Source organism: Limnohabitans sp. 2KL-17, from assembly GCF_003063415.1.
Lineage (GTDB): Bacteria > Pseudomonadota > Gammaproteobacteria > Burkholderiales > Burkholderiaceae_C > Limnohabitans_A.
Map to the genome: position 1 here is coordinate 1 of NZ_NESK01000006.1, position 56,410 is coordinate 56,410.

General features: G+C 60.5%; 56 protein-coding genes (1 of these 56 cut by a window edge). 25 read left to right on the forward strand and 31 right to left on the reverse strand.

The window, feature by feature from the left end:
- Positions 1–459: 459 nt before the first annotated feature.
- The 3 genes from B9Z45_RS03785 to B9Z45_RS03795 all read right to left on the reverse strand — a co-directional run bounded on the left by B9Z45_RS03785 (position 460) and on the right by B9Z45_RS03795 (position 2,378).
- Positions 460–840, reverse strand: a complete 381-nt coding sequence (locus tag B9Z45_RS03785; RefSeq protein ID WP_158270373.1) for a response regulator — start codon at positions 838–840, stop codon at positions 460–462.
- A complete protein-coding gene (locus tag B9Z45_RS03790) occupies positions 837–1,286 on the reverse strand; it encodes an ATP-binding protein (protein WP_108405909.1) in 450 nt (149 codons plus the stop codon). The genes B9Z45_RS03785 and B9Z45_RS03790 overlap by 4 nt, the downstream gene beginning before the upstream one ends.
- Before the next feature lie 147 nt (positions 1,287–1,433).
- Entirely contained in the window at positions 1,434–2,378 is a 945-nt protein-coding gene (locus B9Z45_RS03795) for a LysR family transcriptional regulator (RefSeq protein WP_108405910.1), read from the reverse strand.
- A 149-nt stretch (positions 2,379–2,527) separates the two neighbouring features.
- Between B9Z45_RS03795 and B9Z45_RS03800 the strand changes: the two genes are divergently transcribed.
- From B9Z45_RS03800 to B9Z45_RS03810, 3 genes are all read left to right on the forward strand, one after another.
- Positions 2,528–4,039: a CoA-acylating methylmalonate-semialdehyde dehydrogenase gene (locus tag B9Z45_RS03800; protein WP_108406008.1), complete on the forward strand. Its 1,512-nt coding sequence runs from the start codon at positions 2,528–2,530 to the stop codon at positions 4,037–4,039.
- A 188-nt stretch (positions 4,040–4,227) separates the two neighbouring features.
- Positions 4,228–6,018 (forward strand): GMC family oxidoreductase, encoded by a 1,791-nt coding sequence (locus B9Z45_RS03805; RefSeq protein ID WP_108405911.1) that lies wholly within the window; start codon positions 4,228–4,230, stop codon positions 6,016–6,018.
- A gap of 212 nt (positions 6,019–6,230) precedes the next feature.
- Positions 6,231–6,989 carry a TSUP family transporter gene (locus B9Z45_RS03810; RefSeq protein WP_108405912.1) on the forward strand — a complete coding sequence of 253 codons (759 nt, stop codon included), beginning with the start codon at positions 6,231–6,233 and terminating at the stop codon, positions 6,987–6,989.
- 7 nt (positions 6,990–6,996) lie between these two features.
- Here B9Z45_RS03810 and B9Z45_RS03815 read toward each other — a convergent pair whose 3' ends face one another.
- The 3 genes from B9Z45_RS03815 to B9Z45_RS03825 form a co-directional block, all read right to left on the reverse strand.
- Complete coding sequence (locus tag B9Z45_RS03815; RefSeq protein WP_108405913.1) at positions 6,997–7,920, reverse strand: DMT family transporter; 924 nt, start codon at positions 7,918–7,920, stop codon at positions 6,997–6,999.
- Positions 7,921–8,008: 88 nt separating this feature from the next.
- The gene (alr, locus tag B9Z45_RS03820; RefSeq protein WP_108406009.1) at positions 8,009–9,106 is read right to left on the reverse strand and encodes an alanine racemase; all 1,098 of its coding nucleotides are present in this window, start codon (positions 9,104–9,106) and stop codon (positions 8,009–8,011) included.
- Positions 9,107–9,199: 93 nt separating this feature from the next.
- Entirely contained in the window at positions 9,200–9,478 is a 279-nt protein-coding gene (locus B9Z45_RS03825; RefSeq protein WP_370445802.1) for a hypothetical protein, read from the reverse strand.
- A gap of 261 nt (positions 9,479–9,739) precedes the next feature.
- Here B9Z45_RS03825 and B9Z45_RS03830 point away from each other — a divergent pair, with 261 nt between their 5' ends.
- The 3 genes from B9Z45_RS03830 to B9Z45_RS03840 are packed head-to-tail and all read left to right on the forward strand — an operon-like array spanning position 9,740 to position 11,825.
- Positions 9,740–10,375, forward strand: a complete 636-nt coding sequence (locus B9Z45_RS03830; RefSeq protein WP_108405914.1) for a DedA family protein — start codon at positions 9,740–9,742, stop codon at positions 10,373–10,375.
- Positions 10,376–10,386: 11 nt separating this feature from the next.
- Positions 10,387–11,283 carry a DMT family transporter gene (locus B9Z45_RS03835; RefSeq protein ID WP_108405915.1) on the forward strand — a complete coding sequence of 299 codons (897 nt, stop codon included), beginning with the start codon at positions 10,387–10,389 and terminating at the stop codon, positions 11,281–11,283.
- 56 nt (positions 11,284–11,339) lie between these two features.
- On the forward strand, positions 11,340–11,825 hold the full coding sequence (locus B9Z45_RS03840; protein WP_108406010.1) for a glutathione peroxidase: 486 nt from the start codon (positions 11,340–11,342) through the stop codon (positions 11,823–11,825).
- A gap of 101 nt (positions 11,826–11,926) precedes the next feature.
- Here B9Z45_RS03840 and B9Z45_RS03845 read toward each other — a convergent pair whose 3' ends face one another.
- Complete coding sequence (locus tag B9Z45_RS03845) at positions 11,927–12,313, reverse strand: hypothetical protein (RefSeq protein ID WP_233252063.1); 387 nt, start codon at positions 12,311–12,313, stop codon at positions 11,927–11,929.
- Positions 12,314–12,556: 243 nt separating this feature from the next.
- Here B9Z45_RS03845 and B9Z45_RS03855 point away from each other — a divergent pair, with 243 nt between their 5' ends.
- Entirely contained in the window at positions 12,557–12,805 is a 249-nt protein-coding gene (locus B9Z45_RS03855) for a DUF1272 domain-containing protein (protein ID WP_108405917.1), read from the forward strand.
- A 115-nt stretch (positions 12,806–12,920) separates the two neighbouring features.
- On the opposite strand, the gene B9Z45_RS03860 is transcribed toward B9Z45_RS03855, so the two are convergent.
- The 5 genes from B9Z45_RS03860 to B9Z45_RS03880 form a co-directional block, all read right to left on the reverse strand.
- Positions 12,921–14,147, reverse strand: a complete 1,227-nt coding sequence (locus B9Z45_RS03860) for a type II toxin-antitoxin system HipA family toxin (protein ID WP_233252064.1) — start codon at positions 14,145–14,147, stop codon at positions 12,921–12,923.
- Positions 14,144–14,488, reverse strand: a complete 345-nt coding sequence (locus B9Z45_RS03865) for a hypothetical protein (protein ID WP_108405919.1) — start codon at positions 14,486–14,488, stop codon at positions 14,144–14,146. Before B9Z45_RS03865 ends, B9Z45_RS03860 begins: the two co-directional genes overlap by 4 nt.
- A gap of 42 nt (positions 14,489–14,530) precedes the next feature.
- Positions 14,531–15,778 carry a glycolate oxidase subunit GlcF gene (gene glcF, locus B9Z45_RS03870; protein WP_108405920.1) on the reverse strand — a complete coding sequence of 416 codons (1,248 nt, stop codon included), beginning with the start codon at positions 15,776–15,778 and terminating at the stop codon, positions 14,531–14,533.
- Positions 15,779–15,793: 15 nt separating this feature from the next.
- Positions 15,794–16,939 (reverse strand): glycolate oxidase subunit GlcE, encoded by a 1,146-nt coding sequence (gene glcE, locus B9Z45_RS03875; protein ID WP_108405921.1) that lies wholly within the window; start codon positions 16,937–16,939, stop codon positions 15,794–15,796.
- A gap of 78 nt (positions 16,940–17,017) precedes the next feature.
- Positions 17,018–17,950, reverse strand: a complete 933-nt coding sequence (locus tag B9Z45_RS03880) for an SMP-30/gluconolactonase/LRE family protein (RefSeq protein ID WP_108405922.1) — start codon at positions 17,948–17,950, stop codon at positions 17,018–17,020.
- Between the two features lie 149 nt (positions 17,951–18,099).
- On the opposite strand from B9Z45_RS03880, the gene B9Z45_RS03885 reads away from it, so the two are divergent.
- Positions 18,100–19,125, forward strand: a complete 1,026-nt coding sequence (locus B9Z45_RS03885; RefSeq protein WP_108405923.1) for an XdhC family protein — start codon at positions 18,100–18,102, stop codon at positions 19,123–19,125.
- 182 nt (positions 19,126–19,307) lie between these two features.
- Here the strand turns inward: B9Z45_RS03885 and B9Z45_RS03890 are convergent, their stop codons facing one another.
- Genes B9Z45_RS03890 through B9Z45_RS03900 form a run of 3 tightly spaced genes read right to left on the reverse strand, consistent with a single transcriptional unit; the run spans position 19,308 to position 22,001 of the window.
- Positions 19,308–20,852: an ammonium transporter gene (locus tag B9Z45_RS03890; protein ID WP_108405924.1), complete on the reverse strand. Its 1,545-nt coding sequence runs from the start codon at positions 20,850–20,852 to the stop codon at positions 19,308–19,310.
- A 23-nt stretch (positions 20,853–20,875) separates the two neighbouring features.
- Positions 20,876–21,214, reverse strand: a complete 339-nt coding sequence (glnK, locus tag B9Z45_RS03895; RefSeq protein ID WP_100118295.1) for a P-II family nitrogen regulator — start codon at positions 21,212–21,214, stop codon at positions 20,876–20,878.
- A 28-nt stretch (positions 21,215–21,242) separates the two neighbouring features.
- Positions 21,243–22,001 (reverse strand): TorF family putative porin, encoded by a 759-nt coding sequence (locus B9Z45_RS03900; RefSeq protein ID WP_108405925.1) that lies wholly within the window; start codon positions 21,999–22,001, stop codon positions 21,243–21,245.
- 197 nt (positions 22,002–22,198) lie between these two features.
- Between B9Z45_RS03900 and B9Z45_RS03905 the strand changes: the two genes are divergently transcribed.
- The 6 genes from B9Z45_RS03905 to B9Z45_RS17225 all read left to right on the forward strand — a co-directional run bounded on the left by B9Z45_RS03905 (position 22,199) and on the right by B9Z45_RS17225 (position 27,942).
- Positions 22,199–23,731, forward strand: a complete 1,533-nt coding sequence (locus tag B9Z45_RS03905; protein ID WP_108405926.1) for a YifB family Mg chelatase-like AAA ATPase — start codon at positions 22,199–22,201, stop codon at positions 23,729–23,731.
- Positions 23,732–23,842: 111 nt separating this feature from the next.
- On the forward strand, positions 23,843–24,202 hold the full coding sequence (locus tag B9Z45_RS17325) for a hypothetical protein (RefSeq protein ID WP_146180871.1): 360 nt from the start codon (positions 23,843–23,845) through the stop codon (positions 24,200–24,202).
- 202 nt (positions 24,203–24,404) lie between these two features.
- Positions 24,405–25,610, forward strand: a complete 1,206-nt coding sequence (locus tag B9Z45_RS03915) for an MFS transporter (protein WP_108405928.1) — start codon at positions 24,405–24,407, stop codon at positions 25,608–25,610.
- Between the two features lie 120 nt (positions 25,611–25,730).
- Positions 25,731–26,681 (forward strand): sulfurtransferase, encoded by a 951-nt coding sequence (locus tag B9Z45_RS03920; protein ID WP_108405929.1) that lies wholly within the window; start codon positions 25,731–25,733, stop codon positions 26,679–26,681.
- Positions 26,682–26,690: 9 nt separating this feature from the next.
- Positions 26,691–27,764, forward strand: coding sequence for a YeeE/YedE thiosulfate transporter family protein (locus B9Z45_RS03925; RefSeq protein ID WP_108405930.1), 1,074 nt, complete (start codon positions 26,691–26,693; stop codon positions 27,762–27,764).
- Positions 27,765–27,774: 10 nt separating this feature from the next.
- Complete coding sequence (locus B9Z45_RS17225; protein WP_199221839.1) at positions 27,775–27,942, forward strand: hypothetical protein; 168 nt, start codon at positions 27,775–27,777, stop codon at positions 27,940–27,942.
- Positions 27,943–27,984: 42 nt separating this feature from the next.
- Here B9Z45_RS17225 and B9Z45_RS03930 read toward each other — a convergent pair whose 3' ends face one another.
- The gene (locus B9Z45_RS03930; protein ID WP_108405931.1) at positions 27,985–28,884 is read right to left on the reverse strand and encodes an HTH-type transcriptional regulator ArgP; all 900 of its coding nucleotides are present in this window, start codon (positions 28,882–28,884) and stop codon (positions 27,985–27,987) included.
- A gap of 145 nt (positions 28,885–29,029) precedes the next feature.
- Here B9Z45_RS03930 and B9Z45_RS03935 point away from each other — a divergent pair, with 145 nt between their 5' ends.
- A complete protein-coding gene (locus tag B9Z45_RS03935) occupies positions 29,030–29,701 on the forward strand; it encodes a LysE/ArgO family amino acid transporter (protein WP_108405932.1) in 672 nt (223 codons plus the stop codon).
- Between the two features lie 44 nt (positions 29,702–29,745).
- On the opposite strand, the gene phnE is transcribed toward B9Z45_RS03935, so the two are convergent.
- From phnE to B9Z45_RS03955, 4 genes are all read right to left on the reverse strand, one after another.
- On the reverse strand, positions 29,746–30,591 hold the full coding sequence (phnE, locus tag B9Z45_RS03940) for a phosphonate ABC transporter, permease protein PhnE (protein WP_108405933.1): 846 nt from the start codon (positions 30,589–30,591) through the stop codon (positions 29,746–29,748).
- Positions 30,588–31,406, reverse strand: a complete 819-nt coding sequence (locus B9Z45_RS03945; protein WP_108406011.1) for an ABC transporter permease — start codon at positions 31,404–31,406, stop codon at positions 30,588–30,590. The genes phnE and B9Z45_RS03945 overlap by 4 nt, the downstream gene beginning before the upstream one ends.
- Positions 31,407–31,496: 90 nt before the next feature.
- Complete coding sequence (locus B9Z45_RS03950) at positions 31,497–32,351, reverse strand: phosphonate ABC transporter ATP-binding protein (RefSeq protein WP_108405934.1); 855 nt, start codon at positions 32,349–32,351, stop codon at positions 31,497–31,499.
- 18 nt (positions 32,352–32,369) lie between these two features.
- Positions 32,370–33,239, reverse strand: a complete 870-nt coding sequence (locus B9Z45_RS03955) for a putative selenate ABC transporter substrate-binding protein (RefSeq protein WP_108405935.1) — start codon at positions 33,237–33,239, stop codon at positions 32,370–32,372.
- Positions 33,240–33,411: 172 nt separating this feature from the next.
- On the opposite strand from B9Z45_RS03955, the gene egtD reads away from it, so the two are divergent.
- On the forward strand, positions 33,412–34,380 hold the full coding sequence (gene egtD, locus B9Z45_RS03960) for an L-histidine N(alpha)-methyltransferase (protein ID WP_108406012.1): 969 nt from the start codon (positions 33,412–33,414) through the stop codon (positions 34,378–34,380).
- Between the two features lie 102 nt (positions 34,381–34,482).
- Positions 34,483–35,247, forward strand: a complete 765-nt coding sequence (locus B9Z45_RS03965) for an SDR family NAD(P)-dependent oxidoreductase (RefSeq protein ID WP_108406013.1) — start codon at positions 34,483–34,485, stop codon at positions 35,245–35,247.
- A 4-nt stretch (positions 35,248–35,251) separates the two neighbouring features.
- On the opposite strand, the gene B9Z45_RS03970 is transcribed toward B9Z45_RS03965, so the two are convergent.
- The 4 genes from B9Z45_RS03970 to B9Z45_RS03985 are packed head-to-tail and all read right to left on the reverse strand — an operon-like array spanning position 35,252 to position 38,958.
- Positions 35,252–36,100: a TauD/TfdA family dioxygenase gene (locus B9Z45_RS03970; RefSeq protein ID WP_108405936.1), complete on the reverse strand. Its 849-nt coding sequence runs from the start codon at positions 36,098–36,100 to the stop codon at positions 35,252–35,254.
- A 3-nt stretch (positions 36,101–36,103) separates the two neighbouring features.
- Positions 36,104–37,423 (reverse strand): TRAP transporter large permease, encoded by a 1,320-nt coding sequence (locus tag B9Z45_RS03975; protein WP_108405937.1) that lies wholly within the window; start codon positions 37,421–37,423, stop codon positions 36,104–36,106.
- The gene (locus B9Z45_RS03980) at positions 37,420–37,929 is read right to left on the reverse strand and encodes a TRAP transporter small permease (protein ID WP_108405938.1); all 510 of its coding nucleotides are present in this window, start codon (positions 37,927–37,929) and stop codon (positions 37,420–37,422) included. Before B9Z45_RS03980 ends, B9Z45_RS03975 begins: the two co-directional genes overlap by 4 nt.
- Before the next feature lie 39 nt (positions 37,930–37,968).
- Positions 37,969–38,958: a TRAP transporter substrate-binding protein gene (locus B9Z45_RS03985; RefSeq protein ID WP_108405939.1), complete on the reverse strand. Its 990-nt coding sequence runs from the start codon at positions 38,956–38,958 to the stop codon at positions 37,969–37,971.
- A 267-nt stretch (positions 38,959–39,225) separates the two neighbouring features.
- On the opposite strand from B9Z45_RS03985, the gene B9Z45_RS03990 reads away from it, so the two are divergent.
- Both B9Z45_RS03990 and B9Z45_RS03995 read left to right on the forward strand, forming a co-directional pair.
- Entirely contained in the window at positions 39,226–40,122 is an 897-nt protein-coding gene (locus tag B9Z45_RS03990) for an NAD(P)-dependent oxidoreductase (RefSeq protein WP_108405940.1), read from the forward strand.
- A gap of 1 nt (position 40,123) precedes the next feature.
- Entirely contained in the window at positions 40,124–41,134 is a 1,011-nt protein-coding gene (locus tag B9Z45_RS03995; protein ID WP_108405941.1) for a Gfo/Idh/MocA family protein, read from the forward strand.
- A gap of 39 nt (positions 41,135–41,173) precedes the next feature.
- On the opposite strand, the gene senA is transcribed toward B9Z45_RS03995, so the two are convergent.
- Complete coding sequence (senA, locus tag B9Z45_RS04000; protein ID WP_233252065.1) at positions 41,174–42,466, reverse strand: selenoneine synthase SenA; 1,293 nt, start codon at positions 42,464–42,466, stop codon at positions 41,174–41,176.
- Here senA and senB point away from each other — a divergent pair.
- The 5 genes from senB to B9Z45_RS04025 all read left to right on the forward strand — a co-directional run bounded on the left by senB (position 42,465) and on the right by B9Z45_RS04025 (position 48,695).
- Positions 42,465–43,439, forward strand: a complete 975-nt coding sequence (gene senB / locus B9Z45_RS04005; RefSeq protein ID WP_108405943.1) for a selenoneine biosynthesis selenosugar synthase SenB — start codon at positions 42,465–42,467, stop codon at positions 43,437–43,439. The two genes, senA and senB, sit on opposite strands and share 2 nt — an antisense overlap.
- Complete coding sequence (gene selD, locus B9Z45_RS04010; protein ID WP_108405944.1) at positions 43,439–45,793, forward strand: selenide, water dikinase SelD; 2,355 nt, start codon at positions 43,439–43,441, stop codon at positions 45,791–45,793. Before senB ends, selD begins: the two co-directional genes overlap by 1 nt.
- Before the next feature lie 34 nt (positions 45,794–45,827).
- Positions 45,828–46,490 (forward strand): cupin domain-containing protein, encoded by a 663-nt coding sequence (locus tag B9Z45_RS04015; RefSeq protein ID WP_108405945.1) that lies wholly within the window; start codon positions 45,828–45,830, stop codon positions 46,488–46,490.
- Positions 46,491–46,507: 17 nt separating this feature from the next.
- Complete coding sequence (locus B9Z45_RS04020; protein ID WP_108405946.1) at positions 46,508–47,719, forward strand: CaiB/BaiF CoA-transferase family protein; 1,212 nt, start codon at positions 46,508–46,510, stop codon at positions 47,717–47,719.
- Positions 47,720–47,813: 94 nt separating this feature from the next.
- Positions 47,814–48,695 carry a hypothetical protein gene (locus B9Z45_RS04025; RefSeq protein WP_146180872.1) on the forward strand — a complete coding sequence of 294 codons (882 nt, stop codon included), beginning with the start codon at positions 47,814–47,816 and terminating at the stop codon, positions 48,693–48,695.
- Positions 48,696–48,746: 51 nt separating this feature from the next.
- On the opposite strand, the gene B9Z45_RS04030 is transcribed toward B9Z45_RS04025, so the two are convergent.
- From B9Z45_RS04030 to B9Z45_RS04040, 3 genes are all read right to left on the reverse strand, one after another.
- A complete protein-coding gene (locus B9Z45_RS04030) occupies positions 48,747–49,529 on the reverse strand; it encodes a DUF3047 domain-containing protein (RefSeq protein ID WP_108405948.1) in 783 nt (260 codons plus the stop codon).
- Positions 49,526–51,688 (reverse strand): FAD-dependent oxidoreductase, encoded by a 2,163-nt coding sequence (locus tag B9Z45_RS04035; RefSeq protein WP_108405949.1) that lies wholly within the window; start codon positions 51,686–51,688, stop codon positions 49,526–49,528. Before B9Z45_RS04035 ends, B9Z45_RS04030 begins: the two co-directional genes overlap by 4 nt.
- Before the next feature lie 214 nt (positions 51,689–51,902).
- Positions 51,903–53,030, reverse strand: a complete 1,128-nt coding sequence (locus B9Z45_RS04040; protein WP_108405950.1) for a Fic family protein — start codon at positions 53,028–53,030, stop codon at positions 51,903–51,905.
- Positions 53,031–53,479: 449 nt separating this feature from the next.
- On the opposite strand from B9Z45_RS04040, the gene B9Z45_RS04045 reads away from it, so the two are divergent.
- On the forward strand, positions 53,480–54,028 hold the full coding sequence (locus tag B9Z45_RS04045) for a YfbU family protein (protein ID WP_108405951.1): 549 nt from the start codon (positions 53,480–53,482) through the stop codon (positions 54,026–54,028).
- 272 nt (positions 54,029–54,300) lie between these two features.
- On the opposite strand, the gene B9Z45_RS04050 is transcribed toward B9Z45_RS04045, so the two are convergent.
- The 3 genes in view from B9Z45_RS04050 to B9Z45_RS04060 are tightly spaced (at most 10 nt apart) and all read right to left on the reverse strand, a layout consistent with a single transcriptional unit that may run on beyond the window.
- A complete protein-coding gene (locus B9Z45_RS04050; protein WP_108405952.1) occupies positions 54,301–54,906 on the reverse strand; it encodes a CDP-alcohol phosphatidyltransferase family protein in 606 nt (201 codons plus the stop codon).
- A complete protein-coding gene (locus B9Z45_RS04055) occupies positions 54,899–55,579 on the reverse strand; it encodes an ATP-binding cassette domain-containing protein (protein WP_108405953.1) in 681 nt (226 codons plus the stop codon). Before B9Z45_RS04055 ends, B9Z45_RS04050 begins: the two co-directional genes overlap by 8 nt.
- A 10-nt stretch (positions 55,580–55,589) precedes the next feature.
- On the reverse strand, positions 55,590–56,410 hold the 3' portion of the coding sequence (locus B9Z45_RS04060; RefSeq protein ID WP_233252066.1) for an ABC transporter permease. Its footprint extends 904 nt past the window's final position; 821 of the gene's 1,725 nt are visible here — the last part of the coding sequence; its start codon lies off the right edge, out of view; its stop codon occupies positions 55,590–55,592.

Here is a 56,410-nt window from a genome sequence, read left to right on the forward strand (position 1 = left end):
GCTGGTAGGAATCGTCCAAATGACGCATCGTGAAAAGGCTCTCGGTGAAGGTGTCAGCGCCGCGCATCATGTGTCCGTGTAGTTGCTCAACAATTAACGTTTCTCAGGGGCTCGGCGTGGACCTAAACATGGGAGTATTTCAGCAGCCTGCTAAGGCCACCAACACGGCGCAGTCCACCACTTGGCCCATATCGCGTGTGCGCGCCTGCCGCGCATCCAGCAACACCTAGGGGCAGGGGCTCATCCAGTGGGTAAGCGCGCCAAGCTTGCAGGCTGACATTCAAGCTCTCGGCGCAGCCACTGAGCTGATGTCTCCCATGCGCGTGAAAATGGTCTTTGGCTTGTCACAATAAGCAGATGCACTGAAAGTCCCCCATGCGGGGACTGCTCCTCATGGCAGAGCACGAGCGGGCCATGGGGACACCCATGTAAAGGGCAGGGGGTGCTGATCTGTGCCGCTCAAGCCTGGGCTGTGTCCGTGCGGAGAGTAGTAGCCTGCGCATACACCAGCTGCTCGATTTGTTCGCACAGTTTTTCGGGCTCGAAGGGCTTGAGCATCAACACGTTCAGTCCCGATGATTCAAACCGTGCCAGATCTTGCTGGTTCACATTGGCAGTCAAGCCGATAACGGGTGTACGGGCCACCCTGGGGTCTTGGCTAGCTCGCAATGCTTGTGTGGCTTCGATGCCGTCCATGTGCGGCATCACCATGTCCATGAACACCAGATCGTGGTGCATCTCTTGCAGGGCTTGCACGGCTTTTTGCCCATCTTCAGCTTCGCACACGGTGCAGTGGGGCCATGAGCGTTCCAGCACCAGGCGCAACAAGAATCGATTCACTGAGTGGTCGTCGACCACCAAAAATGCAGTGGTAGTGAGGTTGACTGCAAGGCTCGTACGCTGTCGCGGTCTGCAGGCTCCAGTGCGGGCACTGGTTGCAACGACAAGGTGAAACTAAACGTGGTGCCTTGGCCTTCGTGGCTTTTCACACTGATCTGGCCGCCCAGCATTGACACCAGTCGCCGCGAGATCGACAAGCCCAAGCCGTTGCCACCATAGTGGCTTTGGGTGTGGGCCGTGCCTTGGTGAAAGGTTTCAAAGATCAGCGCTTGCTGGCTGGCGGGGATACCGATCCCCGTGTCTTGCACTGTAAACACCACACCTGTTGGGCCCCTGTGCACACTCAACTTGATTTGACCGTGGTGGGTAAATTTGATGGCGTTGCCCAGCAGGTTCATCAGCACTTGCGTGAGGCGATGCCGGTCAGTTTCAACCCATTCGGGCACGTCATGACACGTTCGCTAAAACCGTTAAAAATCAATACGTTGGTGCTTTTAAATTTGGGAAATTCACTATTATTAATTTTTTAAAAAATTATTAAATACACGGCACCATGGAGCGCCCGGGTACCATGCCCGAGATAGGCTATCCGATCAACCACTCTCCCCAAACCCGTCCGCCAGCCCACTCCTTAAGTGATCCACCAGGGCCGTCACAGCCCGGGGCACATGCGGTGCATAGGGGCGAATGGCATAAATGGTTTCGGCAAACGCCCCCACGGGTTTCCAGCCCGGCAACACGCGCACCAGTTTGCCCTGCCGCAAGGCCGCCTGGGCGCTGAAGTCTGGCATCAGGGCAATGCCCGCGCCCGTTAGCGCGGCTTCGCGCAAGGCTTCGCTGTTGTTGGCTGCAAAGTTGCCTGTCACCGGCACAGTGATGCGCTCACCAACGTCTGAAGGCTGGCGCGGCTCGAATGCCCAGGCTGGGGTGTCGTGTGAGCGGGGGTAGTGCAGGCAGTTGTGCGCCTGCAGATCGGCGGGCGTTTGCGGCTCGCCCTGTTTGCGCAAGTAGGCCCGGGTGGCCACCAGCACCGACTCGGTGTCACACAGCGTCCAGGCCACATGCGTATCGGGCGGGCGGGCTGTGTGGCGAATGGCCAGGTCGTAGCCTTCGGTGGCCAGCGCACTCAGGCGGTCAGACATGTCCAGCTCTAGGCGCACCTGCGGAAAGTCTTTCAGAAAATCGGCCAGCAAAGGCACCAGTTGCTGCCTGGCCAGGGCCACGGGCGCGGTCACCCGGATCAAGCCACTGGGTTGCTCGGCCAGATCGCGCACTTGGGCAAAGCTTTGCGCGATCTGCTCGAACGCAGCGCGGGTGTCATCCACCAGCCTTTGCCCGGCTTCGGTCAGCCGAACGCTGCGGGTGGTGCGCTGCACCAGGGTGACTTTGGCTGCCCGCTCCAACTCGGCGATGCGCTGGCTCATCGCGGCCTTGCTCACGCCCAGCCGGGCAGCCGCTGCCGTGTAACTGCCTTGCTGGGCCAGCACGCTCAGCCAGTGCAGATGCGTCCAGAGGGCGCTGATTTTTTGCTCTTCCATCTCCAGATTGTTCACTATTTTGAACAATCAGTTCAGGCTTTGGCCCTTGCGGGGGCTGGCGGGGGTGCCTACACTGCACGTCAGGTCAGCCATGAGGCAGAACCCTTTGCGCCCAATGGCGCGTGCCCACACCACCCACGGAGCCACACATGAGCATCACGAACATCGGTCATTACATCAACGGACAGATCGCCCAAGGCGCATCGGGCCGCAGCCAGCCTGTGACCAACCCGGCCACCGGGGCCGTGACTGGCCAAGTGGCTTTGGCCAACAGCGCCGAAGTGGCCAAGGCCGTGGCCGCAGCGCAAGCGGCGTTTCCCGCTTGGGCCGACACCCCGCCCTTGAGGCGCGCCCGGGTGATGTTCAAATTTTTAGAGCTGCTCAACCTGCACAAGGACGAGCTGGCGCACATGATCACCGCCGAACACGGCAAGGTGTTCACCGATGCGCAAGGCGAAGTCTCGCGCGGCATCGACATCGTGGAATTTGCCACTGGCATCCCGCAGCTGCTCAAAGGCGACTTCACCGACCAGGTGTCGACAGGCATCGACAACTGGACCCTGCGCCAGCCCTTGGGTGTGGTGGCGGGCATCACGCCGTTCAACTTCCCCGTGATGGTGCCCATGTGGATGTTCCCGGTGGCGATTGCGGCGGGCAACACCTTCATCTTGAAACCCAGTCCGACCGACCCAACGCCCGCCCTGTTCATGGCCGAGTTGCTGAAAAAAGCCGGCTTGCCCGATGGCGTGTTCAACGTGGTGCAGGGCGACAAAGAAGCTGTGGATGCCCTGTTGGTTCACCCTGACGTTAAAGCCATCAGCTTTGTCGGGTCCACCCCGATCGCCAACTACATCTATGAAACCGGCGCCCACCACGGCAAGCGCGTACAAGCCCTGGGTGGCGCCAAGAACCACCTGGTCGTCATGCCCGATGCCGACATCGACCAGACCGTGGACGCGCTGATCGGTGCCGGTTACGGCTCGGCCGGCGAGCGTTGCATGGCCATTTCGGTGGCCGTTCTGGTGGGCGATGTGGCCGACAAGATCATTCCAAAGCTGATCGAACGCACCAAGGCACTGCAAGTGCTGAACGGTGAAAACCTGGCCGCCGAGATGGGCCCCATCGTGACCGACGCGGCGCGTCAGCGCATCAAGGGCTACATCGACATCGGCGTGGCCGAAGGCGCCAAGTTGCTGGTCGATGGCCGTGAGTTTGACGGCGCCAAAGCCGGTGCCGGTTGTGACCAGGGTTTCTGGCTGGGCGGCACGCTGTTCGACAACGTGACCACCGACATGAAGATCTACAAAGAAGAGATTTTTGGCCCGGTTTTGTCCTGCGTGCGCGTGCCCGACTTTGGCACCGCAGTGCAGATCATCAATGACCATGAGTTTGGCAACGGCGTGAGTTGCTTCACGCGTGATGGCAACGTGGCGCGCGAGTTTTCTCGCCGCATTCAGGTGGGCATGGTGGGCATCAACGTGCCGATCCCGGTACCCATGGCCTGGCATGGCTTTGGCGGCTGGAAGCGTTCGCTGTTTGGCGACATGCACGCCTATGGCGAAGAGGGTGTGCGTTTTTACACGAAACAAAAATCCATCATGCAGCGCTGGCCCGAGAGCATTGGCAAAGGCGCCGAGTTTGTGATGCCCACGGCCAAGTAAAAGTGGCTGATCAGGGGGACAGCTTTGGTGCCGCATCCGGGCTCCAGGCTGTCCCGCTTGGCCTCATCAGTCGCTTCGCGCCAGCAAATCGGCCAACCGGGCCAGCACGGAGCCCGGACGCTGAGTTAGCGGAATTGTTTCAGCAGATACGCAGGCACAATCGTCGACTTAAAGAGACCGGTCACCACATGAACGAAAACACCTTCGACTACATCATCATCGGCGGCGGCACGGCGGGGTGCCTGCTGGCCAATCGCTTGAGCGCCGACGCCAGCAAACGCGTATTGCTGATCGAGGCGGGCAAAAAAGACGATTACCACTGGATTCATATTCCCGTGGGCTACCTGTATTGCATTGGCAACCCGCGCACCGACTGGATGTACGAGACCGAGCCTGCCGCAGGTCTAAATGGCCGCAGCCTGCGCTACCCGCGTGGCAAGGTGCTGGGCGGGTGCAGCAGCATCAACGGCATGATCTACATGCGCGGGCAGTCGCGTGACTATGACCAATGGGCGCAGCTGACGGGCGACGACGCATGGCGCTGGGACCAAACGCTGCCCTACTTCAAGCTGCACGAAGACCATCACAACGGCGCCAACGAATTTCATGGGGCCAAAGGGGCCAAGTCTGAACTGCTGGCGCCCACCGATTTGCCCAAAGGCAGCTACCTGCATACCTTGCGCGGGCGCAACACCGGCGGTGAATGGCGCATCGAAAAGCAACGCCTGCGCTGGGACGTGCTGGACGCGTTTTCGCAAGCGGCTCAACAGGCGGGCATTCCGGCCACCGACGATTTCAACCGCGGCGACAACGAAGGCGTGGCCTATTTTGACGTGAACCAGCGCGATGGCTGGCGCTGGAACACGGCCAAGGCTTTTTTGCGCCCCACCTGTTATTCGCGCCCCAATTTTGAGCTGTGGAACAAGGCCCAAGTGAGCCAGTTGACTTTGGAAACCCAAGCCAATGGCGAGCAACGCTGCACTGGCGCGCGGGTCTGGACGGGTGTGGAGATGGTCGAGGTCACAGCCACGCAAGAAGTGATCTTGAGTGCAGGCAGCATCGGCTCGGCGCAAATTTTGCAGCTTTCTGGCATCGGGCCTGCGGCTTTGCTCAAGGACAAAGGCGTTGCTGTTGTCCACGACTTGCCGGGCGTGGGCGCCAATTTGCAAGACCATTTGCAAATTCGCTCGGTCTACAAAGTCAAGGGGGCCAAAACCCTCAACACCCTGGCCAACAACTGGTGGGGCAAAGCCCTGATCGGCATGGAATACGCGCTCAAGCGCACTGGCCCCATGAGCATGGCCCCCAGCCAGTTGGGCGCGTTCACCAAGAGCGACCCATCGCAGGCCCACGCCAATCTGGAGTACCACGTCCAGCCGCTGAGCCTGGACGCCTTTGGCGAGCCGCTGCACAGTTTTCCGGCCATCACGGCCAGCGTGTGCAACCTGAACCCGACCAGCCGTGGCACGGTGCACATCACAAGCCCGGACTTCAACCAGTCCCCGGCCATTGCCCCCAACTACTTGGCCACCGACGAAGACCGCAAGGTGGCAGCCGACAGCCTGCGGGTTACTCGCCGCATCATGGCGCAAGCGGCCATGGCGCCGTTTGCACCCGAAGAGTTCAAGCCTGGGGTGCAGTACCAAAGTGACGAGGAGCTGGCCAAACTGGCCGGTGACATTGCCAGCACCATCTTCCACCCGGTGGGCACCACCCGCATGGGGCGTGACGATGACCCGATGGCGGTGGTGAATTCACGCCTGCAAGTGCGGGGCGTGGCCGGCCTGCGCGTGGTCGATGCGGGCGTGATGCCCACCATCACCAGCGGCAACACCAACAGCCCGACGCTGATGATTGCCGAAAAAGCCGCGCAATGGATCGCCGAAGACTGCGCGCGTCACGGCTTGAGCAACTCCAGCGCCTCAAGCCATTTGCAGCACTTTGCTCTGCGACAAACCAGCTCAGGGATTTCCCGATAATCGGGAAATCCCTGAGCCCAATGACCCTCCCGGTCACTTACATTGTCATCACTCGATGCAAAGTAATACTTGCATCCCGAGGGCCGAGGAGACAACTCAAGCCAGAAAACTCGAACATCAAGCAACATCCGAACGAGGTGTACTTTTCAAGCGTCGCGCAAGCGGCGCTTTTTTTGCCTGTCAGCTAACGCCACAATGCCACAATCCCCCACATGGAATTACTGATTGTTTCGCTGGCCTCGCTGCTGGCAGGGCTTGTAGACGCGATCGTGGGCGGCGGCGGCCTGATCTTGCTGCCCGCACTGTTCGCCACTTTCCCGGGCGCCCCTCCCGCCACCTTGTTTGGCACCAACAAAAGTGCCTCGATCTGGGGCACCGCTTTTGCCACCGTGCAATACAGCCGCAAGGTGGTCTTGCCCTGGCGCTCTTTGCTGCCCGCAGCAGGGGCTGGCTTGCTGGGCTCTTTGGTAGGGGCCTGGGCGGTCACGCTGGTCGATCCTTCCTTGTTTCGCAAGGCCTTGCCCTTCGTGATGGCCTTGTTGCTGGCCTACACCTTGGTCAAAAAAGACATGGGGCATAGCCATGCGCCACGTTTTGCCGGCAAGCAAGAGGCCTGGATTGCCGCAGGCATCGGGTTGGTGATCGGTTTTTACGATGGCTTTTTTGGTCCGGGAACCGGCAGTTTTCTGGTGTTCGCCTATGTGCGGCTGCTGGGCTATGACTTCTTGAATGCCACGGCCTCGGCCAAATTGATCAATGTGGCCACCAATTTTTCTGCGCTGGTGCTGTTCGCCATACAAGGCCATGTGTGGTGGCATCTGGCACTGGCCATGGCCGTGTCCAACATCGTGGGCAGCCTGATCGGCACCCGCCTGGCGCTCAAGCTCGGGTCGGGCTTTGTGCGTCAAGTGTTCATGCTGGTGGTGCTGGCTTTGATCTGCAAAACCGCTTACGACACCTGGCTTCGCTGAAGAATCGTCAACGCAAACGCCACTTGATTTGTCCGGCGTACTGCGCCAATGCCACGCCCAGCAGGGTGACGCCTGCCCCAGCGATTTTGGTCAAGGTGTATTGCTCGCCCGACAAAGCCCAGGCAAACAAGCCGGCCATCGGCGGCATCAAATACATCAGCGGCGCCGAGCGGGCAACGCCGCGCACGGTATTGATCCAGCCCCAGGCCAGCCAGCCGACAAAGGCCGACACCATGATGGACCAGAACAAGCCCACCCAGGCCCAGAAATCAAGCACGGACCACGGCGCATTCAATCCTGCAGGCAACGACAACAGCATCACCGGCAAACCGCCCAGCAAAGTGGCATAGCCCATGGTCAGCACAGGGCCGTGCCGCTCCATCACGGGTTTGACCGCCACGGTGTAATAAGAAAAGAGCCCCGCTGCAACCAACAAAACCAGATCTCCGCCGCCAGCCTGCCAATTGCCGCCCAGCAACTTGTCGGACAAGAACATCAAGACCCCGCCAAATGCCAGCGAAACACCGGCCATTTGCGGCAGGCTCAGCCGCTCAAGACCCTGTACACGCAGGATCAGCAGGGTAAAAATCGGCCCGCAAGCCAGGATGACCGAACTCGAAAAGGCCGTGGACCAGTGAATGCCGTAAGTGACCAGCCCCACATGCAAGGAGTGGCCGATGAAACCCAACCAGGCCATGTGCAGCCAGTCCTTGCGTGGCAATGGGGGCAACCAACGCCCAAAACGCCAGCGCATGAGAAAAAGCGCGCACACCGGCATGATCAGGTAGCGGGCCCAGAGAAATCCACCCGGAGAAATCAACCCGAACAAATACTTTTGCAAGGTGAAATTGCCGCCCCAGATCACGACCAGAACCAGGGCAACGGCCAAGGCGCGTTGGTCAAATCGGTGAAGCGGGGCGCTGTGGGGCATGGTGGACTATTTTGGACCCGTCTGGCGCATCAGCTTGTCACACGGGCAGCATGCTGGCGCAAAAATACCTTTTGCACCGTTCGCCATTTCAGTCTTCGACCACCACAGGCACTCGTTGGGCCAGCGCACACATCAACTCGTAGCCCACAGTCCCTGCGGCCTGCGCCACCTCGTCGATGCTGAGCACGGCACCGTTAGCAGCCTTCCCCCACAGCGTGACGCTGCTGCCCACCCCGGCGTCGGGCAGGCCTGTCAGGTCCACCGTCAGCATGTCCATGCTGACGCGGCCCACAGTTCGGCCCCGTGTGCCATCGATCAGCACGGGTGTGCCCGTTGGGCAGATGCGCGGGTAGCCATCGGCATAACCGCAGGCCACCACACCAATGCGGGCAGGTGCATCGGTCACAAAACTCGACCCGTAACCCACACTCTCCCCTGCTTGCAGATGCTGCACAGCGATGATTTTGGCGTTCAGACTCATGGCGGGTTGCAACTGCCAGTGTTCGGCGCTGTGCTCCGGAAAGTCAGGCGAGCTGCCGTACACGGCGATGCCGGGGCGGATCCAGTCGGCCTTGACCGCGCCGTCCTGAGCGTGGCGCAAGGTGGCTGCACTGTTGCTCAAGGATCGTTCGCCGGGCAGGTCACGGGTGGCTTCTTCAAATCGGGCCATTTGTGCAGCAATGCCTTTGGTGCCATCGGCATCGCTGAAATGGGTCATCAGCGAAATCTCGTCCACCTGTGGCAAGGCGTTCAGCCGCGTCCAGGCCGAGCGGTAACGCTGCGGCGCAAAACCCAGGCGGTTCATGCCCGAGTTCATTTTGAGGAACACCCGGTGCGGCTCGTGCGTCTTGTGCAGCGCCAGCATGTCGATCTGTTCGTCGCAATGCACGGTGTGCCACAGGTGCAACCTTGAGCACAGCTCCAGGTCGCGGGCCTCAAAGGCGCCTTCGAGCAACAAGATCGGTCCACGCCAGCTCAGCGCGCGCACCCGCTCCGCCTCGGCCAGGTCCAGCAGGGCAAAACCATCGGCACCACGCAGTCCTTCAAACGCCCGCTCAATACCGTGCCCGTAGGCATTGGCCTTGACCACCGCCCAGGCCTGAGCGTCGGGTGCCGCTTGACGGGCACGGGCCAAGTTGTGGTGCAGGGCTTGTGTGTGAATGGTGGCTTGTATCGGGCGGGGCATGGAAAAGAGGGCCAAAAGGGCCATTGAAGTATGCCAGCTTCATCGGCCCCCAAAAGCATGAACTCCGGACAGACCCCACGGCCTGCCCCCCGATCAGTGGGCTTTCAAAAAATCGCCCACTTCCAGCAACACGAGGTCGATGTGGCCGATCTTGTCGGCACGCTGGCCGGTCGTGAATTTGCCGCTGACCTGCAAATCCGACGGGGCATCTGGGTGTGCGGGGACCGTGCTCAAGGCAGGCAACACGGCGTGTCCGGCCAAGATGGCTGGGAACGCGGTTTGCGCGGCGGCGGGCACCGCCCATGCAGAGGCCGTGACCAGCAACATCGTGGCGACAGCGGTGTTCAGGTGGCGGGGGAATAAGGCGTTCATGGCAAGGTCCTGCTCGGGTTTAAGTTGAACTGATCTTAAAAACCAGCCATGAAGCGCCCGTGACGCCGCCATGACGAAAACAAGTCAGTCGACCTGTGTCCAGACTGGAAAAAAGACCCTGCTCAGACCCAGAACTACAGGGGGAAACCCCGCCAGACCTCACCCGGGAAGGGCCATATAAATGCTTTACACTGATCCGTTGCTTGTCAACCCCGCGCATTCCGCCTGAACCCTTCAGGCGCTGGCTGAACCCTGTAATCCATGGAAGTTTTTCAGTTTTTGATGCCCATCTTCACCGAATACGGCTATTTGGCTGTGTTCGTGATGCTCTTGGTTTGTGGTTTTGGCGTGCCTATTCCCGAAGACGTGACCCTCGTCACGGGCGGCGTGATCGCAGGGCTGGGCCACGCCGATGTGCACACCATGTTTGCCGTGGGCATGGCGGGCGTCTTGATTGGCGATGGGTTGATGTTCACGCTGGGCCGGCTCTACGGCCAGCGCATTTCCAAATTGCCCGGTTTTCGCAAAATCCTGACCCCCGAGCGCTTTGCCAGCGCACAAGATGCCTTTCATAAATACGGCAAATGGGTCATGTTCGTGGCCCGCTTTTTGCCCGGCCTGCGCACCCCGGTCTTCTTTTCGGCAGGCATGAGCCACCGTGTGAGTTTTGCCACCTGGTTCTTGATGGACGGCTTTGCCGCCCTGATCAGCGTGCCGATCTGGGTGTACCTGGGTTACTTTGGTGCGCAAAACTGGGATTGGATGTTCGCGGTGCTGCGTCAGTTTCAGCACGGCATTTTTGCCCTGCTGGGACTGGGCGTGGTCTGGCTGGGCTGGCGCTGGTGGCGCAAGCGCCAAAGCGGCAAAGCCTCTGACGCACCAGGCGATCCGTCCTGACACCCTCTTTCATGGGCCCGTCATCCCCCAAAAGTCTGGCTGTTGCCGGACTGCTGCTGAACGCCTTTGTCTGGGGCGTGTGCTGGTGGCCGTTCAAACAACTCGAAGCCCAAGGCCTGCACCCGCTGTGGGCCACAGCTTTGGTCTACGCCTTTGTGTTCGTGTCCATCGCCTTGTGGCTTTGGCGCAGCGGGCAGTTGCTGAGCTGGCGGGGCCACCCCGGGCTGTGGCTGTTGCTGCTGGCCTCGGGCCTGACCAATGTGGGCTTCAACTGGGCCGTCACGGTGGGCGATGTGGTGCGCGTGGTGCTGCTGTTTTATTTGATGCCCGCCTGGTCGGTGCTGGTGGCCTGGTGGCTACTGGGTGAAAAACCGAGCCAAATGGCGCTGCTGCGCCTGGTCATGGCAATCACGGGCTTGTTCATCGTGCTCAAAACCCCCGAGACGCCCTGGCCCATGCCCGAAAGCCTGGCCGATGTGCTGGCCCTCATGGGTGGCCTGACCTTTGCCATCACCAACGCTTTGCTGCTCAAGCTCAAAGACACCCCCAGTTCATCGCGCACGCTGGCCATGTTTGGTGGCGGGGCGGTCATGGCGACATTGGCCGCCATGGCCGGGCTGGCAACCGGCGTTGTGGCCGCTGGCCAGGCGCCCACCTGGGCCTGGTTGCCACTGGTGGCCTTGCTCGGCATCTCCTTTTTGTTTGGCAACCTGGCGCTGCAATACGGCGCGGCCCGCCTGGCGGCCCACACCACAGCCCTGGTCATGCTGTCCGAGGTGCTGTTTGCCAGTGTGTCCTCTGTCCTGCTGGGCGCATCGGAGTGGGAAAGCCGCACCCTGCTGGGTGGCTCGCTGATCTTGCTGGCGGCCTTGCTGTCGGTGGTCGGTCCGGACCACAAAACCGACTGATCGGCCACCACACTGGCATGATGCCAACCAGACACCACAACCCCGGAAAGCACCCCATGAGCCTGTATGACCTAGAAGCCCTTGGCATCGACAACCAGCCCGTGGCCTTGTCCCGATTCAAAGGTCAGGTGATGCTGATCGTCAACACCGCCAGTGCCTGCGGCTTCACGCCCCAGTTTGGCGGTTTGGAAAAGCTGCACAAAAGCTACGGCGACAACGGTCTGGCAGTTCTGGGCTTTCCCTGCAACCAATTCGCCAGCCAGGACCCGGGCGACGATGCCCAAATTGCCAACTTTTGTCAGAAAAACTACGGCGTGAGCTTTCAGATGATGAGCAAGGTCAAGGTCAACGGCGAACACGCCCACCCGCTGTACCAATGGCTCACGGCAGAAGCCCCAGGCATTCTGGGCAGCAAAGCCATCAAGTGGAACTTCACCAAATTTTTGGTCGGCCGCGATGGACGGGTGATCAAACGCTATGCGCCGCAGGACGCACCAGAAAAGATGGCCAAGGACATTGAGGCGGCGCTGGCGGCAACTTGATGGTGGTTTGACAGCAGGCGACTGGGTCAGCCCCTGGACAATGTCCTGAAAGAATTCCCAACGGGTCTGTGTAGACCGCACGCCCGCTCAGCTCCCTCGGCTCAGGCCCACCAAGTCAGCACCACCAGCCACACCAACATGGCCGCAGCACCCCACATCAGAAGCCTGGTGCGCAACTGCAGCACATCGACGGCGCTGACCAGCCGGGCATTTTGTTCAGCCAACTCGGCCAGAGTTTCGGTCAGCTCGCGCTGGGTTTGGGCTTGGAGGTCGATCTGGCCTTGCGCGGCGATCAGGGCATTTTTGAGTTCACCCAGGCTCGGCACCTGGCTTACCGGCGTTTGCGTGGCGGGGGTTCCTGCTTGACCGGGTGGCTGAGAGGACTGTCGGTCCATCAACTTGCGCGCGGCCCTGAGCACCGTGGGAGCGTGTTCGATCACATCGCCCCATGGAATCACTTTGAGCGCCATCAGCCAAGGTATCGCCATCGTCTTGTCCTTTCTTTGCGCTTTACATGCGCCGTCTACCATCCGTTTTCAATACTACCCCTGCGGGCATTTCGGTGCGGCCTGACGCAGGTCTTGCCAGATGGGCAAAAGGACTTTGTTCAGCTCGCAGCAGGGTGATTGAACACCACGCGCACCGAACTGGTCCTTGCCGATCGCTTTGCACGCTTCGGTTCCGTGGATACTTGCCTGTCCAGCCATTGAAACGCTCACCAGGTAATCCCCATGCTCCAACTTCGCCCCAATTGCGAATGCTGCAACCGCGATCTGCCGCCTGCTGCACCGAATGCACGGATCTGCTCTTTTGAATGCACCTTTTGCGCCGAATGCGCCGACACGCGCTTGCATGGCATCTGCCCTAATTGCGGCGGTGAACTGGTGCGTCGCCCGGTTCGGCCTGCAGCCAAGCTGCTGAACAACCCTGCATCGACAGAACGGGTGTTCAAGCCGCAGGGCGGTCCTCCACTGGCTTGATCGCAGGGATGGCCACCCCACTCACCATTTACCGCGTCATCACCCTGCGCGATTCGGCTTGGGCTAGGCGCGGGATTTCAGGCGGCTGTTGAAGCGGTGGTCATTGGCACATCTATCAACAAAGTCGGCGTTGCTCATGCAAATGCACCCCATCCAGATATTGCGCCAACAAGTCAATGTCCCCATCGCGCACATTCAGACTGTTAAATACCGCTTTCCACTGCGCCACCTGACTGGCGATTTTGGCCACGGTCTGCCGAGCTTGAGCGTCCGTCAACCCAAATGCACGCGCCTCTGACAGCGCATTCCCGATACTGGCCTCGTGACCGAGGGCGCCCACGCGCATTTGCTGATAGCCCAAGCCGTGCGCAGCGGGCAGCACATCGAAAGCAGGAGACAGCGCATAAAAGCCATCAGCGCCACGCACCAGTGCATGGTTCTTTTCATGATCGTCAGTGTTGTCGATCAAGATATTGAACACCATGCGCCTGAACAACTCTTGCTGTTGTGCACGCACTTGATCGGGCCGCCCCAATCGGCGAATCAGTTGCGCCAGTTCGGGGTAACCCATGGCCTCGCCTGCGGCCCGCAGCGCCACATGGGCCGATTGCACATGCAAGCGCTGGGTGCCGTTGCGGTCAAATCGCCGTACAGCCACCGTATGGCCTTGTGGCAAAGGCAACGCCAAGGTGTCTGCCGTTTGAATGCCGCAAAGGCGGGCCAGCTGCATGCTGGCGTGTTCGATCAGTGGCGAATCCAGCTCACCCGCTTCAGAAAACTTGACGACCCAAGACGCGCCATCGATCTGCATCAGCGACTTGGGCCTCGCACCGCCCATGGACACCCCGGGTTGCAGCAAGCGGCGTTGCTGCTCGTTAACGGCTTCGCCCGCCATCACGCGCTGAACCGCACGGTGCATGTCAGCCAGGCCGTCAAATGTAGGTATGGCTGCAGTGGGGGCAGGCACATACACCTCCATTTGCAAGGAGACGCCCAATGCACCAAACCTGTCATCGCCTGCAAAGTACAAATATTCCAGCAAAGACAAGCGGGCGGGCCGCTCTATCAATCGGATGACCCTTTCGCCCCATTGGTCGGGCCGGGCATCGTCCACCGCACCGGCAGCCGTGTCGCGCTCGGCAGGCAGCATCAGGCCCATTTGCAAGGGCAGGTCTTCGCTCAAAGCAAAGCCTTGGGGCGAAGCGATCCATGCGGGGTCGTAACTCAAGGCCACCTTGCGGCGCTGGTCTTGCAGGCTCAAGGTGCCGATGCGCTGAGGCGCACCCGGGTCGGCCAGCCACCACAGGCTCATGCTGTCCTGTACTTGATAGGGATGGCTCACAGTGCTTGCTCCTGTTTGCGCGACAGGCGTTTACCGCGTTGGCGCACCGCCTCGATGTCTTGCTCCAGCGCGTTCAGGTCTTGCGCGGGGACTGCCACTTCGGGCAAGGCCGCGTGCCGGCCCATGAGCCACAGCGCTGTGGCGTACACGCCCATGCCGACCGAGGGGTCGCCTTTTTCCATGCGGATGAGTGTGGGCACCGACACCGCCATGCGGCTGGCCCAAGCGCGCAGACTTTCCTTGCGGCGCTGACGGGCCAGCGCCAGGTTTTCGCCCAAATCCCTCAGCGCTTTGGCGGCTGAGGCAGGCAGTTGGTATGCGGCAAGAGACGGCTTCGGCATAACACAAACTTTAACATACGATAAATTTTGTGTCTTTTTGCGTTAGCCAGCTGAAGTGCTGATCGCCTCATCCAACAACTCCACCCAATGCCGCACGGGCAGGCCGCTGCCACTTTGCAGATGGGTGATGCAGCCGATGTTGGCGCTTAAAACACCCTGAGGCTCCAGAGCGTTCAGGTGGCCCAGCTTGCGGTCACGCAACTGTTTGGACAGCGCCGGGTTGAGCACGCTGTAAGTGCCGGCCGAGCCGCAGCACAAATGCGACTCGTTGGCAGTGACCTTGATCTGAAAGCCCAGATCGCCCAAATGCTTTTCGATTCCCCCCTTGAGCTGCTGGCCGTGTTGCAGCGTGCAGGGCGGGTGGTAGGCCTGAAGGCCTGCGGCTTGCAGGGCTTGGGGCTTGAGTTTGGGTTGGAGCAGCGGCACCAGCTCGGGCAGCAGCTCACTCAGGTCGCGGGTCAAGGCGCCGATGCGGGCGGCTTTGTCGGCATAGGCCGGGTCGTCTTTCAGCGCGTGGCCGTAGTCTTTGACCATCACCCCACAGCCTGAGGCATTCATCACAATCGTCTCGACTTCGCCACTTTGCACCAGCGGCCACCAGGCGTCGATGTTGGCGCGCATATGGTCCTTGCCACCTTCATGGTCGTTCAGGTGAAACTTGAGCGCACCGCAGCAACCGGCTTTGGGCGCGGTCACGGTCTGGATGCCACAAGCGTCCAGCACACGCGCGGTGGCGGTGTTGATGTTGGGGCTCATGGCGGGCTGCACGCAACCCGCCAGCATCAGCACCTTGCGGGCATGCTGCGCGGTGGGCCAGGCACCCGCGTTTTGAGGCGCAGGCACCTTGGCCTTCAGGCTGGCTGGCAACAAACCGCGCACCATCTGACCCACCTTCATGGCGGGCGCAAACAGGGGCGAAGGCAGGCCTTCCTTGAGGGCCCAGCGCAACAGTTTTTCACTTGCAGGGCGCTCGACCTTGGCGTCGACCAGTTTGCGGCCGATGTCGACCAGGTGGCCGTACTGCACGCCGCTCGGGCATGTGCTCTCGCAGTTGCGGCAGGTGAGGCACCGGTCCAGGTGCATCTGGGTTTTGCGGGTGGGCGTTTCGCCTTCAAGCACCTGCTTCATCAAGTAAATACGGCCACGCGGGCCATCAAGCTCATCGCCTAACAGTTGGTACGTTGGGCAGGTGGCTGTGCAAAAGCCGCAGTGCACACACTTGCGCAAGATGGCTTCGGCTTCGAGGCCTTCAGGGGTGTTCTGGTATTCGGGGGCGAGCTTGGTTTGCATGGTGGTCGTCCCGGATCAAATCGGTTGCAGTCGGCCGGTGGCGAAAACGCCTTTCGGGTCGAACTGTTGCTGCAGTTGTTGTTGAATGCGTTGCTGCACCGCATCAAGCGGGGTGCTCACGCCTGCGGCCTTGTCGACCGCGGCATGCGCCGCACTGGCGCGGAACAAGCTGGCGTGCCCCCCCACCGATTGCGCCAGTTCGCGCAAGGCCACCGCCGCAGAAGAGGGCGCCCACAACCAGCGCTGGGCGCCATGCCACTCTGTGTAAAAGGGGTAAGGCAAATCGGGGACCGGCGCGGTTTGAGGCACCGACAAACGCCACAAGCAGACATCGGGGCCAGGGGCTTCAAAAAAAGCCAAGCTTTGATCGCCACTGGCGCGCCAGTCTTGCGCGGCTTCTGCGTTGTCCATCTGCTGAACTTGCGCGCCCAGCCCCAGCGCATCGGCGCCCATCTTGACCGTGGCCGACTGCACCGCCGCCGCCGCGCCGCGCAGGCGCACAAACAAATAATCGGCGATCGGCTGAGCCGTGGTGTCACGCACCCAGGCGCTGGCGTTCAGGGGCAAGGGCTGGCCGCCCCAACGGTGCAGCAAATCGAGCGCCGGGCCTTGGGCCAAACCGGCGATCATCAAGCTCGCTTCGGCCGGGGCCACGGGCAAGACCTTCAGGCTGACCTCGGTGATCAGACCCAGCGTGCCCCAGCTGCCAGCCATCAGGCGGCTGACGTCGTAACCAGCCACATTCTTCATGACCTGTCCACCAAACGTGAGGTGCTCGCCCAGACCATTGATGAAGCGAGCGCCCAAAACGTAGTCGCGCACTGCGCCGACCGTGGCGCGGGCTGGACCACTCAGACCTGCGGCCACCATGCCGCCCACCGTCGCGCCTTCGGAAAAATGCGGTGGCTCAAACGCCAGGGACTGGCCTTTTTCGGCAAGGGCCGCTTCCAGCTCGGCCAATGGCGTACCGCAGCGCACGGTCACCACCAGCTCGCTGGGCTCATAGCTCACGATGCCGCGATAGCCCCGGGTGTCAAGCACCTCACCCGTCAGGCTGTGGCCCCAGAAGTCTTTGGTGCCACCACCACGCAGGCGCAAGGTGCGCCCCTGTGCAGCCGCAGCGCGTACGGCGTCGATGAGGGAATTGAGTTCAGCGTCCATGGGAATGGATGGTAACGCCCGACCCTGCTGGGCAGTGTGAATTTTTTGAATCAAAGGCTTGCTGGAAATTGGGGGTGCTCAGCCTCGGTAAAAACTCACCGCTAGCCCGGGCACATCCACCCGCAGCGCAAAAATACAGCCCGCCCGAGGGTAATCCGCCAACTCCGAGGCACTTCGGCCCTGGCGTGAGGTGGTGATGAACAGGGTTTTCAGGTCGGGCCCACCAAAGCAGGGCATGGTCGGGCAAGGCACGGGTGTTTTCACTTCGGTCAGCACTTCGCCTGCAGGCGACAGGCGCAGCAGGCGCTGGCCTTCGTATTGGGCCGACCAGTAGCACCCTTCAGCATCCACCGCCGCGCCGTCGGGCCGTCCGCCATAGGGTCCTGGGTCGCCCCAAGCCCAGCCTGCAGGTTTGGGGGTCATCTGTTGAAACAATCGCGCGCCTGAAAGTTGGCCGCTGGCCGGGTCAAAGTCAAACGCTCGCACTCGGTGCGCGGCGGTATCGGCCCAGTACAGGGTTCGACCATCGGGTGACCAGGCCAGGCCGTTGGCGGTGGTCACGCCGTCCATCTTGGGGTGCAGGCCAAGTCCATCCAGCATGTACAAAACACCCAAGGCTTGGTCTTTGGGCTCGTACAGGCTGCCGGCCCAAAAGCGGCCTTGCGGGTCGCACTTTCCATCGTTGAAGCGCCATCGCAAGGTGTCATAGGGCGCAACGGCCAGCGGTTGCAAATCGCCGCCCCAGGTGCGTGCCAAATAAACGCCATCGCGCAAAGCCAGGACCAGACCGCCGCCTTGCACAGGCGCAATGCAGCCAGGTTCTTGCGTCATGTGCCAATACTCGACCGCGCCTTGCGCCTGCAAGCCTTGCACCGCCACCCGACCAATGCGTTGGCCAGGAATATCTACCCAATAAAGGCGTTGCTCGCCAGGATGCCAAAATGGCGACTCTCCCAGGCCATCGGGCTGGGTGGTCACGGCGTGCCAGTCGGGCGAAACGGGGTGTGTCATGGCGGCAGATCTTTCAAATGCAGTCGTCTATTTTGCCCGCACAGTCGCTGTCAAAATGCAGGGCTTGGCTTGGCTTGGCTTGGCTTGGCTTGGCTTGGCTTGGCTTGGACTTGGCTTGCGCATGAACACCAACACAATCGGAGAAACACATGGAAAGTCTGGATCTGCGCGTGCTGGCGGACGTGCTGTCCTGGAAACAGGCAGGCCATCGTGTCACGCTGGTCACCGTGGTGGAAACCTGGGGCAGCGCTCCCAGGCCCGCTGGTGCCTTGCTGGCGGTACGTGGGGACGGGCTGGTCAGCGGCTCCGTCTCGGGTGGTTGCGTTGAAGACGACCTGATCGCCCGCATCAAGGCGGGCGAATACGACCAGCTGACCGGCCCTTCGATGGTGGCCTACGGTGTCACCAAAGAAGAAGCCTCCCGCCTTGGCCTGCCCTGCGGCGGCACATTGCGTCTGGTGCAAGAACCTGTGCAAAGCACCGACTGGGTCGAGCAGGTGCTGGCCCGCACCAGCGCGCACCAGCTGGTGGCGCGCACCTTGTCGATCAAGGACGGTGCCGTGCAACTGCGCGACGCTCAACGCGGCGAGGCCTTAAAATTTGACGGCCACACCCTCACCACCTTGTTTGGACCGCGTTGGCGGCTGCTGCTGATAGGCGCCGGGCAACTCAGCCAAGCCGTCGCCCAGATGGCCCTGATGCTCGATTTTGAAGTGCTGGTGTGCGACCCGCGCGAAGAGTTTGCACACGCCTTGCACATGATCGGTGTGACCCGCGTGTTGGGCATGCCCGACGACGTGGTGACAGACATCCGACCCGATGCGCACACCGCCATCGTGGCCCTGACACACGACCCCAAGCTGGACGACATGGCCTTGATGGAAGCGCTCAATTCGGCTGCGTTCTACATCGGGGCGCTGGGGTCGCGGCGCAACCAGTCCACCCGCAAGGCGCGGCTGGCCGAACACTTTGGCCTGAGCGAGGCGGCCTTGTCACGCCTGCACGGCCCGGTGGGCCTGCACTTGGGTGCCAAAACACCGGCCGAAATCGCCATCGCCATCGTCGCTGAAATCGTGAAGGTCAAAAACACCGCGCAACAAAGTCCCGGCGAAGCCGTGGCCTTAAGCAGTCTGGCTATCGGCGACGCCCGCGACTCGGCCTGTGCAGCGGGCTAAGCACCGCTCTTTTAAGCCGCCCTCTTTACAAACGAACAACAGGCGAGCCGCTACAGTCGATGGCGTGCCAAGCGCCAGGCGCCCATAAAAAAGCCCACGACACCGAAGTGCGTGGGCTTTGTGATCACCCCTTGCTGGGAGGCGCTTCGTTCAAAAGCCGCCCTCCCCGGGTTTACGCCACATCAACCGTGGTAGGCCGACTCGCCGTGTGAAGAGATGTCCAGACCTTCGCGCTCTTCCTCTTCGGTGACGCGCAGACCAATGGTCAGGTCAACGATCTTGAAGGCGACCACAGACACCAAACCCGACCAGACGATGGTCAACAGCACGGCCTTGGCCTGGGTCCACACTTGTGCAGCGATGGAGTAAGCGTCAGGCGTGATCATCGTCACCGTGACCCAGTCGCCCACGGCGCTGGGGCCGCCCAATGCTGGCGAGTTGAACACGCCGGTCAGCAAGGCACCGACGATACCGCCAACACCGTGCACACCGAACACATCCAGCGAATCGTCAGCGCCCAGCATCTTTTTCAGGCCGTTCACACCCCACAAGCATGCAAAGCCAGCCACCAGGCCGATGATCAGACCACCGCCGATACCGACGTTGCCAGCTGCGGGGGTGATGGCGACCAGGCCAGCCACAGCACCCGAAGCCGCACCCAACATGGAGGCTTTGCCGCGCATCAGGGCTTCACCCACACACCAGGCCAGCACTGCGCCTGCGGTAGCAACCAAGGTGTTGACGAAGGCCAAAGCTGCGAAGCCATTGGCTTCCAGAGCAGAGCCGGCATTGAAACCAAACCAGCCCACCCACAGCAAGGAGGCACCCACCATGGTCAATGTCAGGCTGTGAGGAGCCATGGCTTCGCGGCCATAACCCACACGCTTGCCCACCATGAAGGCGCCGACCAAACCGGCAACCGCAGCGTTGATGTGCACCACAGTACCGCCCGCAAAATCCAGCGCACCCCATTGCCACAACAAACCGGCTTTGCTGGTCATTTCATCGGCCACTTCCTTGGAAGCGTAGGCATCAGGGCCCATCCAGAACCAGACCATGTGTGCCACGGGCAGGTAGCTGAAAGTGAACCACAGCACCATGAAGGCCAGCACAGCAGAGAACTTGATGCGCTCGGCAAAGGCGCCGACGATCAAGGCGCAAGTGATGCCTGCGAACGTGGCCTGAAAGGCTGCGAACGAAATTTCAGGAATCACAACGCCTTTGCTGAACGTGGCTGCGTTGGCGAACGTTCCGCCCACGTTGTCCCAGATGCCCTTCATGAACAGGCGGTCAAAACCACCGATGTAGGCATTGCCTTCGGTAAAGGCCAGGCTGTAGCCGTAGATGAACCAGAGCACGGTGATCATCGAGAACGTGACCACCACCTGCATCAGCACGGACAACATGTTTTTGCTGCGAACCAGACCGCCATAAAACAGAGCCAGGCCAGGAATGACCATCAGGATCACCAAGATGGTGGACACCATCATCCAGGCGGTATCGCCCTTGTTGGGCACCAGCACCGGCGCAGCTTCAGCAGCGGCAGGCGCAGCAGAAGGTGCAGTGGCCGGAGCCGCAGCATCGGCCGGTTTGGCCTCAGCAGGGGTTGCGGCAGCAGGGGCCGACACGGCGGCAGGTGCAGTCTGGGCGGTGGCGACAGATGCCGCACCGAACACACCGAAACCCAAAGTCAGGCCCAAGGCCAGAGTAGCTAGTAGTTTTTTCATGTTTCGACTCTCTTTCTGATCCATCAAAGGGCTTCGCCACCGGTTTCACCGGTGCGGATGCGAACCACTTGCTCGAGGTCGTACACGAAGATCTTGCCGTCACCGATTTTGCCGGTGCGGGCACCGGCTTCGATGGCTTCGATCACGCGCTCGACCAGCTCGTCGGACACGGCCGCTTCGATCTTCACTTTGGGCAAGAAATCGACGACGTATTCCGCACCGCGGTACAACTCGGTGTGGCCCTTTTGACGACCAAAGCCTTTGACTTCGGTCACGGTGATGCCCTGCACGCCGATGCCCGAAAGTGCTTCACGCACTTCGTCCAGCTTGAAGGGTTTGATGATGGCGGTCACCAGTTTCATGATGGCTCCTTGGTTGGAATGTGGGGAATCAGAAGGCGTATTTCAGGCCAACGACCAGGCCGGACTTGCCGTTGAACTTGTCTTTCAAGTTGTAAAAGACCTTGTCTGCATCAGTTCCCACTACGGCTGCGCTGGCTGAAAGGCCATTGCCCAAATCTTTTGCCAAAGTCAAGGAATAGTCGGTGTATGTGGCAACGGCCAAGTTTTTAAATTTTTGGTAGCCGACATGAGGCGTCAAGGAAAACCCACTGCCCAAATCAAATGCAGCGCTCAAATCCAAGTAATAGCTGTTTTTGGTACCCGCATTGCCGAACAAGTCGCTGTACGCATGTGAATACTTAGCCGTAACTGGCCCGAGGGTTACTGCTGCATATGCCTCATTGGTATTTGCGCTTTTGGTGCCGCCAGCTGTTGCATTGCCATAGTTATTTCCGGAATAGACATAGCTCAACAAACCAATGTCGTAAGAAACGCCACTAAATTCGCCTTTGTAGCCCCCATACAAATCCAGTTCGGTTGCGCCTTTTGTCACGCCGGGGGTGTCCTTGATCCACTTGATGCTGGAACCCCAAGCGCCGACATAAAAACCACTCTTGTCAGCGTAATCCAGGCCACCTTGCAGGGCGGGCTGCAGGCGTGACTGGGAAATGCCGCGGTAGCGGTAATCGCTCACAGCGCCGACGTTGAAGGACAGGCTGCTTGCGGGGGCTGCTGCCTGCGCTTGGGCCAGCCCGGTTACGGAACCCAAAGCCAGGGCGATCAGGGTAGGGACGAGGATTTTTTTCATACGGAACTCCAATGAAGTGAATAAAGGACACAGTCCACATGCAGGGAGCGTGCCAACTGCTTCAATGGGACCATGCGCGGGCATTTACCAGTGCTTTTCTACTCTGCGCGTGCTTGAATGGCATTCAAACAAGTTATGCATGCCACGTCAGGGTGCCAGAACACACGCCATGCACCAGCATGGGGCAGGGAGAGGGTATGAGTCTCAGTTTGGTGCACAGCCGTGCACTGGTCGGCCTGCAAGCGCCCGCAGTCACCGTGGAGGTGCATCTGGCCAATGGCCTGCCCAGTTTCACCTTGGTGGGGCTGGCGGATGTCGAAGTCAAAGAGGCGCGCGAACGCGTGCGCTCGGCCCTGCAAAACAGCGGCTTGGATTTTCCGCACAACAAACGCATCACGGTCAATCTGGCACCGGCCGACCTGCCCAAGGACTCGGGGCGGCTCGACTTGCCCATCGCGCTGGGCATCCTGGCCGCCAGCGGTCAAATTGACGCCAGCCAACTGGCAGGCTACGAATTTGCAGGCGAACTGTCTTTGTCGGGCCAGTTGCGTCCGGTGCGCGGCGCGCTGGCCATGAGCTTGGCGCTGCGCCAGCAGCAGGTGCGTACCCGTCTGGTGCTGCCTCCCGGCAGCGCCGAAGAAGCCGCCCTGGTGCCCGATGCCGAAGTCTTTCGGGTCCAGCACCTGCTCGATGTGGTGCAGCAATTCTTGCCGCCATCCAACGAGCCACCGCCCGAACCCAGCGAGGGTTGGGCGCGCATGGCCCCTTCCACGCCCAGCGCACCGCCCCGCTACGCCGATCTGGCCGACGTGAAAGGCCAGGCGGGCGTGAAAAGGGTGCTGGAAATTGCCGCCGCTGGAGGGCACTCTTTGCTGATGGTCGGCCCGCCCGGTTCGGGCAAGTCGATGCTGGCGCAGCGGTTTGCAGGCTTGCTGCCGCCCATGTCCATTGAAGAAGCGCTGGAGTCGGCCGCCATCGCCAGTCTGGCTGGTCTTTTTGACTTGTCGCGCTGGGCGCAACGCCCGACCGGTCAGCCGCACCACTCGGCCAGCGCCGTGGCACTGGTCGGTGGCGGCTCACCGCCCCGCCCGGGCGAAATTTCCCTGGCGCACCATGGCGTGTTGTTTTTGGATGAACTCCCGGAATTTCCAAGGGCCGCACTGGAAGCCCTGCGTGAACCCCTGGAAACCGGCACCATCACCATCGCCAGAGCGGCCAGACGGGCCGAATTTCCGGCACGCTTTCAGTTGATCGCCGCCATGAACCCCTGCCCCTGCGGCTATCTGGGCAGTCCCCACCGGGCTTGCCGCTGCTCACCCGACCAGGTCAGCCGCTACCAGGGCAAGCTCAGCGGGCCCCTGCTGGACCGGATTGACCTGCACATTGAGGTGCCCAGTCTGCCCGCGCAAGACCTGCTGAATGCCCCGCCAGGTGAAAGTACCCACACCCTGGCGGCCCGCAGCCTGATAGCCCGCGAACGTTCGCTTAAGCGCCAGGGCTGCACCAATGCCGACCTGCAAGGCCAGGCCATCGACGCACAGGCCCGGCTGGACGACAACGCCCGAGCCTTGCTGCAAAAAGCCGCCACCCGACTGGGTTGGAGCGGCCGCAGCACCCACCGCAGCCTGAAAGTGGCCCGCACCATCGCCGATCTGGCAGGCAGCGACACCATCCAGACAGCGCATGTGGCCGAGGCGGTGCAGTACCGGCGAGTGCTCAAGGAACACTGAAAGCGCCCAGTACACAAGGGCTTACATCTGAAGCTTGTTCTGGAAATTTCTTGTCAACGGCAGGCACAGCGTGGCGTTATGGGTGAACACATGTCAACCACGAGGCACCCTGTGAAAAAGACTCTTGGTATTTTGGCCATTGCACTGTCCGCTGGAGCCCTCAGCACACACGCTCTGGCAGGCGGCCCGCATGGGCATCCACCTCGCCACAAGATCGTGCACCAGCAACGCACTTCGGACTGGCTGGGGCCATTGATCGTTCTGGGCATTGCAGGTGCAGCAATCAGCGCTGCCGCCAGCCCGCCCAGCTACACGCCACCGCCACAGGTGACTTATGTGAACCCTCCCGCTGTTTACGTGCCGCCACCCCAGCCCGTCGGCGCCAGTTACTTTTGCAGCTCAGTCGGGCAGTTTTATCCCTACACCGGCTATTGCCCTGAGGGCTGGCAACTGGTTTACCCCGCCCGCTGACCCGGGTTTCGTTTGCGCCCAAGCCGACTTTCAATCTGGCTTGGGTTAATCCCGCACCCACCGAAATACCCGGCTCCTTTTGAGCGGCAGGTATGCTTTGCCGGATGCATCTCCTGGCATCTTCTGTTCAGCCCCCCTGCATTTGTTCAGCCTGCACGGCGTCTTGCACGCCAAAGCGTGGCTTTTCGGGTGACTTTGCTTTGTGAACGCATCGCGCTTGCCCTCCTTTTGCTTTTGGCTGTCTTTGCCCCAGCTCATCACCTGGGGCAGCGTGTTCTACACCTTCTCTTTGTTAATGACCCCTTTGGAGGCCGCCCTGGGCATGAGCCGGGCCGAGTCGTCGTTGGCCTTCAGCCTGGCGCTGCTGGCAGAAGGCCTGATGGCTTACCTGGTCGGTCGTTGGATCGACGCCGGGCACGAGCGCGTGGTGATGAGCTTGGGATCACTCTGGGTTGGTGCGGGCTTGGTGGCGCACGGTTTTGTCGAGTCTGTTGCCGGGTTTTACGCCATGTGGGTCTGGCTGGGCCTGGGCCTGGCCGCCACGCTTTACACCCCCGCATTTGCAGTAGTCACGCGGCGATTCCCACAAGATTTTCGACGCGCCATCATCACCCTTACTTTTTTGGGCGGGCTGGCCAGCACCGTGTTCATTCCGCTGTTTGCCTGGTGGATGGACCTGTGGGGCTGGCGACACGCGCTGTGGGCTTTGGCCGCTTTGCAGCTGTTGGTTTGCGCCCCATTGCACGGCTGGTTGCTGCGCGGTGCACCACGCACAAGCAGCCACGACAGGCCTCCAGAAGAATCGCCAAAAAGCCGACCTGTCCCAGTGCGAGAGCATCTGCGCAACACACCTTTCTGGCTGTTGGCCCTGTTCATGGTGTTGATGATGTCGGTGACGTCTGCCTTGCCCGCCCACATGATCGCGCTTTTGCAAGAGTCGGGTTTGTCACCCACCTGGGTCATCGCCATCCCGGCCGCCATGGGTGCCATTCAGGTGGTGGGGCGGCTGGTGTTGTTCGTTTTTGAGCGCCATTGGGACGTGCACACGGCCAACCGCTGGATCCCCATGTTGATCCCGGCTGGCCTGCTGGTGCTGCTGCTGGGCGGGCTCAACCCGGTCGCCTCGCTGGTGTTTGTGGTGCTCTATGGTCTGGGCAATGGCATGAACACCATCGTCAAAGGCACGGCCATGGCGCAATACGTCAGCCAAGCGCATGTCGGACAGCTCAACGGCTTGCTGGGCATGCCGATTGCGCTGGCGCGGGCTGCAGCGCCCTTGACCCTTGGCCTGCTCTGGTCACCAGCACAGGGCTACACCCTGGCGCTGTGGTGGCTGCTGACCGCCAGCGTGTTGGGCACGGCGGCCCTGTGGATGGCCCAAAACCGGGCCATGGTTGCACGGCGTTGACAAGCCCTGTCTTTATATTCTTACAGCATATCAAACCAACAAAATAATCGTTTGCATGTCTGAAATGAATCGTCACAATTCGGCATCTTTCCAAAAATTTCCGCCAAGGATCACCCCACCATGAACCACCTCAACACCCTGCTTCTGGGCCTGGCACTGTCGGCTGCAGCCACGGCCCCTTTCGCTGCCCAGCCCCTCATGAGCCCGACCGAACTCCAAGCCAAATTGTCGGACGCCAGCGTACGCGTGATCGACATCCGTGACGCCAAGTCGTATGCAGCCAACCACATTCCGGGTGCCATCAACGCGCCCTACGGCGCCTGGCGTGGCCCAGCCAACAACCCCGGCGAACTGCCTGAACTCCCCAAGCTGAGCGCGCTTGTGCAGAGCCTGGGCCTGACACCCATCACCCACGCCGTGGTCGTGTCCAGCGGTGCTGATGCCACCGACTTTGGCGCTTCAGCCCGGGTCTACTGGACACTCAAGGTGCTGGGGCTGAAAGAGCTGTCAGTGCTCAACGGTGGCCTCAAGGGATGGGCCCTCGCAGGTTTGCCACAGAACAACCAAGCCGTCAAAGTAGCCGCCAGCAACTTTCAACCGCAGATTGACAAGAGCCTCGTGGCCACCAAGGAAGAGCTGGTGGCGCGTGTGAAATCAGGCGATGCCGCCTTGATCGACGCCCGCCCAGCCGAATTCTTCAAGGGCGATACCCGCCATGTGGCCGCCAGCGTGCCCGGCACATTGCAAGGTGCCGTCAATGTGGAGCACGACAAGTGGTTTGCACCCGGCAGTTCGACCTTTGTGAATGCCGATCAGGCCCAAAAAGTGGCGGCCGCCAGCCCCATTGATCCCGCCAAAGAGACGGTGTCCTTTTGCAACACTGGCCACTGGGCGGCAACCAACTGGTTTGCCATGTCCGAGGTGCTGGGCCAGAAAAATGTCAAGCTCTATGCGGGTTCGATGGTCGAGTGGTCCAAGGACCCCAACGGTCTGCCCATGGCCAACGTGCCTAGCCGCCCCAAACAACTCTTGATCGACGCCAAGTTCTGGGCCGAGAAAACCTTCAAATAAACTTTGGCTATGAAACGCCTGCCAATGGCGGCCTTGCTGGCCGCCTTTTTCATCTTTTTAGCGCTGTCCGTGTCTATCCGCCAAGCCATGCTGATGCTGGTGGGCGTGGGCATGGGCGCAGTTTTGGCAGGTGCCCGCTTTGGCTTCACCGCCGGGTGGCGTCAGCTCATTGAGCAGCGTAACCCACAAGGTGTGAGCGGCCAGGTGCTGCTGCTGGCACTGGCCAGTCTGGCGGCGCTGCCGCTGTTAGGACAATTTTCTGAACTGCACGCCGCTTTAGGGCCACCCAGCGTGAGCTTGCTGATCGGCGCCTTCGTGTTCGGCCTGACCATGCAGATTGCCGACGGCTGCGGCTCGGGCACCTTGTACAAGGCAGGGCTTGGCGTACCGCTCAACATGGGCATCTTGCCGCTGTTTGCTTTGGGCAGTTTTCTGGGCTCGGTGCACCTGGATGCGTGGCTGTCACTGGGTCAGACGGCGCCAGTCAGCTTCTCGGCCAGCCTGGGCACGGGCGGTGCATTGGCACTCACGCTGGCCTTGCTGGCCGGCGTGCTGGTGACCGTGCGCTTATGGGTGGGTGCAGGCCAGACCTGGTTCAACAAACGCTGGCTCTGGGGCGCCGTGGCGCTGGCCGTGTTGGCCACCCTCAACCTGCTGTTGGCCGGGCAACCCTGGGGGGTGGTCTACGGCTTTGGCCTGTGGGCCGCCAAAGGCGCAGTGGCGCTGGGCTCGTTTGACCCGACCAGCAACGGCTTCTGGAGTCAGGCAGGCAACACGCAGCGCCTGACTCAAAGCGTTTTAATGGACGTCACCACCATCACCAACATCGGCATTTTGGGCGGCGCTTTGTGGGTGTCGGCCAAGTCTCCTGCGGACAGCAAGCCACTGACCACACAGCAATGGGTGATCGGCTTGGTCGCCGGTTTCGTCATGGGCTACAGCTCGCGTTTGGCCTTTGGCTGCAACATTGGCGCCATGCTCAGCGGCATCTCGACCGGCAGCCTGCACGGCTGGATCTGGGTGCCCATGGCGTTTGCCGGCACCTTGATCGGCGTACGTGTGCGCCGACATTACCAATTCTGAGGAAGGCCGCATGCACAAAACACAGCAACTGCAAGCGGTTTTCTGGCTGGGCCTGGCGGCCTTTCTGGTCTGGGACTTTCAGGTTTCGGCCCCCGTGGATCTGCGCAACGAACCGCCCCTCATAGCGGCCGGTTCGGGCCAGACGAGCAGCGGTGGGCATTGCTCAATGGCCAAGTGAGGTTGCCCAGGTCGTTTGGAGCCAAGCCCATTGCAACAGTTCTTACGCCTGCCGCAAATACAAACGCGCCGCTGTTTTGACGGCCTGTGTCAGGCGCTGGGCTGAAGGGGCTTCTCGGACCCAGTGTTGCCAGTAAAGGGCCACATCCACCGCGGCACCGGGCAACAGCTCTTGCAGGCCCGGACGTTGGGCCAGGAACTGCTCGGGCACCATGCCCCAGCCCAAGCCCAGCTCGATCGCCGTCTCAAAGGCCTCGACAGCCGGGGCAAAGTGGCGTGGGTAGTTGGGTTGCTTGAGTCCGAAGTGCTGGACCAAAAAAGCATCTTGCAATGCATCCTTGCGGTTAAAAATGACCGCTGGCTGCGCCAGCAGTTTGTGCGGCGACACCGCACCGCTCGGGGTCAGGCAACGCTTGGCCAAGGCGGGCGCGGCCACGCAGCGGTAACGCATGATGCCAAGAGGCTCGGCCACACAGCCACGCATGGGTTTGGCCAGCGTACTCACACAGCCGATCACATCGCCGCTTTTGAGAGCATCGTGCGTGTGGTCCTGGTCATCGATCAGGATTTCGAGCAGCAAGCGGTGGCGCTGCAGCATGGGCGCCACACCCGGCAAGAACCAACTGGCGACCGAATCGGCGTTGACAGCCACGCTCAGTGATTGCCAGCGCGGAGCTGATCGCGCCGAGGTGCCTTGCAAACCGCCCAACAGGTCGGCTTCCATCATGCGCAGCTGTTTGACATGGGCCAACAAGGCCTGCCCGGCCGGTGTGGCCCGCACTTGCTTGCCGCGCACCAGCAAACGCCGGCCCAACACCTCTTCCAAGGCCTTGATGCGCAGCGACACCGCCGCCAAGCTGAGCGACAGGGACTGCGCAGCCGCGCCAAAGCTGCCGTGTTCGAGCACGGCGGTCAGGGCTTCGAGTTGGCGGGCGTCGAGCATGATTTAGTTAAAAATAAATTAAGCGATAGCATTTTAATTTAACTGAGTTTAAACATAACCGGTTTGCCAGCACACTCACGGCCAGTCATCGACCCGCCTGCATGTCCAATCTTCAGGGCGGCCAACCCCAGTCCCGGAGATCTCCATGGTCATACACCTTTCCACTTTCACCGCCGGCATGGTGCTGAGCATCTCGCTGATCATGGCCATCGGCCCGCAAAACGCACATGTGCTGCGCATGGGCCTGCAGCGCCAACACCTTTGGCTGACCGTGGCCATTTGCGCTGTCGCCGATGCAGGGATGATCGGTTTGGGCGTGCTGGGCCTGGCGCAGTTGGGCGGCCTGTCCGACAAACTACATGGCGCACTGTTGGGCGCAGGCATGCTGTTTTTGATGGTCTACGGTTGGCAGGCTTTTCAAAGGTTTTTACGTTCACCTGTTTTGGCTCTGGACTTGCCTGCGAGCGACAAGGGCAACGAGACCCCGCACGCATCGACCACCGCACAGCCAAACCCCTTGGCCATCACACGCCGGCAAGCCGTGGGATCAGCCCTGGCGTTTTCCTGGCTCAACCCACATGCTTGGCTGGACACGGCGGTGTTGATCGGCACCGCCTCGCTGGCCTATGGACAAGGCAGCACGGCTTTTGGCTTGGGTGCGGCAGCAGGGTCTGTGCTCTGGTTTTCGGTGCTGGGCGCAGCCGCCTTTTGGCTGGGCCGTCGCCTGCATTCCCAGCACATCTGGCGCGCGCTCGATGGCGCTGTGGCGCTGATGATGTGGGGCACGGCCCTGCTGCTGGGATTCAGTTTGGTTTGAGTGCAGTACTTTGGCAACCCAGCGTTACCCGACTGTTCAACAGTTCAGCGCGTCAACCAGCGCCGCGCCGCAAAGCTGAGCGCGTCCACGCAAACCACCATCAGCAGCATGGCGGCCAAAATCGTGGCGGTTTTGTTCATGTGGAACAGGCCCATGTGAAACGACAGCAACTGGCCCAGCCCACCCGCGCCCACCACGCCCAGCACAGCGGCGGCACGGATGTTGTTTTCCCAGCGGTAAAGGGTGTAGCTCATGAGTTGCGGCAGCACCTGGGGCAAGGTGGCATAGGCGAACACGCGCAGCGGCCCCACACCCTGGGTGCGCAAGGCGTCGCCCGGCCCGGTCGGTACGTTTTCCATGGCCTCGGCAAACAAGCGGCCCAGCACCCCGCTGGTGTGCAGGGCCAGCGCCAATGTGCCCGCCATGGGCCCGAGTCCGGCCGAGATCAACAGCAAGGCCGCCCACACCAGCTCAGGAATGGCGCGCAAGGCATTGAGCAGCCAGCGTGTGGGGCTGCGCAGCCAGGCCGGGTCTTGGGTTGACAAGTGGCTGGCGGGTACGGCCAGCGCCAGACCCAGCACCGCCGCAATGGCCGTGCCCAACGCCGACATGGCCAGGGTTTCCCAAGCGGCCCAGGCCACCTTGTTGACGAACACAGGCGACAAGTCAGGTGGGAAAAATTCGGCCACGAAACGGCCCATGCTGCGCGCCGCTTCTACCGATGCAAAAGCCGCCCAGTCCAGCTCCAGCGAGACAAAACTGGCGCCCACCAGCAACAGCAATGACGCCATGAACCAGCATGCACGGCAGCGTGCATTGAACAGGGGCGGCGGCAATTTGTAAGGCGGGTTGGCCGCTTCGCGAAACGATGCCTGGCTCAGCGGCTTCATGCCAGCGCCTTTCTCAGCCAGGCGCTCACGCGGTCGGCCAGCGCCACCAGCGCAATGAACACCAGCAGCAAAGTCGCCACCTCGCCGCCGTTGAACATCTTCATCGAGTTGTCCAGTTGCTGCCCCAAGCCACCGGCGCCCACAAAGCCCAGCACCACGGAAGATCGGATGGCGCATTCCCAGCGGTACACCGTGTAAGAGGCCAGTTCGGCCGCGTGGCTGGGCAGCAGCGCATAAACAAAGGCTTGCAGGCGCCCGCTGCCGTTGCGCATCAGCGTCTGGGTGGCATGGCTCTCGCCGCTTTCCAGAATCTCGGCATACACCTTGCCCAGCATGCCGCCATAGGTCAATGCAATGGCCAGCACGCCAGCGGTGGGCCCCAAGCCCACCACGCGCACAAACACCAGCGCCCAGATCAGTTCAGGAATGCTGCGCAGCACAATCAAGGCAGCCCGCACGCACCAGCGCAGCACAGCTGGCCAGCGGTCCATGCGGCCAGACAAGGCCGACAAGGACAAAACCCGCGTGGCCAGCAAGCTCAAGGGCAGGGCCAGCAGCAGCGCCAGTGTGACGCCTGCGGTGGCCATGGCCACGGTGCGCCAGGTTTCGCGCACCACCATTTGCATGAATTCGGTGTTGTGCACCAGGGGCCAAAAGCTGGCCAAAAAGTCGGCCGTGACTTTGCGGTTCTCAGGCTCCCACAAGACCCACAAACGAAACTCGGTGGCCACAGCCAGCGGCCACAAGAGGACCAGCGCCAAACCCAGCCAGAACACGCGCGATGCAAACGCCGGATCACGCGCCGGTGCAGCCATGCGGGGCCGGGATGGATCGGTTGAAGGCAGACGTGAAAGCTTGGCGGCCATATCGTTCATGTGAAACACCGGGCTCGGGTGATGGCCGCATCAGCGGCAGTGCATCACCACCGGCTTGGGGGCATCCATGGCCGTGTCATCGTGCGCACCAGGCAGCGCTTCGCCAGGCAGCGCTTCGCCACGCAACTCGTGCTCATGATGAGCGTACAGATGCGCCAAGCGTTCTGGACTGACCTGCCCGGCCGGCAAGTCAAACACCATTTTTCCATCACGCAAGCCGATGATGCGTGGGAAGTGCGCCAGCGCCATGTCCACCTGATGCAGCGTGGCCACCAGCGTGACTTTGCGCTCAGCCGCCAAGCCTACCAATGCGGCCATCGCCATGCGGGAGCGCATCGGGTCGAGCGCCGACAGGGGCTCGTCGATCAACCACAAAGTCGCCGGGGCCAACAGGGCGCGGGCCAGGCCCACGCGTTGGCGTTCACCGCCCGACAGGCGGTCCACACGCTCGAACAGCTTGTCCCCCAGATCAAAATGCGCCAAGGCCTCAAAGGCAGCCGGAATATCGGTCGGGTAGAACAGCGAACGCAAACTGGCCAACAGCCCCATAGCGGGCAAACGCCCGGCAAGCACCGAGGTCACCACGCGTTGGCGCGGCGGCAGCGGCGGCACTTGGGGCGCCAAAAAAAGTTGCCCCCGAAGATGGCGCAAGGAATTGGCAGGCAGGCGCCAGGGGTCTTGGCCTCCCAGTTGCAAGTCGCCTCGCGTCGGCGGCTGGGCGCAGGCCAACACCTGCAACAAGGTGGTCTTGCCCGCCCCCGATGGGCCAATCACGGCCACCTGCTCACCTGCAGACACCTTCAGGTTCAACCCGCGCAAGGCCGCAGGGGCCCCAGAACGCGCTGCCGGGTGGCGGGCTTCGAGGGCCTGAAGGTCGATGTTCACAGCGAAAACGCCAAGGCTTTACAACAAGCCCGCGCTGCGTGCCGCCGATTCCAGACCCTTGTAGTTTTCAGGCGTGGTGGGCACGTAGCGGGTGGCGCGATTGAGCTTCAGGATTTCAGCATGCTCGGGGTTGGCCGGGTTCAGCGCCAGCAGGGCAGCCTTGATTTTTTCGCGCATGTCCGAGGGCATGTCTGCATGCACCGACCAGTTGTAATTGAAATACGGTGCGGTGGTGAAAAACACATTCACCGATTGCGTGTCGACCTTGTTGTCGGCAACAAACTTTTTCCAAACCGTGATGTCCAGCGCAGCCGCATCGACTTTGCCACTGACCACCGAGGCAATGGTCGCATCATGGGCGCCGCTGTAGGCGATGCGTTTGAAGTCTTTTTCAGGGTCAATGCCCGCTTGCAGCAAAAAGCTGCGCGGCATCAGGTGGCCAGAGGTGCTGCTTTGGGAACCAAAGGAAACCTGTTTGCCTTTCATGTCCGCCAGGCTCTTGATGCCAGAGTTGGTTTTGGCAATGAACACCGACTGAAAGCGCGTGTCTTCTTCGCGCTGTGCCAGGGGCACGATCTTGCCGCCCGAACGGATATTTGCCTGCACAAAAGTGAAGCCGCCAAACCAGACCACATCTACTTTTTTATTGACAAGCGATTCCACGGCGGCGGGGTAATCGGTGACCGGCGTGAACAGGACCTTCATGCCCAATTGCTTTTCGAGGTAGTTGGCCAAAGGCGTGAACTTGCGCACTTGTTCGGTGGCGGCCTCTTCAGGAATGGTGGTGACACGCAGCGTGGTTTGGGCACTGGCTGCAAACGCAGCAGACAGCGCCAGCAGGCCCGTGATGGCAAAGGGCAGAACCCTGGCAATAAAAGAAGTCAACATCGAACAGTTCCTGTAAAAACAAACAACTTTGATTAAACCTCGAAATGCATCGGCACAAGCCCACAGGGGCTAAAAACAGACCCTGCAACAGGACATCATGCGCGCACTTTTAGCAGCGGAGGGCTTGTCGCCTCATGCCACAGGGGTGACTGCACTGGCTTACCATGCTGGCATGAGCGCACCCCAATTCCTTCAGATTTACCACCATGATGCCGACCATGTGGCGCAAGAACTCCTGCAAGGCCTGATGGCCCCTCAGGCCTTGACCTCGCCCAAATACCTTTACGACTCACTGGGCTCTCGCCTGTTCGAAGCCATCACCGAGTTGCCAGAGTACGACCTCACCCGAACCGAAGCCCGTGTGATGCAACAGCACTGCGCCGACATGGCCAGTCACCTGCCAGCTGACGCTTGCTGGATCGACCTGGGCGCAGGCAATTGCGAAAAAGCCTCGCACCTTTTGGGTCCGATGGCGGCAAGGCGCTATGTGGCGGTGGACATTTCGGTGGACTTTGTCCGTGCGGCCCTGGAAGGCCTGCAACGCCAACATCCAGGTTTGGCCATGATGGGTCTGGGCACCGATTTTTCAGGGGGTCTTCACTTGCCTGCCGACCTCAAACTGGACCCAACCCAGCCCCGCGTGCTGTTTTATCCTGGCTCAAGCATCGGCAACTTCACACCCGATCAGGCTGTGGGTTTTTTACGAAGCCTGCACACTGCGTGCGGCACGGCCAGGCACAGCGGTTTGCTCATCGGGGTAGACTTGGTGAAAGATGTGGCCGAACTCGAAGCCGCCTATGACGATGCTCTTGGCGTGACGGCAGCCTTCAACCTGAACTTGCTCTTGCACATCAACCGGCTGGTGGGCAGTAACTTTGCAGTGCGCGACTGGCGCCACTTGTCCCGCTTCAATGCCGAACGATCGCGCGTGGAAATGCACCTGCAAGCCCGCCAGGCCCTGCGGGTGCAATGGCCGGGTGGTGAACGCCTTTTTGAAGCCGGGGAAACCATCCACACCGAAAACGCCTGCAAATGGGCGCTGCCTGGCTTTGACGCCTTGCTGCGCGAGGCAGGCTTCACGGCCACCCGGGCATGGACAGACCCGGCCACACGCTTTGCCGTGTTCTGGGCAAGCGCCTGAGCTTGTCGCCCATTTGATTGGGCTGCCATGCAAGCCTGCCCATAATGAATTGGCCCCAGCGCTCATGCTGTGTGCAGATGCATCTACCAGGAGACTTGCATGTTGAACGATCTGAAAGACAAAGTGGTTTTGATCACCGGCTCCAGCACCGGCATCGGGGCCGCGGCCGCAGTGGCTTTTGGCAAGCTGGGCGCACGCGTTGCGGTGCACTACAACAGCAGCAAGGGGCCAGCCGAAGAGGTGCTCCAAGCGGTCAAGGCCACGGGCGCACAGGCCGTGTTGCTGCAAGGCGATGTGCTGGAAACCGCCCAATGCAAGCGTCTTGTCGACGAGACCGTGAAAGCATTCGGGCGCATCGACATCCTGATCAACAACGCGGGTGCGCTGGTCAAGCGTGTGCCCATTGAAGAGATCACCGACGAGCTTTTTGACAACGTGGTGCACCTGAACGTGCGCTCGGCCATGATGTGCACAGCCGCAGCGGTGGCCGCCATGCGCAAGCAAGGCCAGGGCGGCGCCATCATCAATGTCACCTCGGTGGCCGCAAGGCATGGTGGCGCAGCAGGCGCTTCACTGTATGCCGGCTCCAAAGGCTTCGTCTCGACCATGACCAAAGGTCTGGCCAAAGAACTGGTCAAAGACAAGATTCGTGTCAATGCGGTGTCGCCTGGCGTCATCACCACGCCGTTTCATGAACGCTTTTCGACACCCCAAATGCTGGAAGGCTTCAAGGCCACGATCCCCATGAACCGACTGGGCACTGCCGAGGAATGTGCGGGAGCTTTTGTGTACTTGGCTTCCGAGCAAATGTCGGGTTATGTGACTGGGCAAATCATCGACATTAACGGTGGGCAGTACATGCCCTGAGTCTCTAGTGCCCTGATGGATAGAGCACCGTCACGCGCCACAAGCTGCGTGGCCGCGTCAGATCGATCAGGGGCGCGCTGTGCAGCAGCAAGGCGTTGTCCCAGACGATGACGTCGCCATTTTCATAATTGTTCGTATAGCAATATTTGTCTTGTGTGGCGTGCGCCGCCAGTTCACGCAACAGGTCCAGCGCCTCTTCGTCGTCCATGCCCTCGATGCCGAAAGAACTGCCGCTCACGGCATACAAAGTGGGCTGGCCGCTGAACGGGTGCTTTTTGACCAGCGGATGATGCACCCAGTTGACCCTTTTGGCTTGGTCCGGGTTGAGCACCGAGGCCACGCTCCTGGAATGATGGTCCAAGTCATCGCGGTTGCCATAGTGGTGCTTCACCACCAGGCCCTGAATTTTTTCCTGCATGCTGCGCAGCAAGTCGGCATAGGCTTTGGCCTGGTTGGCAAAGGTCGTGCCATTGGGGGAATCAGGCACGTCTTGTGCGTGCAAGATGGTGCAGCGCGCCACATCTTCCAAGTAAGAGTAGTCGGTGTGGAAATAGGTGCCAGCATCCACCAGCCCGGTGGGTTTGCCATCTTTGAAAACATTGGACAGCATCAGGATGTTGGCATCTTCCGGGTGGTGGAAAGTGTCAATGACATGGGGCGAAGGCCGGCCCCATTGCCTGGCAAAGCTGACCATCTGAGCGGGCGTGAGCGACTGGTTCTTCAGCACAATGAAGCCGTGGCGATGCAAGGCATCGGCCAGCCATTGTCTTTGCCCCTCATCCAACGGATTCGCAAGATCCAAGCCCTGAACCTGGGCACCTAAAACATCACTCAAAGGCGTCAGTTGCTGCATGGCTCAATTGATCATTTCTGGTGAAAAAAGGCGCGGCAAGAACAAGGCAATTTCAGGGAACACGATGACCGCAAGAAGCACAAACAACATGGGAACCACCATGATCATGGTGTCCTTCAAAGCAAAGCGCAGGGGCACTTTGGCCACAGCACACGAAATCATCAGGCACATGCCATAAGGCGGCGTGACCAAGCCAAAGGCCAAAGCCAAGATGCCCACAATGGCAAAGTGCACCGGGTGCATGCCGACCGATTGGGCCAAGGGCTGCAAGGTGGTGCCCACAATGATGATGGCAGGAATGGCGTCCAAAAAGCAGCCCACCACCAGGAATGCAGCCGCAATGAACAAGCCGACGCCGATGACGCCCATGCCCCAAGTTTGCACGTTGGACAACAAGGCCTTGGGGATTTGGTAATAAGCCAGCAACCAACCAAAAACCGAGGCTGTGCCCACGCAAAACAGCGCAACTGCCGACAGCTTGCCTGAATCCAGCACAGCCGCAATGAATTGCTTGAACCCCATCTCACGGTAGAAAAACAGCGACAAGCCCGCTGCATACAACACGGCTGCGGCAGCAGACTCGGTTGCCGTGAACCAGCCCAGCAAAATACCGCCCACAATGATCACCGGCGTCATCAATGCGGGTATGGCGACACCCGCCGACTTGACCAATTCAGCCATATCGGCGCGAGGATAGACCGGGTAGTTGCGCCTGACCGCGTAGGCGTGCACCGTGGCCATTTGGGCCAAGCCCAGCAGCAACCCCGGCACGATACCCGCCAGGTACATGGCGCCAATAGAAGTTGAAATCACGCCGCCCCACACCACCATCAAAATGGAGGGTGGAATGATCACTGCCAGCACGGCAGAAACTGCCGTCACGGCAATCGAGAACGACAGGTCATACCCCTCCTTGACCTGTGCCTCAATGAACAACTTTCCTTGCCCGGCAGCATCGGCACTGGCAGAACCTGAAATGCCTGCAAAAAAAACAGACAGCAGCACATTGATCTGAGCCAGGCCACCCGGGAAATGGCCCACCAGCGCCCTGGACAAGCGCATTATTCGCTCGGTAATCCCCCCCGCATTCATGAGGTTTGCAGTCAACAAAAAGAAGGGGACCGCCAACAAAATAAAGGAGTTGTAGGTCTTGAATGTTTCATTGAACAAGACCATGGGTGAGAGCCTGGGCTCAAGCACCAAAACCGGCAACGACGCCAGGCCCAGTGCAAAGGCCACCGGGACCCTGATGGCCAATAACAAGAAAAAACAACCGAAGAGAACGAGTGCTGCCTCGCTTGGGGAAAACAATGCAGAGCTCAAACCACTGACTCCTGGTTCGCACTTTCATCGCCTGAAGACGCGGTGAACATATGGTGCAACAAAAAAACAATCCACAGAAAGCCGGAGATAGGCCAGGCAACGAAAATCCACCACATGGGCATGTCAGCCAGCTCGGAGGTCTGGTTCCATCCAAATTGCGTGAACTCGATGCCCCAGTAAAAAATCACACCTGAAAAAACAAGCATGAAAAACTGGCAAATAAACAGCAAAACCCGATTGGCCTTGGCCGACAACTTCGGCAAGAAATCCACGTCGAAGTGCATTTTTTCGCGCACACCCAAAGTGGCACCCAGCATGATCAACCAGATGAAAAAGAACCGGCTCATTTCCTCTGTCCACATGTAACGCGGTATGAAATCGGTGTATCTGGAAAAAATCTGCAAGCTCACCGGAACCAACAAAAGCAGAAGCGTTACGACAAGAAGAAACGACAACAAGCCATCAATCAACAACAATAATTTTTTCATCGGTAATGGATGGTTCATCCTGAGGGGTGTTTGCGAACAAACACCCCTGAAAGGCAGTTATTTCAATGAATTGATCTTGGCAAAGATGGCGTCGGCACCCACCTCTTTGGCATAGGCAGCCATCACCGGATCAACCAGTTTTTGCATTTCGGCGCGCTGTGTGAATGGCACTTGCTTGAGCTTGCCTTCCTTGGCGTACTTGTCGAGCTTGGCCTGGTCTTCAGACGACTCGATTTGACGGCCATAAGCACCTGCCTCTTTGCCTGCCTTGATGATTGCTGCCTGCAAATCAGCAGGGAGTTTTTTCAGGGTCTTGACAGAGAAGCACAGGGGGCGAATGGTGATGGCGTGGCGCGTCATCAAAATGCTGGGTGCCACTTCATAGAACTTCATGGCTTCCACACCGGCCGCTTCGTTTTCACCGGCGTTGATCACCCCGTTTTGAATGGCGTTGTACACCTCGTTGTAGGCGATCACAGTGGGGGTCATGCCCACTGCGTTGAAAGTGCGGCTCCAGATGGGTGCACCTTGCACACGCACCTTCAGGTTTTTGAGTTCAGCCAAATTGCCAGCGGGCTTGTTGGCAAAAATATTGCGCACACCACCACCGGCATAACCGATCAAACGGACTTCGGCTTTTTGCTCCACCTCATCGGCAATGGGCTTGAGCACATCCTGATCGAGCACCTTGTTCCAATGGGCCAAGTCGCTGAACAAAAACGGCGCGTCGATGAACGGCGCAGCCTTTGAGAAGGTGGACATGTGGGCTGGCGAAACAATCGCGTAATCCACGGCCTTGCCCTGGTTCATGTACGCAAAGTAATCTTTTTCAAGGCCCAACTCGCTGTTTTTGTGCAACACAAAATTGACTGGCTTGCCATAGTATTTTTTGACCAGCTCTTCAAAGAGCACCATGGCTTTGGTGAAGGCGTGGTCATCGCCAAACTGCGATGCGCCATGCAAGGTGATGGGCGCTTGCTGCGCCTGCGCGCTCAAGGCCATGACCGAAGAAAGAACCAACCCCAACAAAGGCTTCAAAAATTTCATGTCTGTGTCTCCTTTAATGATCGTGACAACAACTTGTCTGTGTTGCTGTTTTTTTACTTTAGGCCAAAGCCATCTGAACCCTCTTGGGGTAAACCATGCTTTGCACGGCAAGCTGTCACCAAAGTGTCCACCCACGCTGGCCCCAACAGCTGCCTCAGTGATACCTTGAAATGCAGAACTACACGGGGTAAGTCAGCATTTCGCACCGACCTGGTGCCGCCGGACTTGAACCTTCAAACTTTTTCATTCATCACATGAAAGAATCGCATGAAACACATTGGTTTTATCGGTGCCTCAGGCCTCATGGGACATGGCATCGCCAAAAATTTGCTGGCCAAAGGCTTCCAAGTCTCCTTGACCGCTCATTCCAGGCGCGAGCCTTTGCAGGATTTGCTGGAAGCAGGTGCCAAACTCGTGGGGTCTCATGCGGAACTGGCCGCTTGTGATGCGGTCATCATTTGCGTGACTGGCTCCCTGCAGGTCGAGGCCGCACTGGAAGGGCCGCAAGGTCTGCTGAGTCAAGCCCGCGCTGGCCTGATCGTGGTGGATGCATCCACCAGTGAGCCCGACTCGACCCGTCGTCTGGCGGCACGCTGCCAAGCCGCAGGCATGACCCTGGTTGACGCGCCCCTGGCACGCTCACCCGCTGAGGCCGAAGCGGGCAAACTCAACACCATGGTGGGCTCAGCGCCAGACGTTTTTGCCCGCTTGGAGCCAGTCTTCAAGGCCTATTGCGAAAACATTTTCCATGTGGGCGAAATCGGCTCAGCACACGTCATCAAACTCTTGAACAATTTTTTGGCACAAAGCATAACGACGGCTGCGGCAGAGGCCTTTGCGGTGGGGGCCAAAGCGGGCATCGATGTGGCACAACTGGTGCGCGTGGTGTCGGCAGGCGCGGTCAACTCCGGCTTGTTTCAGGCCATGGCCAAAACGCTGGAAGGCGATTACACCGGCCTCAAATTCGAGTTAAACAATGCCTCGAAAGATTTGCGCTACTACGTGCACCTGACGGAAAGCGTCAAGGCGCCATCACTGGTGGGCACCAGCGTGCACCAAAGTCTGGTAACGGCCTGTGCACTGGGCTACGGGGCAGAGCTGGTGCCTTCACTGGTCAAGGCGCAGGCGCAAATCAACCAGGTCAAAATTGGCCGAGGCAGCTGAAATGACTACCCGCATGGGCATGGCGCTGGTGGGCCTGGGCGCGGCAGCGTTGCCACACCTGCGCAGCTTGCAAGACCTTTCTGACCGCATCGACTTGCGCTACGCGGTCACCCGCCAGCCGCACGCCGACCGCATCCGCCCCTACAACGGGCCGGTACAGCTGGTGGACTCGCTGGACCATGTTTTGCAAGACCCCTTGGTGCAGGCCGTGATTGTGGCGACGCCACCGTCCACCCACCTGGACATTTGCCAACGCTGTTTTGCTGCGGGCAAACACGTTTTGCTGGAAAAACCACTGGAACTCAACCTGGATCGGTCTGCCAAATTGGTCGAACTGGCCAGCGTGTCAGGGCTGAACTTGGGGGTGGTGCTGCAACACCGCTTTCGCGAAGCGGCAGTGACCTTGCAAAAGCTTTTGGACGAGGGCCGCATGGGCGAGGTGCAGGGCGCGTCCGTGCGCGTGCCTTGGTGGCGCTCACAAGCCTATTACAACGAGCCAGGGCGAGGCACGTTGGCACGTGACGGCGGGGGTGTTTTGCTGACCCAGGCCATCCACACACTGGATCTGTTTCGGGCCCTGGTGGGTGTGCAGTCGGTCAAGGCGGCGGTGGTTCGCCAAACGCAGTTGCACCAGATGGAGACCGAAGACCATGTGAGTGCGCTGTTGGTATTGGGCAACGGTGCGCCCGGCGACCTGATGGCCACCACAGCCATGTACCCCGGCTTTCCCGAGACGATTGACATCATCGGCACGCTGGGCAGCGCCCGTTTGAGTGGGGCCAGCCTGCAGGTGCACTTCTTGGAAGGTGAGCCTTTGACCGTAACCAGCGAAGGTGGCACGGGCAGCGGCGCCAACATGATGGATTTTTCCCATGAGCCGCACCGAGATTTGCTGACCGATTTCATGGATTCGATCACGCAAAAACGAGCCCCCCGGGTGAACGGAGCGGACACGCTGAAAACCCATGTCCTGATCGACGAGTTGCTGCGCATGGGGGCATCCACACACTGAGCAATGCGCAGTCTGCGGGCGAGTTTTTACGCCAACACCTTACAAACTCGCCGACCGGAACCCGGCAAAAATATCGCGCCGCTGCGGCAAGAAAAAATTGCGGTAGCGCACATCCGCAAGATGCACCGATGTGGCGACGCAGGCGCCGCGCAGCACGCGATGGTGATGCCACCAGGGGGCGGAATAGTCGCGGTATGGGTGGGCCACAAAACCCGGATAGGGCTCAAAGGGGCTGGCCGTCCATTCCCAGACCTGGCCCCAGGCAAAGTCTGGCGCGTGCGCCGCACATTCCCATTCGGCCTCGGTCGGCAAACGGCGACCTGCCCATTGACACCAGGCCTGAGCATCGTTTGCGCTCACATGCACAGCCGGCGCGTCCAGCTCCATGGCCTGCCAATGGCCAAAGCGCTGCACTTGCCAGTGGCCCTGCACAGATCGGACATGGAGCGGCCATGGGTGGCCTGTCGCTTGCAAAAATGGCAAGTAGCGCAACCAGGTCACAGGCCCCGCATCGATGCCGAAAGCCTGCAGCGACAAGGGGTGCGCGGCGCATTCGTTGTCAAAGGTAAAACCTGTTTCATGCTGGCCCAGCATCCAGGTTTGGGCTGGCAATTGAATCTGAAAGTCAGCGGCTGCTTTTTTAGCAGCGCCCAAAGGCGGCGGCTGTGCGGTGACTGAAAGCCTGGCGTCGAAAACCCCATCGCCGCTGCGAAGCGCATCAGGCAAAGACAGCCCCAAGGCCTGTGCCATACAGACCGAGGCTTCGTTGTGCATGTCTTCGTGTTGCAGCACCAGGCGCCAAAAATACAGCGTCTCATCACCCTCGTCAGGCACGGCCTGTAAATTTGCCAAACTCTGCTGCATGACCTCGGCCAGATAGCTTTGGGTGCGCAACAGATCTGGCAAGGACAAAGCCCAGCGACTCTCGTGCGCGACTTCGCTGGAATTGAACAGGGCATCGGCCTGGGGCAGCAGCGAGGCATCAAAAGCATCAACGCTGAACGCGCTTTTTGTCCCCAGATGCCGTTGTCGATTGCGCACCGTCCACCACTCCTGGAACCAGGCAATGTGCCCCCACTCCCAAAGCGGTGGATTCAACTCGGCCTGGGGGGGCACCGACAAATCAGGCAAGTCGGCATGCCAAGCTTGCATAAGCGCCAAGCTGCGGCTGCGGGTGGCTTGCAGGGCCTGCGCCAAGGTCTGTGGTCCGGCAGTGCGAACAGCACTGCGCACCGGGCCCTTGAACCGGCCAAAAGGCAGGCCATTAAAAAGGCCCAAGGGGGTCCGCCCTGCACCCGCCGGGGTACTGCCATTCATGTATAAATCGCTCATGCAAAAACTTCGAGTGGTCATTGTCAGTCCCGCCCTGGCCGAAGCCAACAACGGGAACTGGCAAACGACGCGCCGCTGGCAACGTTTGCTGTCCCCACATTCTGCCCGCATCGTGCGACAGTGGACGGATGCCCAGGCCGGGCAAGACGACGTCATGCTGGCGCTGCACGCGCGGCGCTCGGCCGACTCGGTACAGGCCTGGCATGCCAAGCACGGCCAGCGTGGCTTGGGGCTGGCCCTGACCGGAACCGACTTGTACCGCGACATCGAGTCCGACCTTCAAGCCCAACACTCTCTGGCTTTGGCATCGTCTTTGGTGGTGTTGCAAAGTCTGGGCAAAGAGGCCTTGCCCAGCCTGCACCACAGCAAGACCCGGGTGATCTTTCAGTCCACCGGCATGCGTCAGGCGCTGCCCAAATCACAGCGCCAAATGCGTGTGGTGATGGTGGGCCACTTGCGCGAAGAAAAAGACCCCTTGACACTGATGGCCGCCGCACGGCTGTTGCCCAAAGGCTGCGGCATCTTCATCGATCACATTGGTGCCGCGTTGGACCCGGCTCTCGGTCAGGCGGCTCAGGCCACACAAGCACAATGCCCCCACTACAGGTGGCTGGGCGCTTTACCGCACCCACAAACCCGGCAGCGCATTCAGCGCGCGCACCTGCTGGTGCACACCAGTCGCCTGGAAGGTGGCGCCCATGTGCTGATGGAGGCGATCTGCAGCGGCACCCCCGTGCTGGCCTCACGCATTGACGGCAACCTGGGGCTTTTGGGCAACGATTACACGGGTATTTTTGAGCCGGGTGATGCACAGGGCTTGGCCGATTTGTTGCTGGCTTGCAGAGATCCACAAAAGCATCCTGGCCTGATGGCACACTTGGGGCACCAGTGCGCCTTGCGCGCACCCTTGTTTGAACCGCAGGCCGAACGTGCTGCCTTGCACCGCTGGGTGCAAGACCTCTGGACAATTTGATGCAACTTTCTGAACAACCTGTGCTGCGCGACCTGGTGCTGGTCGGCGGCGGACACAGCCATGTGGGCGTTCTGCACATGTTCGCCATGAATCCCGAGCCCGGGGTGCGCATCACCGTGATTTGCACCGACATCGACACGCCTTATTCAGGCATGCTGCCAGGCTATATTTCGGGCCATTACAGCTTTGACGAAGTCCACATCGACCTGGGCCGCCTGTGCGCCTTTGCCGGTGCACGCCTTTACCGCGATGAGGTGGTGGGCATTGACCGCCAAAATCAGAAAGTCATTTGCCGCAACCGGCCTGCCGTGGCCTACGATGTGTTGTCCATCAACATCGGCTCGACACCTCAAGTGCAACAGGTTGCGGGCGCTCAGGCGCTGGCCATTCCGGTCAAGCCCATCGCACAGTTCAACCAGCGCTGGCTGGCACTGCTGGAAAAAGCCCGGCAATGGCCGTCGTACCGAGGCCGCATGACGATTGCAGTGGTTGGCGGTGGTGCTGGCGGCGTAGAGCTGCTGCTGTCCATGCAGTACCGCTTGCGCCATGAATTTAAGGCGCTGGGGCGCAGCCCTGAAACCCTGAAATTTGTGCTGCTCACCTCGGGTGAGACGATCTTGCCCACACATAACCCCGGCGTGCGCGAACGCTTTGCCCGGGTTCTGCGAGATCGCGACATCGACGTGCACACCCAGGCCGAGGTGGTGCAGGTTTCTCCTGGCTGCCTGCACACCAAAAACGGCCGCACTTATGACGCCGATGAAACCATGTGGGTCACACAAGCGGGCGGTCCGACTTGGCTGCAAAGCACTGGGCTACATCTGGATGCCCATGGTTTCATTCAGGTCACCCCTCAACTGCAAAGCCTGAACGACCCGTTGGTGTTTGCCGCAGGCGACATTGCCTCCTTCAGCGAGCGTCCGCTGGAAAAAGCAGGGGTTTTCGCCGTGCGCATGGCCAAGCCACTGGCGACCAATTTACGCCGTACCCTGCGTGGCCAAAAGTTGCTGGCCTACCAGCCACAGCGCCATTGGCTGGCATTGATTTCTACTGGCAACCGCTACGCGGTGGGTTCTCGCGGGCGATGGGGCTTTGGTGGTGAATGGGTGTGGCGCTGGAAAGACCGGATTGACCGCCAATTCATGCAGCGCTTCACCGAACTGCCCGCGATGGACCCCACTCAGCCGGGGATCAATGCCAGAACGGCGATTCATTCGATGGGGCAGTTGCTCAAAGACATCCGAGCCCAAGGCAAAGCGCCGGCCACCCGCTTGACACTGAGCTCTGAAGAATCCCTGCAAGCCATCTCGGCCTTGGCCATGCGCTGCGGCGGCTGCGGCGCCAAGGTGGGTGCCAATGTCTTGTCGCGTGCCCTGGGCAGCTTGAAGCCGGTCGAACGGGGCGATGTGCTGATTGGCCTGCACGCGCCTGACGATGCGGCCGTGGTGCGTGTGCCGCCGGGCATGGCCATGGTGCACACCGTGGATTTTTTCCGGGCCTTCATGGACGACCCGTACTTGTTTGGCAAGGTGGCTGCCAATCACGCGCTGGGCGATATTTTTGCCATGGGCGCCGAAGCCCAGACCGCCACGGCGGTGGTCACCGTGCCGCCAGGTCTTGAAAGCAAGGTCGAAGACCTGTTGATGCAAATGATGGGCGGCGCCATCGAGGTGCTCAACGCCGCAGGCTGCGCCCTGGTGGGTGGCCACACCGGTGAAGGCCATGAGCTGGCGCTGGGCTTTGCCATCAATGGCCTGATCGACGAGAAGATGGACGGCCTGATGCGCAAGGGCGGCATGCAGCCAGGCGATGTGTTGTTGCTGACCAAGCCCATCGGCACTGGCACCTTGTTTGCAGCGCACGCACGGCACGCCGCCAAAGGCCGCTGGATCGATGCGGCCTTGCAATCGATGGTCCAATCCAACCAACTGGGCGCCCAGGTTTTGCGCACCCATGGCGCCACCGCCTGCACCGACCTGACCGGTTTTGGCCTGCTGGGCCATCTGGTCGAGATGACGCGCCCCTCCGGCGTGGATGCCGAGCTGCAGATGAGCACCCTGCCGCTGCTGGACGGCGCTGTGGATTGCGTCAAGGCGGGCATTGTCAGCTCACTGCAGCCAGCCAATGTGCGCCTGCGCCGCGCACTGCGCAACGCCGATGAGTTTGTGCATGACCCACGCTACCCCTTGCTGTTTGACCCCCAAACTGCAGGTGGCCTATTGACCAGCGTGCCTGCAGCGCAAGCGCAAGCCTGTGTGCAGGCCCTTAAGGCCGCAGGTTACGTGCACACTGCCATCATTGGGCGCATCACGGTGCAGGGCGAGGCCCTGGAACCTGTGCTGCTGAAAACCTGAGCACCCAACACTTGCCTCCTCACATCGCCAAGCCATGACCCTGCCCACCCTGAATGCCGACCGGAGCCACCGCTGTGTCGTTGACGGCAACACCCTCGATTGGGTCGCGTCGCCTGCAGCGGGCGTATCGCGTCGCATGCTCGAGCGCGATGGCGGCGAAGTGGCACGGGCCACATCCATCGTGCGTTATGCGCCTGGTTCGGCATTTGCACCCCACACCCACGACGGAGGTGAAGAAATTTTGGTGCTCGAAGGCACGCTGCACGACGAACACGGCGTATACGGCACCGGCACTTACATCAAAAGCCCCGTCGGCTCCTCGCATGCGCCATCGTCGCCCGAAGGCTGCACCCTGTTCGTCAAGCTGCGCCACCTGGACGAGCGCGACAGCGAACGGGTGGTCGTGGACACACGCAGCAGCGACTGGCACCAGGGGATGGTCCCGGGCCTGAAAGTCTTGCCACTGAACACCTTTGAAACCCAGAATACCGCGCTCGTGCGATGGGCACCCGACACGTTTTTCAGCCCCCACAGACATTGGGGTGGCGAAGAAATATGGGTGGTCGAAGGCGTGTTTTCGGACGAGCACGGCAACTACCCCGCCGGCAGCTGGCTGCGCAGCCCGCACATGAGCCAGCACCAGCCCTTCAGCCGAGAAGGCTGCTTGATTCTTGTGAAAACCGGGCACCTGGTGTAAGCTCCAAGGACATCGTCATGGACGCGCCGACCCTGCCCAGCATCGCACCCTCTAAATCCAAGACACGCCCACTCGACCACATCACCGTGGTGGCCTTGGAACACGCGATTGCTGCCCCTTTTTGCACCCGTCAGCTGGCCGATCTGGGGGCGCGCGTCATCAAGATCGAGCGGCCTGGCACGGGGGACTTTGCCCGCGCTTATGACCAGCGTGCAAGGGGGCTGTCATCCCATTTTGTGTGGGTTAATCGCTCCAAGGAAAGCCTGGCACTGGACCTGAAAGTGCCACAGCATCTGGCCGTTCTCAAAGCCCTGGTGGCCAAAGCCGATGTGCTGGTGCAAAACCTGGCACCCGGGGCCACCGCCCGCATGGGACTGGATGCAGCCACTCTGCGCGCACACAACCCGCGACTGATCGTTTGCGACATTTCGGGCTATGGCAACGATGGGCCTTACCGTGACAAAAAAGCCTATGACTTGCTGATCCAAAGCGAAGCCGGCTATTTGAGTGTGACCGGCACACCCGAGCAACCCAGCAAAAGCGGCAACTCGATTGCCGACATTGCCGCAGGCATGTACGCCTACAGCAATATTTTGTCGGCCCTGTTACAGCGAGAGAAAACCGGTGAAGGCTCGCACATCGATGTGTCCATGCTCGAAGCCTTGACCGAGTGGATGGGCTTTCCGATGTATTACGCGATGGATGGCGCATCCCCGCCACCGCGCAACGCTGCGGCCCATGCCACCATATACCCCTATGGGCCATTTCAGGTCGGCGGCCAGTTGGGCATCCATGGCGAGCACATTGGCACCGTGATGCTGGGCCTGCAAAACGAACGCGAATGGGCGCAGTTCTGCCAGCATGTGCTGGTCCAGCCCACCCTGGCAGGCGATCCACGCTTTCACAGCAATGCACAGCGCAACGACAACCGCCTGGACTTGCAAAGCATCATCCTGAACACCTTTGCGCAGCTGACACTGGAGCAGGTGACCGAGCGACTGGAGCGGGCGCAAATAGCCAACGCCCGCATGAACAACATGGCCGACTTGTGGGCACACCCGCAGTTGCAGGCCCGCCAGCGCTGGACGCAGGTGGCTTCACCCGCGGGCGAGCTGCCTGCCCTGCTGCCCCCTGGTCGACAAACTGCTTTTAACTACCGAATGGACCCGATTCCGCAAGTGGGCGAACATACAGCGTCCATCCTGAACGAGCTGGGGATGCGTTTGTAATGGGCACCTTCGCGTTGCGCGCTCAACGCCCGGCCATTCAAGAACCCTTGTCTCCTGCCGATACCAAGATGTGGTTTTCTATACTGGACACTCCGTGCGTGAAATATTGATGAAAAACTGGCGCTTTACCTTGCTTGGCATCGTCTCGTTGCTGAGCGTGGCGAGCCTGCCCGTTCAGGCCCAGCCCAAAGCACGTGTCGGCGGGTGCCTGGTCGCCGAATTCAGGACAATGGCCCTGCTGACACACGATGTAGCGGAGCGCATTGCCAAGGTGACCGATTGGTTAAACCAAAACAGCGCAAAGTGCACCCAGGCGCAATTGACGGTCATTGCCTCCAACCGCGCAACTTGGCTGGGAACAGCCGATACGATCGACATGGCGGGAAAAGTCGATGGTTTGATGGAAGCGAAAATTGCCAACGATCCCGATTTGATGGCAGCGATGTACACCTCCAAGGGCAAAGAGACACGCGCCTCGGTTGAAGTCACCAAACCCCCTGCTGCACCCGCGCCCGTGGTGCCAGCGCCTACTGCTGGCTTGGCCGGCGCCCCTCAAGGCAACATGATCCAGCCCGTCATAGTGCAAGCTGCTGGGGCCGAACCCGCAGAAAAACCCAAGGCGCCTGAAGCACCTGATGGTTTTCTGGGCAGACGGCAGAAAGCCCAGATCACTGAGTTTTTTGAAGAAAACCGGGGGACTGATGAGTGCCCCAAAGGACTGGTCAAACGCGGCACCAAGTGTGAAGCCCAGTTCAAGGAACGAGATTGGAAGCTTCGTCAACCTTTGCCCGCCTCTGAAAGGCCTGAAGATTTGCCCTTGCCCCTCTTGGTCAAGCTGGGCCCCCCGCCACCCGATCACCAGTACAAAAGAGTGGGCGCCGATATTTTGCTGTTGAAGGGGGCACAAAACATCGTGGTCGATGCTGTGCTGGATCTTGGCGGCGTCAGCGTCAAAGTCGCCTCCAAGAGCCCCTAAAACAAAGCTTGCTTGACACGGCCCTGGCGCTTTGACTGCCGCGTTCGTGCTTCATCGAACCCAGTCCAGCGCCTTGACCCAGCCCACACTGCGGCTCCCCGTGTTGTCGCTGTCTGCGCCGATCAACACTGCGCGCGCCTGAGGCGCGCTTGAGCCTGCGGGTGATTCGTCAGCGAACAGTTGGGCAAAGTCGGCAGCGACATCGCGGGATTCGTTTTGCCATTGCCCAAGGGGCGCGCCCTTGCCTTGCAAGGTGATGAAACGCACCCGTTTGGTATATGGGTTGGCACTTTGCAGTCCCGCCGGGTACACGCTGTCCCAGACGTAGCAAAGGGTCGCAGCCGGCAGGTCTTCACCACTCACGCGCCGGGCAATGCGCAGCAAGCTGCGTTCAACAAAAGGCAGGCGCTGCAACGGGTGGTCAAACATCACACACACCTTGAGCGCCGCATCATCACCCGCTTTGGTCAGGATATCGGGCGCCAGCTTGCTGCCAATGAGTGCTTGGTCAAGGCGCCAGCGCCACTCCAATCGGCCCGCAGCCATGGGTGCATGCTCATGCACCAGCGTGCCATACGACGATTGCGTACTGACTTTGAGCGCACGCTCAGCTTGCACCTCGGCCAGCTCAAAGCGTGTGACAGGAATATCGGCTTTGGCCTTGGGAAACCCCACAAATCGCCAGGATGACGAGGCAAGGCCCTCTGCGGGAACCAAAGGAGTCAGCGTCTGGGCATGCACGGCAACCGACAGCGCCCATGCTGCGACCCCCAGGGTCAGCAAAGCCGGGCGGCACACGCAAGCCGCTGGAATATCAACGCGCCTTCTGCTCATCCGCGCCGCCAGTCGTGAAACTTCTTGGCCCAGGCCAACAGCTTTTGCGGCGCGTGGGCCCGCTTCCATTCACCGGCGGCGTATTTGTTGGCCTCGGCCAGCGTGGGATAGGTGTGGATGGTGCCCAAAATTTTGTTCAACCCCAGGCCATGCTTCATGGCCAACACATATTCGGCCAACAAATCGCCCGCATGCGTGCCCACAATGGTCACGCCAAGAATGCGGTCTTTACCCGGCACGGTGAGCACTTTCACAAAGCCCCGCGCCTCGCTGTCGGCAATGGCCCGGTCCAGGTCGTCGATGCCGTACTGAGTCACTTCATACGCGATGCCCTGGGCTTTGGCCTCTTGTTCGTTCAAGCCCACCCGCGCCACCTCGGGGTCGATGAAGGTGGCCCACGGGATCACGCGGTAGTCCACCTTGAAGGATTTGAAGTCGCCAAACAACGCGTTGACCGCCGCATACCAGGCTTGGTGGGCGGCCGTGTGGGTGAACTGGTAAGGCCCGGCCACATCGCCTGCGGCGTAGATGTTGGGGTAAAGCGTTTGCAAATATTCATTGGTCTCGACTGTGCGGTGCGTGGGGACGCCGATGTCTTCCAAGCCATAGCCTTGCAGGCGGGCCACACGGCCGACGGCGCAGACCAGGGTGTCAAACACGATGGCCACTTCACGGCCTTGGGTGGAGACCACCAAAATTTTGTCATCCCCCCGGCGCTCGCAGCGCAGCGCCTTGTGCCCGGTGAGCACCTGCACACCATCGGCCTGCAAAGCCTCTCGCGCCAACACAGAGACCTCTTCGTCCTCGCGCACCATGATGCGATCGCCCATCTCAACCTGCGTGACCTGTGCGCCCAGGCGGGCGAAGCTTTGCGAAAGTTCGCAGCCAATGGGTCCTCCGCCCAGCACCACGATGCGTTGGGGAATGTCATCCAACTTGGCAAACTCGTCCCAGAGCGTGTCGCTGGTGACGTAGCCCACCTCTTCCAGGCCTGGCAAGGGCGGCACGCTCGGCCGTGCGCCAGCCGCAATGACGATGCTGCGCGCTGTCAAGCGCTGGCGGGTGCCATCGTTCAAGGCCACTTCCACCGTCCACGGGTTCACCAGCTTGCCGTAGCCCTGCAGCACCTCCACGCCAAGCCCGGTGTAGCGCTCAACACTGTCGTGCGGCTCGATAGCCCGAATCACGTCGTGCACACGCTGCATCACGGCCTTGAAGCTGAAGCTGGGCGCGGTGTCGCTCAAACCGTATTGCGCACCGTGGCGCATCTGGTGCGCCAACTTGGCGCTTTTGATCAAGGCTTTGCTGGGCACGCAACCGTAGTTCAGGCAGTCGCCACCCATCTTGTGCGACTCGATCAAGGTCACTTTGGCTTTCACGGCGGCGGCAATGTAGGCCGACACCAGGCCCGCCGCACCGCCACCGATCACGATCAGGTTGCGGTCAAAGGTCTTGGGGCGCACGCTTGCCCAGCGGGCATAGACTTGGCGCTTTTGAATGGCCGCCACCCCGCGCCGCGCCAACAGCGGGAAGATGCCCAGCAACACAAAGCTGCCCAAGAGCGCCGGGCTCAAGATGCCCTGTACCGAGTCGAGTTGTGCCAGCTGCGTGCCCGCATTCACATACACCGCTGTGCCCGCCAGCATGCCCAGCTGACTGACCCAGTAATACGTCCAGGTCTTTATGCGGGTCAGGCCCATCAGCAAGTTGATGAGAAAAAACGGCACCACCGGAATCAAGCGCAAAGTGAACAGGTAAAACGCGCCCTCTTTGTCCACCCCAGCGTTGATGTCGGCCAGGCGCTGGCCAAAGCGGGACTCCACCCAGTCACGCAGGACAAAGCGGGACGCCAAAAATGCCAAGGTGGCGCCGAGGGTGGACGCAAAGGACACGATCAACAACCCCCACCACAAGCCAAACACCGCCCCACCGGCCAGCGTGATGATGACCGCGCCCGGAAAGGACAAAGCCGTGGCCACGACATAGACCCCAAAGTAAACCGCCGCCACCACGAGCGGTTGCTGCGCGTAGAGCTGGTTAAAACTGGCCTGGCTGGCCTTGAGTTGCTCAAAGCTCAAGTAACGCCCCAAGTCCAGCGCCACAAAAGCGCCGATGACCAAGGCCAACAAGAGCAGCAAAACAATTTGACGAAGACGCATGAAAAACTCCAAAAGTGGTCCAGGCTCGGCAAAGAGCACCCTTAAGGCGACTTGAACCGTAACCGCAGATGCCTGTTTATTCGGCGAGATAGCGCAATAAGTTACAGCCGCCGCCTTCCTTTTATGAATCCACCAGCCCCTCGAAGGCTTGAGCGATAAGCAAACCCTTAATTTTTCTAGGAGCACCCCTTGGGCGATGGGCGTGGCGCACGCCCTACATCACCCACGAATAGGCCGTATTGCGCCCGCCACCTTCGAGGCGGCGCAATACACCACGCGCTAACAAATCATTGATATCGCGCAGCGCCGTGTCGGCCGAACATTTTCCGATGGTGGCCCACTTGGCGTTGGTCAACTGGCCGTCCATGCCATCGAGCACGCGATTGAGCACCGAAATCTGGCGTGGGTTCAGGGGTGTGCCAGACCAGCGTTGCCAGAACTGTGCTTTGTCTAAAACGCCTGCCAAGAGGCCATCCGCACCTTGCACGGCGCGCAGCAAACAAGCGAAAAACCATTCCAGCCATGGCGTCACGTCCATCGTGCCGCATTGGGTGGCTTCGAGTTGTTCGTAATACTGTTTGCGCTCGCGCTGAATTTGCGCACTCAGGCTGTAAAAACGTTGAGCAGAGCCTTCTGCTCGGGCCAAGGCCATATCGCCCACGGCTCGGCTGATGCGGCCATTGCCGTCGTCAAACGGGTGCAATGTGACCAGCCACAAATGCGCCAACCCAGCGTGCACCAACGCATCACCCAAAGGCCCGGCATTGAACCATTTCAAAAACGCGGCTGTTTGTGCGGACAGTGCGTGGGCGGGCGGTGCCTCAAAGTGCACCTTTTCTCGGCCCACCGGGCCCGAGACCACTTGCATCGGACCTGCCGCGTCGTTGCGCCAGGTGCCCACCAGAATCCGCAGACGGCCACTGAAGCCGGTGGGAAACAGCGCCGCATGCCAGCCAAACAAGCGCTCGGCCGTTAGCGGTTGGGCGTGTTGCTGGGTGGCATCCAGCACCATGTCCACCACGCCATCGACGTGGCGGTCAGCGGGCGCGAGCGCGCCAATGTCCACCCCCAACTTGCGGGCAATGGACGAGCGCACAGCCTCCAAGTTGAGCGTTTCGCCCTCAATGGCGCTGGTGGTGATGACTTCTTGCGTCAACACCTGCAAAGTCGCCAGATCGCGCTGCACTAACCCCAAGTGCGCCATCCGCCCCACCAATTCGCCTTGCGCACGGTGCAACTGTGCCAAAGGCCCCGCCAGCGCAGTCGCGTCATATCGCCACTGCGGCCAGTCGGGGCGCTGCCACAGGTAAGTGCGTTTACGGGAAGTCTTGTCGGCGAACATGCGGTGATTATGCGCTTTATTCACCGCAAAAATTGCGGTGAATAAAGAAGTGATTCACCGCATCAGATGGCATGCTTGGGATCGGCAGCGGCTCCCTCGGCCAGCTTTGGTTTGGATAAAGGGTGGGTTTAAGGGCGCGCACGCGAGTTGGGTACGCAAAAACTTTTGTAGCTAATTTTTCGTATTTATTTGGGTATAATGGAGTGCTTCATGCCTGCTGCGCTGGATGGTGCGGGAGGGAAGTTGCAAGGGGCTGGGTGCCGGGTTTGGTCTTGAAATTTATACCTGCATGCACATACAGCGCTTGGCCTGAACCCCATGGCGTGAGCCACTTGCAACGATTTCAACAAAAAGATGTATCGACACTGCCCGGGTGTATCAACCGGGTTTTGCGGTCTACATCACGTTAGACCCTCCCAATACACCACTTACTCAACCAGAAAGAACACATGAAATTCACAAATGCAGAGAAGTTGATTGTCACGATGCTCGCGGACTTGCACGAAAAGCTTGAGATTGACGAAGTCAACACCAAGCTCATCAAGCAAGCCATTTACTCGAACAACACATGGGCTTTGTCTTGGGAACTTCCAGGAATCGTCGGTGATCCACCGGAGCCAACCCCACCCGAAGTCAGCTTGATAGTCGACATTCTGGACATGTGGTCCTTCATCGAAGAGGCCCATGAGCGGTTCGATGCCACCGAAAAATCTGCGCTTGAAGCAAAAGCTGACCCGTTCGGCAAGCACGTCGCCTTCTCCGGATTCGATGGAAATAACGAATCGGAATACATGAGCATTGCGAACTTCTTGGTCAAAGAGATGAATCGATTTACTCGGTTCGCTGATCGCGACCTGAACTCTCATTGCCAAGTAATCGATGGCTACCAGCGAATGTTGGCAAAGTTTCTCGAAATCCGCCCCAAGCTTGATGGTCGAGGTCTTTCCATCGATGAAATGGCAGATGTGCTGAATGCTCGACGTCATTCGAGTTTCTAAATGCTGCGCGCTTCGGAGCCAGGTCTAACTGGGCGTTCAACGCGGACGCCAACACTGGCCATGGCTTCGCCATTTTAATGGCCAGTGTTGGTGCCCTCCGCCTTCGGCTCCGGCGCCGGTTAACTTTGGCGTTATGTATCAGGAGTCTTCGAATGACCGATCCCAGCATTACGGCCATTGGCGTCGGTGCCCTTGCCGCCCAGACGTTAATCCGCAAAGTGGATAGCCAACTAAAGACACGAACATTCCAGCTAATCACGTAACGGCTTAACTCACCCCAACCGCCGATACCCCCACCAAACCCGCATCCCCGTGGTGATGGCACACAAAGCAGCAAACCCATAAGCCAACACCGCAAAGTGTTCAGGCCACACGCACATGGCGGCGAAGACGGTGATGGTTTCGGTCGCTTCGGTGAGGCCCCCTAAGAAGTAAAAGCTTTTGCCAGGCAAAGCAGTGTCCGTCAGGCCCCGTTTTTCGGCCAGCACCGCAAAGGCCAAAAAGCTGCTGCCCGTGCCGATGAAGCTGGCCAGCAGGGCTGCTGCGGGCAGGGCGTTGGTGGCGGGATGGGCCACAGCAAAGGCCAGCGGGATGGCGGCGTAAAACACGAAGTCCAGGGCGATGTCCAAGAATCCGCCCGCGTCGGTGGGCTGGGTCAAGCGGGCCACACTGCCGTCCAGGCCGTCGAGCAAGCGCGAGGTCAGCAACAGCGCCAGGCCCCACCACCACGCTTGCAGCGCAATGGCCACGGCGGCGGCCATGCCGATGGCAAAGCCCAGCCAGGTCAGCGCGTCGGCACTAATGCCTGCGCGCACCAAACCGCGTGCGGCAGCGTTCAGCGCGGGGCGCAAGAGGGTTTGGGCGTGGCGGTCAAACATGGCTTGGGCTTTCTTCGGTGGCGGCGCGCAAGTGCACCACGCGCAGCGGGTCGGCCACGTCTTGTTCGTCGTGCGTGACCAGCACCACCGGGATGCCCCGCTCGCGCACGTGCGCAAACACCCACGGGCGCAGCTGGGCGCGCAAGGCGGCGTCGAGTTTGGAAAACGGTTCGTCGAGCAGCAGCGCATGCGGCTCGGCCAACAGCGCACGCATGAGCGCCACGCGGGCGCGTTGCCCGCCCGACAAGGTGGACGGATCGCGTGAGCCCAGACCGGCCAAGTCGGCCTCTTGCATGGCTTGCTGCACACGCGCCTGGCGCTGTGCAAGTGGCAAGCTGCGCGGCACAGCAAACAGCAGGTTTTCGGCCACCGTCATGTGTGCAAACAGCAGCGCATCCTGAAACACCAGGCCCACCCCGCGCAGGTGCGTCGGCAACGGCGTGAGGTCGCGGCCATTCAGCAGCACGCGGCCTGCAAACTGCAAGGGCTGCAGTCCTTCGGACACGCTGGCCAGCGTGCCCGCGATGGCCGCCAGCACTGAGCTTTTGCCGCAGCCGCTGGGGCCCATGAGCGTGAGGATCTCGCCCGCAGGCACCTCCAGCCGAAGGCCTTGCACGAGCGTGTGGGTTGCACTGCCCAGGCGGTCAATGTCGACGTGCAGTCCACTGTTCATGGCGTGGTTTTCATGTTTGGACTTTCATGGGCCCGATCTTCTCAAATTGGCGTGGCCTGCCCAGCCAAGCGGCCCAAGCAAAGACCAACACGGGCAAGAGCATTTGCAAAGCAGCATAGGCGCTCATGAGCGAGCGCTGCGCACCGGATGCGAGGGTGACCGCTTCGGTGGTGACGGTGGCAAAGCGGCCCGCGCCTACATAGAGCGTGGGCAGGTACTGCGCCACGCTGACGGCAAAGCCCACCGCCCAGGCCGAGGTGATAGCGCGTTTCAGCAATGGCCATTTGACGCGGGCCAAATAAGCCCAGCGGCCGTGGCCCAGGCTGGCGACCAAGGCGCGTTGGCGCGGGTCCACCGCCCGGTAAGCGGGCTCCAACGCCAGCAGCACATAAGGCAAGACCATGACCGAGTGCGCCAGCAACAAGCCCAGCCATTGCCCCTCCAGATGCCATTGCAGCGCGATGCTGTAAAGCCCCACTACCCACAACACCGATGGCAGCACCAGCGGCAGCAACCAGACCGGACGCAGCACTTGTTGCCAGCGGTGGCTGGCGGTTTCAAGCCAGGCGATTGACCAGATCAGGCACAGGCTGGCCGACGCGACGGCAAGGCCCAGCGTGGTCCAGACGGTGTTGGCACTGGCCATCACTTGTGCCCAGGCATCGCCTGTCCAAAGCGATGGCCACAATTTGGGGAATGGCCACACGCCCGACACACTGCCCACGGCCAGCGCAAACCAGACGGCCATATAGGCGAGGCCGATGGTGCCCCAAACCCAAGACATTCGGCGGTAGGGGTGACCTGCTAAAAAATGCAAGGGGTTAGCCGAAC

Coding starts and splice junctions, on each gene's coding strand:
- B9Z45_RS03795 (WP_108405910.1), bottom strand. CDS start 2,378: ATGGAAGAGCAAAAAATCAGCGCCCTCTGGACGCATCTGCACTGGCTG.
- B9Z45_RS03800 (WP_108406008.1), top strand. CDS start 2,528: ATGAGCATCACGAACATCGGTCATTACATCAACGGACAGATCGCCCAA.
- B9Z45_RS03805 (WP_108405911.1), top strand. CDS start 4,228: ATGAACGAAAACACCTTCGACTACATCATCATCGGCGGCGGCACGGCG.
- B9Z45_RS03810 (WP_108405912.1), top strand. CDS start 6,231: ATGGAATTACTGATTGTTTCGCTGGCCTCGCTGCTGGCAGGGCTTGTA.
- B9Z45_RS03815 (WP_108405913.1), bottom strand. CDS start 7,920: ATGCCCCACAGCGCCCCGCTTCACCGATTTGACCAACGCGCCTTGGCC.
- alr (WP_108406009.1), bottom strand. CDS start 9,106: ATGCCCCGCCCGATACAAGCCACCATTCACACACAAGCCCTGCACCAC.
- B9Z45_RS03825 (WP_370445802.1), bottom strand. CDS start 9,478: ATGAACGCCTTATTCCCCCGCCACCTGAACACCGCTGTCGCCACGATG.
- B9Z45_RS03830 (WP_108405914.1), top strand. CDS start 9,740: ATGGAAGTTTTTCAGTTTTTGATGCCCATCTTCACCGAATACGGCTAT.
- B9Z45_RS03835 (WP_108405915.1), top strand. CDS start 10,387: ATGGGCCCGTCATCCCCCAAAAGTCTGGCTGTTGCCGGACTGCTGCTG.
- B9Z45_RS03840 (WP_108406010.1), top strand. CDS start 11,340: ATGAGCCTGTATGACCTAGAAGCCCTTGGCATCGACAACCAGCCCGTG.
- B9Z45_RS03845 (WP_233252063.1), bottom strand. CDS start 12,313: ATGGCGATACCTTGGCTGATGGCGCTCAAAGTGATTCCATGGGGCGAT.
- B9Z45_RS03855 (WP_108405917.1), top strand. CDS start 12,557: ATGCTCCAACTTCGCCCCAATTGCGAATGCTGCAACCGCGATCTGCCG.
- B9Z45_RS03865 (WP_108405919.1), bottom strand. CDS start 14,488: ATGCCGAAGCCGTCTCTTGCCGCATACCAACTGCCTGCCTCAGCCGCC.
- glcF (WP_108405920.1), bottom strand. CDS start 15,778: ATGCAAACCAAGCTCGCCCCCGAATACCAGAACACCCCTGAAGGCCTC.
- glcE (WP_108405921.1), bottom strand. CDS start 16,939: ATGGACGCTGAACTCAATTCCCTCATCGACGCCGTACGCGCTGCGGCT.
- B9Z45_RS03880 (WP_108405922.1), bottom strand. CDS start 17,950: ATGACACACCCCGTTTCGCCCGACTGGCACGCCGTGACCACCCAGCCC.
- B9Z45_RS03885 (WP_108405923.1), top strand. CDS start 18,100: ATGGAAAGTCTGGATCTGCGCGTGCTGGCGGACGTGCTGTCCTGGAAA.
- B9Z45_RS03890 (WP_108405924.1), bottom strand. CDS start 20,852: ATGAAAAAACTACTAGCTACTCTGGCCTTGGGCCTGACTTTGGGTTTC.
- glnK (WP_100118295.1), bottom strand. CDS start 21,214: ATGAAACTGGTGACCGCCATCATCAAACCCTTCAAGCTGGACGAAGTG.
- B9Z45_RS03900 (WP_108405925.1), bottom strand. CDS start 22,001: ATGAAAAAAATCCTCGTCCCTACCCTGATCGCCCTGGCTTTGGGTTCC.
- B9Z45_RS03905 (WP_108405926.1), top strand. CDS start 22,199: ATGAGTCTCAGTTTGGTGCACAGCCGTGCACTGGTCGGCCTGCAAGCG.
- B9Z45_RS03920 (WP_108405929.1), top strand. CDS start 25,731: ATGAACCACCTCAACACCCTGCTTCTGGGCCTGGCACTGTCGGCTGCA.
- B9Z45_RS03925 (WP_108405930.1), top strand. CDS start 26,691: ATGAAACGCCTGCCAATGGCGGCCTTGCTGGCCGCCTTTTTCATCTTT.
- B9Z45_RS17225 (WP_199221839.1), top strand. CDS start 27,775: ATGCACAAAACACAGCAACTGCAAGCGGTTTTCTGGCTGGGCCTGGCG.
- B9Z45_RS03930 (WP_108405931.1), bottom strand. CDS start 28,884: ATGCTCGACGCCCGCCAACTCGAAGCCCTGACCGCCGTGCTCGAACAC.
- B9Z45_RS03935 (WP_108405932.1), top strand. CDS start 29,030: ATGGTCATACACCTTTCCACTTTCACCGCCGGCATGGTGCTGAGCATC.
- phnE (WP_108405933.1), bottom strand. CDS start 30,591: ATGAAGCCGCTGAGCCAGGCATCGTTTCGCGAAGCGGCCAACCCGCCT.
- B9Z45_RS03945 (WP_108406011.1), bottom strand. CDS start 31,406: ATGGCTGCACCGGCGCGTGATCCGGCGTTTGCATCGCGCGTGTTCTGG.
- B9Z45_RS03955 (WP_108405935.1), bottom strand. CDS start 33,239: ATGTTGACTTCTTTTATTGCCAGGGTTCTGCCCTTTGCCATCACGGGC.
- egtD (WP_108406012.1), top strand. CDS start 33,412: ATGAGCGCACCCCAATTCCTTCAGATTTACCACCATGATGCCGACCAT.
- B9Z45_RS03970 (WP_108405936.1), bottom strand. CDS start 36,100: ATGCAGCAACTGACGCCTTTGAGTGATGTTTTAGGTGCCCAGGTTCAG.
- B9Z45_RS03980 (WP_108405938.1), bottom strand. CDS start 37,929: ATGAACCATCCATTACCGATGAAAAAATTATTGTTGTTGATTGATGGC.
- B9Z45_RS03985 (WP_108405939.1), bottom strand. CDS start 38,958: ATGAAATTTTTGAAGCCTTTGTTGGGGTTGGTTCTTTCTTCGGTCATG.
- B9Z45_RS03990 (WP_108405940.1), top strand. CDS start 39,226: ATGAAACACATTGGTTTTATCGGTGCCTCAGGCCTCATGGGACATGGC.
- B9Z45_RS03995 (WP_108405941.1), top strand. CDS start 40,124: ATGACTACCCGCATGGGCATGGCGCTGGTGGGCCTGGGCGCGGCAGCG.
- senB (WP_108405943.1), top strand. CDS start 42,465: ATGCAAAAACTTCGAGTGGTCATTGTCAGTCCCGCCCTGGCCGAAGCC.
- senA (WP_233252065.1), bottom strand. CDS start 42,466: ATGAGCGATTTATACATGAATGGCAGTACCCCGGCGGGTGCAGGGCGG.
- selD (WP_108405944.1), top strand. CDS start 43,439: ATGCAACTTTCTGAACAACCTGTGCTGCGCGACCTGGTGCTGGTCGGC.
- B9Z45_RS04015 (WP_108405945.1), top strand. CDS start 45,828: ATGACCCTGCCCACCCTGAATGCCGACCGGAGCCACCGCTGTGTCGTT.
- B9Z45_RS04020 (WP_108405946.1), top strand. CDS start 46,508: ATGGACGCGCCGACCCTGCCCAGCATCGCACCCTCTAAATCCAAGACA.
- B9Z45_RS04030 (WP_108405948.1), bottom strand. CDS start 49,529: ATGAGCAGAAGGCGCGTTGATATTCCAGCGGCTTGCGTGTGCCGCCCG.
- B9Z45_RS04035 (WP_108405949.1), bottom strand. CDS start 51,688: ATGCGTCTTCGTCAAATTGTTTTGCTGCTCTTGTTGGCCTTGGTCATC.
- B9Z45_RS04040 (WP_108405950.1), bottom strand. CDS start 53,030: ATGTTCGCCGACAAGACTTCCCGTAAACGCACTTACCTGTGGCAGCGC.
- B9Z45_RS04045 (WP_108405951.1), top strand. CDS start 53,480: ATGAAATTCACAAATGCAGAGAAGTTGATTGTCACGATGCTCGCGGAC.
- B9Z45_RS04050 (WP_108405952.1), bottom strand. CDS start 54,906: ATGTTTGACCGCCACGCCCAAACCCTCTTGCGCCCCGCGCTGAACGCT.
- B9Z45_RS04055 (WP_108405953.1), bottom strand. CDS start 55,579: ATGAACAGTGGACTGCACGTCGACATTGACCGCCTGGGCAGTGCAACC.